44 protein-coding genes and 1 tRNA gene (2 of these 45 running past the window's edge) are annotated in these 57,671 nt (G+C 55.5%); 34 read left to right on the forward strand and 11 right to left on the reverse strand.

Annotation, left to right across the window (positions count from 1 at the left end):
* Nucleotides 1-1,127 carry the 3' portion of a PLP-dependent transferase gene (locus tag PT275_RS00555; RefSeq protein ID WP_277151325.1) on the forward strand. It extends 286 nt beyond the left edge of the window, so the window shows 1,127 of its 1,413 coding nt (coding positions 287-1,413); its start codon lies off the left edge, out of view; the stop codon is at nucleotides 1,125-1,127.
* A 186-nt stretch (nucleotides 1,128-1,313) separates the two neighbouring features.
* Here PT275_RS00555 and PT275_RS00560 read toward each other — a convergent pair whose 3' ends face one another.
* Nucleotides 1,314-2,729 (reverse strand): FAD-dependent oxidoreductase, encoded by a 1,416-nt coding sequence (locus tag PT275_RS00560; protein ID WP_277151327.1) that lies wholly within the window; start codon nucleotides 2,727-2,729, stop codon nucleotides 1,314-1,316.
* A gap of 417 nt (nucleotides 2,730-3,146) precedes the next feature.
* Between PT275_RS00560 and PT275_RS00565 the strand changes: the two genes are divergently transcribed.
* Nucleotides 3,147-4,238: a CrcB family protein gene (locus PT275_RS00565; RefSeq protein ID WP_277151329.1), complete on the forward strand. Its 1,092-nt coding sequence runs from the start codon at nucleotides 3,147-3,149 to the stop codon at nucleotides 4,236-4,238.
* Between the two features lie 238 nt (nucleotides 4,239-4,476).
* Entirely contained in the window at nucleotides 4,477-5,394 is a 918-nt protein-coding gene (locus tag PT275_RS00570; RefSeq protein WP_277151331.1) for an SPFH domain-containing protein, read from the forward strand.
* Between the two features lie 191 nt (nucleotides 5,395-5,585).
* Here the strand turns inward: PT275_RS00570 and PT275_RS00575 are convergent, their stop codons facing one another.
* Nucleotides 5,586-6,431: a patatin family protein gene (locus PT275_RS00575; RefSeq protein ID WP_277151333.1), complete on the reverse strand. Its 846-nt coding sequence runs from the start codon at nucleotides 6,429-6,431 to the stop codon at nucleotides 5,586-5,588.
* 75 nt (nucleotides 6,432-6,506) lie between these two features.
* Nucleotides 6,507-7,283: a glutamate racemase gene (gene murI, locus PT275_RS00580; RefSeq protein ID WP_277151335.1), complete on the reverse strand. Its 777-nt coding sequence runs from the start codon at nucleotides 7,281-7,283 to the stop codon at nucleotides 6,507-6,509.
* A gap of 174 nt (nucleotides 7,284-7,457) precedes the next feature.
* Between murI and dapF the strand changes: the two genes are divergently transcribed.
* On the forward strand, nucleotides 7,458-8,357 hold the full coding sequence (gene dapF, locus PT275_RS00585) for a diaminopimelate epimerase (RefSeq protein WP_277151337.1): 900 nt from the start codon (nucleotides 7,458-7,460) through the stop codon (nucleotides 8,355-8,357).
* A 124-nt stretch (nucleotides 8,358-8,481) separates the two neighbouring features.
* Here dapF and PT275_RS00590 read toward each other — a convergent pair whose 3' ends face one another.
* Nucleotides 8,482-9,048 (reverse strand): vitamin K epoxide reductase family protein, encoded by a 567-nt coding sequence (locus PT275_RS00590; RefSeq protein ID WP_277153596.1) that lies wholly within the window; start codon nucleotides 9,046-9,048, stop codon nucleotides 8,482-8,484.
* Between the two features lie 208 nt (nucleotides 9,049-9,256).
* Here PT275_RS00590 and PT275_RS00595 point away from each other — a divergent pair, with 208 nt between their 5' ends.
* Entirely contained in the window at nucleotides 9,257-10,141 is an 885-nt protein-coding gene (locus tag PT275_RS00595; protein WP_277151339.1) for a PHP domain-containing protein, read from the forward strand.
* A 175-nt stretch (nucleotides 10,142-10,316) separates the two neighbouring features.
* Here PT275_RS00595 and PT275_RS00600 read toward each other — a convergent pair whose 3' ends face one another.
* Together PT275_RS00600 and PT275_RS00605 are read right to left on the reverse strand one after the other, a co-directional pair.
* Complete coding sequence (locus tag PT275_RS00600) at nucleotides 10,317-10,541, reverse strand: DUF3107 domain-containing protein (protein WP_277151341.1); 225 nt, start codon at nucleotides 10,539-10,541, stop codon at nucleotides 10,317-10,319.
* 167 nt (nucleotides 10,542-10,708) lie between these two features.
* Nucleotides 10,709-12,463: a phosphotransferase gene (locus tag PT275_RS00605; protein ID WP_277151344.1), complete on the reverse strand. Its 1,755-nt coding sequence runs from the start codon at nucleotides 12,461-12,463 to the stop codon at nucleotides 10,709-10,711.
* A 113-nt stretch (nucleotides 12,464-12,576) separates the two neighbouring features.
* Between PT275_RS00605 and PT275_RS00610 the strand changes: the two genes are divergently transcribed.
* Complete coding sequence (locus tag PT275_RS00610; protein ID WP_277151346.1) at nucleotides 12,577-14,079, forward strand: ATP-dependent helicase; 1,503 nt, start codon at nucleotides 12,577-12,579, stop codon at nucleotides 14,077-14,079.
* A gap of 356 nt (nucleotides 14,080-14,435) precedes the next feature.
* Here PT275_RS00610 and PT275_RS00615 read toward each other — a convergent pair whose 3' ends face one another.
* Nucleotides 14,436-16,076: a zinc-dependent metalloprotease gene (locus PT275_RS00615; RefSeq protein WP_277151348.1), complete on the reverse strand. Its 1,641-nt coding sequence runs from the start codon at nucleotides 16,074-16,076 to the stop codon at nucleotides 14,436-14,438.
* Nucleotides 16,077-16,499: 423 nt separating this feature from the next.
* Here PT275_RS00615 and PT275_RS00620 point away from each other — a divergent pair, with 423 nt between their 5' ends.
* Complete coding sequence (locus PT275_RS00620; protein WP_277153597.1) at nucleotides 16,500-17,345, forward strand: S16 family serine protease; 846 nt, start codon at nucleotides 16,500-16,502, stop codon at nucleotides 17,343-17,345.
* 205 nt (nucleotides 17,346-17,550) lie between these two features.
* Nucleotides 17,551-17,967 carry a DUF3052 domain-containing protein gene (locus tag PT275_RS00625; RefSeq protein ID WP_277151350.1) on the forward strand — a complete coding sequence of 139 codons (417 nt, stop codon included), beginning with the start codon at nucleotides 17,551-17,553 and terminating at the stop codon, nucleotides 17,965-17,967.
* Nucleotides 17,968-18,263: 296 nt separating this feature from the next.
* Here the strand turns inward: PT275_RS00625 and glyA are convergent, their stop codons facing one another.
* Both glyA and PT275_RS00635 read right to left on the reverse strand, forming a co-directional pair.
* Nucleotides 18,264-19,583: a serine hydroxymethyltransferase gene (gene glyA / locus PT275_RS00630; protein WP_277151353.1), complete on the reverse strand. Its 1,320-nt coding sequence runs from the start codon at nucleotides 19,581-19,583 to the stop codon at nucleotides 18,264-18,266.
* A gap of 321 nt (nucleotides 19,584-19,904) precedes the next feature.
* Nucleotides 19,905-19,978 (reverse strand) — tRNA-Val (locus tag PT275_RS00635).
* Nucleotides 19,979-20,382: 404 nt separating this feature from the next.
* Between PT275_RS00635 and PT275_RS00640 the strand changes: the two genes are divergently transcribed.
* From PT275_RS00640 to PT275_RS00660, 5 genes are all read left to right on the forward strand, one after another.
* On the forward strand, nucleotides 20,383-21,684 hold the full coding sequence (locus tag PT275_RS00640; RefSeq protein ID WP_277151355.1) for a DivIVA domain-containing protein: 1,302 nt from the start codon (nucleotides 20,383-20,385) through the stop codon (nucleotides 21,682-21,684).
* Nucleotides 21,685-21,912: 228 nt separating this feature from the next.
* Nucleotides 21,913-23,550, forward strand: coding sequence for an alpha/beta hydrolase (locus tag PT275_RS00645; RefSeq protein WP_277153598.1), 1,638 nt, complete (start codon nucleotides 21,913-21,915; stop codon nucleotides 23,548-23,550).
* 601 nt (nucleotides 23,551-24,151) lie between these two features.
* Nucleotides 24,152-29,713 (forward strand): InlB B-repeat-containing protein, encoded by a 5,562-nt coding sequence (locus PT275_RS00650; protein ID WP_277151357.1) that lies wholly within the window; start codon nucleotides 24,152-24,154, stop codon nucleotides 29,711-29,713.
* A 411-nt stretch (nucleotides 29,714-30,124) separates the two neighbouring features.
* Nucleotides 30,125-30,847 carry a DNA repair protein RecO gene (gene recO, locus PT275_RS00655; RefSeq protein WP_277153599.1) on the forward strand — a complete coding sequence of 241 codons (723 nt, stop codon included), beginning with the start codon at nucleotides 30,125-30,127 and terminating at the stop codon, nucleotides 30,845-30,847.
* 2 nt (nucleotides 30,848-30,849) lie between these two features.
* Complete coding sequence (locus tag PT275_RS00660) at nucleotides 30,850-31,650, forward strand: isoprenyl transferase (RefSeq protein WP_277151359.1); 801 nt, start codon at nucleotides 30,850-30,852, stop codon at nucleotides 31,648-31,650.
* A gap of 139 nt (nucleotides 31,651-31,789) precedes the next feature.
* Here PT275_RS00660 and PT275_RS00665 read toward each other — a convergent pair whose 3' ends face one another.
* Both PT275_RS00665 and PT275_RS00670 read right to left on the reverse strand, forming a co-directional pair.
* Entirely contained in the window at nucleotides 31,790-32,839 is a 1,050-nt protein-coding gene (locus PT275_RS00665) for a LacI family DNA-binding transcriptional regulator (protein ID WP_277151361.1), read from the reverse strand.
* 88 nt (nucleotides 32,840-32,927) lie between these two features.
* Nucleotides 32,928-33,305: a thiamine-binding protein gene (locus tag PT275_RS00670; RefSeq protein WP_277151363.1), complete on the reverse strand. Its 378-nt coding sequence runs from the start codon at nucleotides 33,303-33,305 to the stop codon at nucleotides 32,928-32,930.
* 158 nt (nucleotides 33,306-33,463) lie between these two features.
* Here PT275_RS00670 and PT275_RS00675 point away from each other — a divergent pair, with 158 nt between their 5' ends.
* The 21 genes from PT275_RS00675 to hisH all read left to right on the forward strand — a co-directional run.
* Complete coding sequence (locus tag PT275_RS00675; RefSeq protein WP_277151366.1) at nucleotides 33,464-34,984, forward strand: glycine--tRNA ligase; 1,521 nt, start codon at nucleotides 33,464-33,466, stop codon at nucleotides 34,982-34,984.
* Between the two features lie 683 nt (nucleotides 34,985-35,667).
* Nucleotides 35,668-36,981, forward strand: coding sequence for a tRNA dihydrouridine synthase DusB (gene dusB, locus PT275_RS00680; RefSeq protein WP_277151369.1), 1,314 nt, complete (start codon nucleotides 35,668-35,670; stop codon nucleotides 36,979-36,981).
* A gap of 324 nt (nucleotides 36,982-37,305) precedes the next feature.
* Nucleotides 37,306-38,505 (forward strand): cell division protein FtsZ, encoded by a 1,200-nt coding sequence (ftsZ, locus tag PT275_RS00685; RefSeq protein ID WP_277151371.1) that lies wholly within the window; start codon nucleotides 37,306-37,308, stop codon nucleotides 38,503-38,505.
* A gap of 22 nt (nucleotides 38,506-38,527) precedes the next feature.
* Nucleotides 38,528-39,010 carry a cell division protein SepF gene (locus PT275_RS00690; RefSeq protein WP_277151373.1) on the forward strand — a complete coding sequence of 161 codons (483 nt, stop codon included), beginning with the start codon at nucleotides 38,528-38,530 and terminating at the stop codon, nucleotides 39,008-39,010.
* A gap of 6 nt (nucleotides 39,011-39,016) precedes the next feature.
* Nucleotides 39,017-39,295 (forward strand): YggT family protein, encoded by a 279-nt coding sequence (locus PT275_RS00695; protein WP_277151375.1) that lies wholly within the window; start codon nucleotides 39,017-39,019, stop codon nucleotides 39,293-39,295.
* Between the two features lie 51 nt (nucleotides 39,296-39,346).
* Nucleotides 39,347-39,646, forward strand: coding sequence for a DivIVA domain-containing protein (locus PT275_RS00700; protein ID WP_277151377.1), 300 nt, complete (start codon nucleotides 39,347-39,349; stop codon nucleotides 39,644-39,646).
* A gap of 106 nt (nucleotides 39,647-39,752) precedes the next feature.
* Nucleotides 39,753-41,021: a DivIVA domain-containing protein gene (locus tag PT275_RS00705; RefSeq protein ID WP_277151379.1), complete on the forward strand. Its 1,269-nt coding sequence runs from the start codon at nucleotides 39,753-39,755 to the stop codon at nucleotides 41,019-41,021.
* Between the two features lie 11 nt (nucleotides 41,022-41,032).
* Nucleotides 41,033-41,581: a signal peptidase II gene (locus PT275_RS00710; protein ID WP_277151381.1), complete on the forward strand. Its 549-nt coding sequence runs from the start codon at nucleotides 41,033-41,035 to the stop codon at nucleotides 41,579-41,581.
* Nucleotides 41,578-42,504 carry an RluA family pseudouridine synthase gene (locus tag PT275_RS00715; protein ID WP_277151384.1) on the forward strand — a complete coding sequence of 309 codons (927 nt, stop codon included), beginning with the start codon at nucleotides 41,578-41,580 and terminating at the stop codon, nucleotides 42,502-42,504. The genes PT275_RS00710 and PT275_RS00715 overlap by 4 nt, the downstream gene beginning before the upstream one ends.
* A gap of 500 nt (nucleotides 42,505-43,004) precedes the next feature.
* Entirely contained in the window at nucleotides 43,005-43,964 is a 960-nt protein-coding gene (locus tag PT275_RS00720; RefSeq protein WP_277151385.1) for a sugar-binding domain-containing protein, read from the forward strand.
* Nucleotides 43,965-44,207: 243 nt separating this feature from the next.
* A complete protein-coding gene (locus tag PT275_RS00725) occupies nucleotides 44,208-45,941 on the forward strand; it encodes a dihydroxyacetone kinase family protein (RefSeq protein ID WP_277151386.1) in 1,734 nt (577 codons plus the stop codon).
* Between the two features lie 64 nt (nucleotides 45,942-46,005).
* Nucleotides 46,006-46,446 (forward strand): RpiB/LacA/LacB family sugar-phosphate isomerase, encoded by a 441-nt coding sequence (locus PT275_RS00730; RefSeq protein WP_277151389.1) that lies wholly within the window; start codon nucleotides 46,006-46,008, stop codon nucleotides 46,444-46,446.
* A gap of 34 nt (nucleotides 46,447-46,480) precedes the next feature.
* A complete protein-coding gene (locus PT275_RS00735; RefSeq protein WP_277151391.1) occupies nucleotides 46,481-47,218 on the forward strand; it encodes a triose-phosphate isomerase family protein in 738 nt (245 codons plus the stop codon).
* A gap of 362 nt (nucleotides 47,219-47,580) precedes the next feature.
* Nucleotides 47,581-48,315 (forward strand): MIP/aquaporin family protein, encoded by a 735-nt coding sequence (locus PT275_RS00740; protein WP_277151393.1) that lies wholly within the window; start codon nucleotides 47,581-47,583, stop codon nucleotides 48,313-48,315.
* Nucleotides 48,316-48,522: 207 nt separating this feature from the next.
* Nucleotides 48,523-52,092, forward strand: a complete 3,570-nt coding sequence (gene dnaE / locus PT275_RS00745) for a DNA polymerase III subunit alpha (protein ID WP_277151395.1) — start codon at nucleotides 48,523-48,525, stop codon at nucleotides 52,090-52,092.
* A gap of 348 nt (nucleotides 52,093-52,440) precedes the next feature.
* Nucleotides 52,441-53,838, forward strand: coding sequence for a histidinol dehydrogenase (gene hisD / locus PT275_RS00750; RefSeq protein ID WP_277151397.1), 1,398 nt, complete (start codon nucleotides 52,441-52,443; stop codon nucleotides 53,836-53,838).
* A gap of 82 nt (nucleotides 53,839-53,920) precedes the next feature.
* Nucleotides 53,921-54,319: a GNAT family N-acetyltransferase gene (locus PT275_RS00755; protein WP_277151399.1), complete on the forward strand. Its 399-nt coding sequence runs from the start codon at nucleotides 53,921-53,923 to the stop codon at nucleotides 54,317-54,319.
* A 206-nt stretch (nucleotides 54,320-54,525) separates the two neighbouring features.
* Nucleotides 54,526-55,689: a histidinol-phosphate transaminase gene (locus PT275_RS00760; RefSeq protein WP_277151401.1), complete on the forward strand. Its 1,164-nt coding sequence runs from the start codon at nucleotides 54,526-54,528 to the stop codon at nucleotides 55,687-55,689.
* Nucleotides 55,690-55,780: 91 nt separating this feature from the next.
* The gene (gene hisB, locus PT275_RS00765) at nucleotides 55,781-56,383 is read left to right on the forward strand and encodes an imidazoleglycerol-phosphate dehydratase HisB (RefSeq protein ID WP_277151403.1); all 603 of its coding nucleotides are present in this window, start codon (nucleotides 55,781-55,783) and stop codon (nucleotides 56,381-56,383) included.
* 239 nt (nucleotides 56,384-56,622) lie between these two features.
* The gene (locus tag PT275_RS00770) at nucleotides 56,623-57,363 is read left to right on the forward strand and encodes a hypothetical protein (protein ID WP_277153600.1); all 741 of its coding nucleotides are present in this window, start codon (nucleotides 56,623-56,625) and stop codon (nucleotides 57,361-57,363) included.
* A gap of 250 nt (nucleotides 57,364-57,613) precedes the next feature.
* Nucleotides 57,614-57,671, forward strand: partial view of an imidazole glycerol phosphate synthase subunit HisH gene (hisH, locus tag PT275_RS00775; RefSeq protein ID WP_277151405.1) — the 5' end (the start) only. Its footprint extends 641 nt past the window's final position; only the first 58 of its 699 coding nucleotides appear in the window; its start codon is at nucleotides 57,614-57,616; its stop codon lies beyond the right edge, outside the window.

The raw sequence follows: 57,671 nt of genomic DNA on the forward strand, positions 1-57,671 counted from the left end.
GCGCCAACCCGACCGTGGATGCGTTGGAACGCCGCCTGGCCAATCTCGAAGGCGGAGTCTCGGCGGTGGCGCTTGCTTCCGGCATGGCGGCAGTGTCGTTTGCCCTGCTTTGCGCCGCAGAAGGCGGTGGCAGGCTCATTGCCCCCAAAGACCTTTACGGCGCCTCGATCGACGCCATGGAAAGCTTCTTCCCACAGTTCGGTATCCACACCGATTTCGTCGAAGACATCAACGACGTCGCTGAGGTCGAATCGAAAATCGGACCTGACACCCGTGCCGTATTCGCCGAATCAGTGGCCAATCCGTCCACCGGCATCACCGACATCAAGCCTCTTGCCGACATGCTGCACCGTCACGGCGTCGCGCTTATTGTTGATAACACGGTGCCGACACCGTACCTGTTCCGTCCGATCGAGTTCGGCGCCGATGTCGTCGTGCATTCGACGACCAAAGGCATCAGCGGACACGGCGACGCCCTGGGCGGGATAGTTGTCGACTCCGGCAAATTCGATTGGGCCAACGGCCGCTTCCCGCAATTCACGCAGAAGGAACTCGTGGTCAGCGACGAGCGTCACGGCGTCTGGAAAAGTTTCGCCGAAGCTTATGGCAACGCCGCCTTCGCCGGACGCGTGCGTATCAAATACCTGCACAATCTTGGTGCGGTCATGTCACCGGCCAACGCTTACCTTCAGCTGATCGGCCTGGAGACGTTGCCGCAGCGCTTCCGACAGGAAACGGACACGGCTCTTGCAATCGCGCGTCATCTTGAAAGCGTCCCGCATGTCACGCAGGTCAATTATTCGGGCCTCGATTCCAGTCGGAACAAGGCCCTTGCGGATCGCTACTTTCCGCAGGGCATCGGCCCGGTGCTTTCCTTCAGACTGGAAGGCGACGAATCGCATATCAACCGGGTCGTCGATGCCGTCAAGGTGTTTTCCTATGTTCCCAACATCGGCGACACCCATTCGCTGATCGTCAATCCTGCCAGGATCACGCACCGCGAGGTTCCGGGGGATTATCGGCGGGCAGCCGGAGTCGACGATCATTTGCTGAGGCTTTCCATCGGTTTGGAACGCCCATCCGACCTTATTGCTGACCTTGACCGGACAATCGCCGGGGCGTACTGAGGTTCTCGGCCGTGCTTGCGGCACGGCTGCTGGTTTGTGATAGGTATAGCAGGTCAGACAACTTGCGCAGATAGGCTGGTATAAATATAAAGAATGGCCTGATCACACCTTTACGGCAGTGAATCAGGCCATCCTTACGTCGATTGGAATCGGTGGGAATCAACGCGTAAATGCCAGAATCCGGCTCTATTCTTCTGAGGTCTTCTGTTTGTTGTCACGCTGGGCAACCGCCTCCATCGCCACCGAGCTGACGAAATTGACCGGCTGGTCGAAGTTCGGCTGGAAAAGCATGTCGGTGGTCGCCAGTTGGTCGATGGTAAAGCCCGCCTGGATGGCGACGGAAATGAGATTGGCGGCCATCGAAATATCGTGTTTCGCCGCGAATTGTGCACCGAGGATGCGGCCGGTCTGCCGCTCATAGACGATGGTGGCAGTCACAGGTGTGGTGGAAAGCATGAATTCTGGGCGATAATTCTCCACGATGGTTGTGGAATCGGCTTCCATATGGCGACGATTCGCCAGATCGAGGGTCATGCCGCTTGAAGACATGGACAAGTCATACAGCTGGATGGCACTGGTCGCCTGTGTACCCGCGTAGGCTTTTTTCGGCTCCTCGATGTTCTCGCCGATCAAAAGGGCTTCGCGGATGGCGTTGGTGGCCAGAGGCCGATACTCGTCGGAATTCGTCGGGTTGAAACGGACGGTCGCGCAGTCGCCGGCGGCGAACACGTCATCGAGGATGTCGTTCTCCGGAGTGGCGGCACGCATGTATTTGTCGACGATGATGGCGCCATAGCCCAGTGTGCGCAGCTGTGAGGAGACGAGGCTGGTGTTTGGCACGAAGCCCGCGCCCATGACGGCCAGATCGGCGGTGTATTCCCCGAGCTCGGTGACGACGGTCACCCCGGAATCCTCGACCCCATCGCTACCGGTTTCCGGGCGGAAGGCGACGACTTTCTGGTTCATCGCCAACGTGACGCCATGGGCCTTGAACTCAGCTTCCGCCTGATCGGTGACGTTCTTGTCGTAATTGTTGTCGAGCACATGGGGCAGCGCATCCACAAGCGTGACCTTGATGCCGCGCGTGCTCAACTGCTCGGCCAGTTCGCAGCCGATGTAGCCGGCACCGACGACTACGACCGACTTGATTTTCTCGGCGCGTTCGACGATGCGCTTGCCGTCGTTGAAATCCTTGCAGAGCATGGCCTGCCCGTTCTTGAGCGCTTCCCGCAGACCCTGGATGAACGGTGCGGCAGGTGAGGAGCCGGTGGTGACCACGAGTTTGTCGAACCGGTATTGTTTGGATTTGCCGGTTTCGAGGTCGGTTGCATCAAGCTTTTTGCCCTTGACGTCAATGTCGGTGACCTCGTGGCGCATATGCATATGCGCCCCCGCCTTTTCGAGTTCCTCGGGGGAGGTGTAGAACATTTTTTCCGTACTGCTGACATGGTTGCCGGCCCATAGGGCAATGCCGCAGGAAAGGAAAGATACGGTGTTGTTTTTCTCAAAGACGTCAACCGTCCAGTCGGGATGGTTCTGAAGAATGGAAGTGGCGGCAAACGTGCCAGCGTGCGTGCAACCAATGACAGCGACTGTGGTCATGAAAATCCCCTCTGATAATTCCTTCGCACCACGTCGTACTCCAAAAGGGTAAAACTTGGGCTTTTAAAATATAATAGCTAGAAGGCTCGACGGTAACCATATAAACGTGGGGTTATTAAAACGTTTTATGTATTGCCTATCTTTAGTGCTTTGCCTGTCAAACAACGACTATTGGGATTGTAGCAGATTTCCGAATAGGGATTTGACTTGCGGTGTAAGTGAAAAGCTTTCGACAAAAATCATGACATGATGTTGATCTTTATGGGGTATTCATTTAATGAATGTATAGATAAGTCTATTTGTCAGCTCGCGGGGATAATTTTTACTTGATTTTAAAATGAAGTTTGCAGGTTTGCCGATGCCTTGAAGCAGGTTGGTCGCCAAATGGGTATCACTGGTGTGGGAGGGAATTCGGTCATGGGAAAAACCAAGTCGGTTACGTCCCCGGCGCTGGTTGTCGGTGTCGCATTATTCATCGGTGGTGCGTTCGGTTCCTTGGTTCGCCTATCCTTAGGCGCCTTGCAGCCAAGCGATGCACTCTGGCCGTGGATGACCATGGTCATCAATCTGACCGGCGCGTTCCTACTGGGATTCATCACCGCGTATATGGCCGCGCTCGGACCGGATATCGGCTTTTGGAGAGTGACACGACTTGGTCTTGGCACCGGTCTGATCGGCGGGTACACCACGTACAGCACGTTCATGCTTGAAGTCGCCAAGCGTATCAAAGGCGGCCATGCGCCCATCGCGGTGGCGTATCTGTTGGTCAGTATCGTTCTGGGGCTTCTTTTCGCGGTTTGGGGACTTATGGCGGGCAAGGCTGTCGGCGACCGGCATATTGCCCGCCATGCGTTGGTGTCGGATGCCGTCCGTCGTGAATCAGGTCCGGTCGCTGGCGCTGCCACCAGAGTAAATGAATCCGCTGAATCCGTTGAATCCGCCAAAATGAACGGTTCGTCCGACGCCCCGTCACCCGTTCGGTCCTCTGATGCAACCGATTCGCAAAATTTACCCGAAGGACCTATCGATCCTGACGAACCGACAGGGCCTGAACGCGGCCCGTTGGTTGGTGTCGCATTCATTCTCTTCGCCTGCATCGCCGTCGCCGCCTTGCTCGTCAATCGGCATTTCTGGACGAACGGCAATGCCTTCTGGCTGCTTCTCGGGGCTGTGCTTTTGGGAGGTTTGGGTGCATTCACGCGCTACAGCGTCGACGCGTGGGTCAACAATCGTGTCCATCTGCCGTTCCCCTGCGGAACGATCGTCGTCAACCTCACCGCTTGTCTTGCCATGGGGCTTGTCGCCGGATGGTGCGGCACCCACGCCGGACTGTCGACCTTGCAGTATCTGCTTGCATCCGGTTTCCTCGGCGGTTACTCAACGTTCAGCACCGCCAGTGTGGAAGGAGCGAAACTCCTGCAGGCGCACAAGCCGCAATGGGCTTTTGTCCACACGGCGGGCATGATGGCGCTGAGCCTGGGTCTTCTGCTGCTTGGCTTGCTGTGGTAAGCGGTTCCGTCAGATTCGTTGTTGGATGACGGTCGGCTATTTTTGACCTCCTGCTGAGCTACCACTAAGCCTGCTGTGTTCATTTCCATATCTTGCATTCGATTCGTTCGATTTTCGTCGTTAAAGGCGGGGGAAGAGGCAACCACCATAGGCTCTGCTAAAATTATTACAAGATTCATCAGCATGGTGTTCGAAGAACCGCCGTTGATGGATGCTTTGTGTCGTTGTCAATCGAACAATGAGCGTTGAAGGGAAAATCATGGCAGGACTCATCTTTTTGGTTGTCGTTCTGGTAATCATCATTGCGTTGGTCATCTCCGGTATCTTCGTGGTACCGCAGCAGCAGGCGTACGTCATCGAACGGTTCGGCAAGTTCTCAAAGGTTCAGCTTGCCGGCATCCACTTGAAAATCCCGTTCGTCGACCGCATCGCCACTAAAACGAACATGCGTGTCAACCAGCTCAACGTCAAGCTCGAGACCAAGACGCTCGACAACGTCTTCGTCACCGTTGTGGCTTCCACCCAGTTCCGTGTGGACCCCAACAACGTAGCCACCGCCTACTACGAGCTTCGCGACCCGGCGGGCCAGCTTCGCAGCTACGTCGAGGATGCCCTGCGCTCCGCCATTCCTGCGCTTTCGCTTGACGATGCCTTCGCCAAGAAAGACGACGTGGCCGCCGACGTGCAGAAGACGGTGGGTGGCGAGATGGCAAAGTTCGGCTTCACCGTCGTCAAGACCCTGATCACCGCCATCGACCCGAGCCCGGCCGTCAAGACCGCAATGGACTCGATCAACGCCGCTCAGCGTGAGAAGGAAGCCACCCGCCAACGTGCCGATGCCCAGCGCATCCAAATCGAGACGCAGGCCACCGCCGATGCCGAAAAGACCCGTCTTCAGGGCGAGGGCCAGGCCAATTACCGCCGCGAGATCGCCAACGGCATCGTTGACCAGATCAAGAGCCTGCAGGCTGTGGGCATGAACATCGCCGACGTCAACAACGTGGTGCTCTTCAACCAGTACCTCGACGTGATGCGTTCGTTGAGCGAATCCGGCAACGCCAAGACCGTCGTGCTTCCCGCGTCTACGCCTGGCGGCTACCAGCAGCTTTTCGATGAGGTCACCAAGGCCATGGTCACCTCCAACGAGACCAAATAACGTAGAGTTGCGGATAATTGGCTTCAATGTCCAGACTTACCCGATCGTGAGCCGGATTACGGTTTATCCGGTATAATAAACAACATTGGTCAAGATGTCCAGTAAATTTGGAGGCTTGGCCTGGACACAACGTCGTGTCACTACGTTGGGCGGATTCCTCACTCACCCGAGGAACCCGCCCAACATTTTGTTCAGCTTGCGAGGAATTCGGGGATGGCCTCGGCCGCGTCGAGCCCTTTCTGGTACATCTGTTCAAGTCCTTCCGGGTTCTTGCTCAGGGTGTCCAACCCGCACAGGTCATCCGGAGCGAGAATCAGCACCTTGCCCTCGGCCGCGAGCTTTTCGGCGACCTCCATCTCTTCGTTGTACGTGCGATAGCGGTTCTTAAGCCGTTCCGCGGCGGCGGGGTAGGAGTGTTTCAGCAGCGCTGCAGGTGCCACGTCCCTTTTGGCCTCACGTACGAAATCGCGCTGGTGGGTGAGGATGAGCACGATCCTGTCATAGCCTTCGTCGATTGCCAGCTGCACCGGAATCGGGTCAGCGATGCCACCGTCGAAATAGGGGATGCCGTCGACGACGTAGGGTTCACAGGCCACCGGTACCGCGCTGGACGCCTTCATGACGTCGTAATCGTCCTGATGCACGTCCGACTTGTCGAAATAGCGTGCATAGCCGTTGCGCGCGTCGCAGGCGACCACAGTGAATTCGGTGGGTGAGGCGGCGAAGGCGGGGTAGTCCACCGGATACTCACCATCGGAGTTTGAAAGGGTGCCGTAAATGTAGTCGAGGTTCGCGTAGTTGTGCAGCTTGAAGAAGTTGTTGGCGCTCGCGTATTCGGGGCGGAAGGCATACTGCGTATAGAACTTGTGGGTGCGTCCGCGCTGTCCGGAGATGTAGGAGACCATATTCGCGCTGCCCGCAGAGACACCATAGCATTTGTCGACGGTGATGCCCTTGTCCGTGAGCCGGTCCATTACGCCTGCGCCGAAAATGGAGCGGAAGCCTCCGCCGACATCGATCAAAGCAGTTTTTGTCATCGTCTCACCTTTCTTTTAAGGCCAAAGTCAATCACTTATGATTATCTGAGCATACGTCTGCCTTACGGACATTGTTCAAGCGTCAAGACGCTTGGCGGCAAGGGCGGCCATATGTTCACTGGTATCGGAGTTTTCCAGTGTGACACCGCCCTGCGCATCCGGCGTCGCCAGTTCGTCTGAGGCATCAAGCAGATTGCGCAGGTGGTGGGCGGTGCCCTCGTTGCCGTCGATGATGGCGGTGGAAGCCGGCAGCAGTTCGCGGAAATAGTCGCGATAGAAGACGAAATGCGTGCATCCGAGTACCACGGAGTCGATGGTTTTGAGGTCATAGCCAGCGAAATAACGGTGTAGCGTGCGCATCACGAGGTCGTGGTTCTCTAGCTGGTCGTGTTCCACGATTTCCACCAAATCGGGGCAAGGCTGGCGAAAGATCGTGTTTGTGGCGTTGAAACGGTGCATCAGCGCGGTGAATTTCTTTTCGCGCAATGTCAGCGGCGTCGCGGCGACGATAACGCGTTGGGGCGAGCCATGTCCGCGGTCGCAGGCCACTTTGAGTGCCGGTTCCATGCTGATGATCGGCAGGTCGTAGGTCGCGCGCAAATCGTCGACCGCCGCTGAAGTGGCGGTGTTGCAGGCGATGACGATGGCTTTGACGCCGATGGCGATGAACCGTTCGACGATGGCAAAGGAAAGCCTGCGCACCTCTTCCGGTGTTTTCGTGCCGTACGGTGCATTGGCCGAGTCGCCGAAATAGATGATGCGCTCGTTTGGCATTTCCCTGCGGATTTCCCGCACGACGGAGATGCCGCCCAGCCCCGAATCAAATACGCCTATGGGAGCGTTGCTTGTCATGCCGTCCTCTTTCACCGCAATCCAACGAAGTCTCAATTCAAACTTAGCGACTTTACTTTTCAATGGTAGCGGCTTGAACGAACGTACACACGATACGCAATTCAGGGTGTGCGTAAGTGCAATCGGCTCTGGGCTTGATGGCGATGAGCCGGGTAGCAGGTAGACTTACGTGGTATGAGTCTTCCGCAATTCGTCTATAAAGGGCACGGCACCGGCAACGATTTCGTCATCTACCTCGATCGTACCGGCCAGTTCGAGCCGAGCGCCGAAGAGGTCCGACATGTCTGCGACAGGCATTTTGGCATCGGTGCTGATGGATTGATACGGCTGAGTAAGCCGGAGTTCGTCAGCGATTGCACGGACGAACAAATCGCGCAATGCCACGATGGTGGTGCACAATGGTTTATGGACTATCGCAACGCCGATGGGTCCTTGGCCGAGATGTGCGGCAATGGCACTCGTGTCACTGCGCTTATGGCCCAACGTGCCGGTATCGCCGACGTTCCTGGTGGCGAACCGTTCCAGCTGGGTACGCGGGCCGGCGTCAAGAATTTGCGCTCGTTGGGTGCGCTTGCCCCATATGGCGACGATGTGTTTCAGGTGAGCCTGGGAGCCGGAAAAATCAGCGCTTTGGATACCTATACGGTCACCATTCCCGGTTCTGCCGGTGAGGCTTATGGCACGTTTGTGGATATGGGCAATCCGCATGTCGTCGCCGTGCTTCAGGACGGTAAGGCCACACTGCCGGCGATCGAGGATCTCAATCTTATCGTCAAGCCCGTGGTGTCTCCGGCGATTGAGACCGATCAGAATGTCGAATTCGTGCGTATCGACGAGCGAGACGATGTCAAAGGATTCGGCAAAGCCACCATGCGCGTCAACGAACGTGGTTGTGGGGAAACGCTTTCCTGCGGGACAGGCCTTGGCGCCACTGCTGTGACGTTGAGGGCGAAAACCGGCATCGCGCACTGGGACATCGCGGTGCGTGGCGGATTGCTCAAGGTCGATGTGAGCGCCGACGACGTACGTCTGACCGGTGCCGCCGCCATCGTGGCCAAAGTGGAATTGCTGTAAAGTCGAGCTTTCATAAATGGACGCAAGGTGACCAGTCGAATGGCCCAGCCAAAATGACATAACAAGGAAACCCCGCACCGTTACAATCGTAACGGTGCGGGGTTTCCAATAAGAACAAAGGCGATCAGGAGAAGATCGCGGCGCCTTCCTTGACGAAGATAAGCGCGATGATGGCGAAGATCCAGACGATGTCGACCATCAGGTCGTAACGCATGCGGTAATAGGTGCAAAGCCCCTTGCGGTGTCGCCGTGGTATCTTCTGCACCGTCACCGTCGCGTGCGAAAGCGCCATAAACATCACCGTCGTGGCGAACATCATGGTCATACACCACGGGCAGAGCGCCTTGATGACGAACATGGACTGGCTCATCAGCCAGTAAGCGTAGGAGATGGCGGCGAGTCCGCCCCACCAAGTGGCGATCGGAAACCAGCGGGGCAATCTGACGTTGCAGGCGCCGACAACGGCTACCGTTACGAACACGGCATAGAAGCAGATACCGAAGAACGCGTTCGGGAAGCTCAGTCCGCCGAACTTGATGATTTCGGCCTGCCATGATTCGGCTACCGTCGAACAAGAAAGCACAGAGTTCACGTCGCAGCCCAGGGCCTTGTTGGGGTTTCTTGCCAACTTCAGAGTATCGGCTGCCAACATCAGCGAGGCGAAAAGGCCCACACCGGCACCCAGGCACATCACGCCGTAGTTCCACAGAGGCCCGTGGAAAAACCCTGTGGGTTCACGGTCATCCGTCAAGACAGGGGCTGGCTGATCGCTGACGTCTCTTGGCGCGTTTCCCATGTTCCTCACGGCAGCAACGCTGTGTTTAGTCGCCATGCATATCCCTGCTTTCTTTCCCCTAGCATTCCACCAGCTGTCAGGCGCGTAGGCTTACCATGTACCTATGGCTCGTGACGAATATAACGATTGCGGTCCGGCTTCCGGCTGGGACCTTCACTGTCATACGGTCTTTTCCGATGGTACCAAGACCCCTGCCGAACTTGTCGCCCTTGCAGACGCAAATGGACTGCATGGTGTCGCAATCACAGACCATGATACCACTGCGGGTTGGGATGACGCTCAAAAAGCCGCGCTCAGTCGCGGTTTTCCGTTGCTGCGCGGCAGTGAGATCACCGCGCAGGACGAGCACGTTTCCGTCCACATCCTTGCTTATCAGTATGATCCGCAGAACGAAGGCATCATTACGATGTTCCAAGCCACACGTGAAGCCCGTATCGAACGTGCCAAGCGCATGGTCTCGCGTCTGTCGAAGGATTTTCCCATTACCTGGGACGACGTGCTTCGTCAAACAAAAAAAGGTGAGGAAACGACGGTCGGTAGGCCACATATGGCTGATGCCTTGGTGTCCGCTGGATTCTATCGCACACGTTCACAGGCCTTTGCCGGCGCCATTTCGTCTTCAAGTAAGTATTACATACCGACGCCTTCGCCAACGGCCCTGCAAGTGGTCCAAGTGGTCAAACAGGCCGGGGGAGTGAGTGTCGTCGCACACCCTTCTGATTTGAGCCGCAACAAGGTGTTGCTTTCCGACAGACAGATCGCCCGGTTGGCGCAAGGCGGTCTTGGGGGGCTTGAAGTCTGGCATCGCGGCAATCGGCCCGAAGAACGAGAGCGGCTGCTTGATCTCGCCTGCAGGTTTGATCTTTTGGTCACCGGTGGCTCGGATTGGCACGGCGAGGGAAAACCGAACAAGTTGGGTGAAAACCTCACCTGCGACAGCGTTGTGGCGCAGATTGTACGGCGCGGTGCCATCAAGCTGATTGCCTAGGTCGCTTCGTTTTCACTTGCCTGATTTGACGTTCGTTTTGGGATATGGGATATCTGTCTGATCGATGTTGAGGATTTTACAGTAAAACCCTCAGCTTTTATGCATCACAAAAGACTGAGGGTTAATGAAATATATTACTCTAAAGGCTTAATTGGTTATAGCTGCCGACCTTATTTTAAAGGGCGCCGAAGCCAACGGCGTGCTTGGTCTCCGAACCGACGATGGCATAGCCCAAAGCATCGGTGGGAACCACGATATGGCGATCCTTGTCATCAACCAGATCAATCGGTTCGTGGACCGCTATGGCCTGTGCGATCTTCTTGCTGACTTCATCGGCGCTTTGGTCGGTCGTGAAATTGACCGGACGTGCCACGTTCTGAATTCCGAGTTCGACATCCATGTGCTGCTTCTTTCTGTTGAAACTTGTTCTTAGTGTTTATATTCTGCCCGAACCCAAGTCATTACGCTTTTGGCTAGGATTTCGAGGTTTGTCCACTGCCGAGGTAATGGCCGCATGTGGCATGGAGCTGCCTTTTTGCGACACGGCAACGGTTTTATCGCTTCTGCTCAGTTGGTCGATTGCTCTGTATCGTTCTTTCCTTCTGCTGTCTTGACGGTTATTGAATCATCGGTATTATCGTCATTTTCGGGTATTGAATCGGATGAAGAGGAACAGTCTGACGCTGATTCATCGGCCTGGTCTGAATTCTTTGATTCCTTGGCGGCATCGGATGGTGATATTTGGCCATCTTTCCCGTCGTTTTGAGATTGGATATCCGTCCTGGAGGACGTTGAGATTCGCGTTCGCCGCTCTTGTTTTTCTTCGGCTTCCTCTATTCCCACCCGCGCATCATACAGCGCTTGCTGTTCGCGCTCGAGTTGCGGAATCAGGGACGTTGGCGCCTCGTGATCCACGCCTTCTGTCGGCAAAGCGCCACTGTAGGTATCGTCCTCCTGCGAATATTGGACATGCCAGGAAACCTTCTCTTTCGAAATCTTGACATGCTGCTTGTCGCGTTTGTTCCCAGACTCGAGGTTGTCTTCGTTTTCGGCCGTTTTGCGATCGAAGTCTTTCGCGGCTTCGGTCAGAACCATAGTGGCCGACGACGAAGGGCTGGGCATGTTGGAGTATTGTGGCTCGGATTTTTCGGACCGAGGTCGTCTGTCATCGGTGCGGTCGTCGTCATCGGAATCGTCGGTGTATCCAGGGTTGAAATGCACCGGACGGTCTGCAGTGCTGTCGCTGGCCTCTACGAGCTTGGTGACTTCCGCGGAACCTGTTTTGTCGCTCTCTCCGGTCTCGTCGTCATCGCTCTGCGGGGACGACGAGACCGAATCCTTTGAGTGGTTCGGCGCAACGACCGCTGAAGCCGCCGTTGCCGCTCCTGCGGCTTTGTTGGTCACCACAGTCAGCTGATGCGCCAGATGTTCGACCTGCGCCTTGAATCTGAGTATTTTGGCATTATCGGCCCGCCCCAGCGCCCCGATGAAATCGCCGACCTGCTCCATCTGCAGCCAGAGATTGGCGCGAAGGAGGATGAGGTCGTCGACGCGCGATCCCATCATGCTGCCATAGGCGTTCATCAATGCATTGCGATGGCTTTCATCCAGTTTGGCGAACATCCATGCCAGATCGCGCGCAGGATCGTTGATCTGCATGTCCTGCCAGTTGTTGACGGCAGTGATGGTCGAACCGGTGAAGAGGAAATCGCCATCGGCAAACCCGCCATGGGTCAACGTGGTGGAGAAGGACCACAGGCCGTCGGTTTCGATGATCTTGGCCCAGCTTGTGGTGATGGCCGTCGGTACATGGCCTGCCTGCTGGAGGCGTTTGATCCAGCCGGTAAGCTGGGCGCGTATCTGCCCGGTGGTGAACGCCGGGTATTGTGCCTGCGTGAGGAATTCGGTGCGTTGCCGGTGAATGGCGCCTATGGTTGTGCCCACGCTGGCGGCATCTTGGATAGTCAGCAAATCAAGCTGGCGGGGCTCGCCTTCCATATGCGGGGCCACCAAAACCGAATATTCTTCCGTCTGGCTTTGCTTTCCCGCATGGCTGAACGCCAGTACGCGATCCACCGCAAAACCTAATCCGCTCATCTCGTGAGATTTGGCTAATACATTCGCGGCTCTTACGCGGGCAGCAAGGATCTTTTTGCCCTTGTCCTCGCACGAGGCGAATACGTCGTACTGCCGCCCTGCCGTGTCTTGTACCACGGCACAGCGAATGCCGGCATCGTTGCCGGTGCTGCCGTTACGTTGTACTTCGCGTACCCCGGCCATGGATGTCTCTGGCATGGCGGCTGAGGCAAGTGCCGCCAGCATAAACTTGTTTTGTAGAGTCACATCTTACAGATTAATACATCGTGTGTCCTAGTGTTTCCGCGCTTTGAAGGCGCTTGGCGGACTATCGGGTGCGGCTGGCACAATAGACAAATATGAGTCTAGACGATGCCGAAACGGTGCTTAAGGGACTTGATGACGCCCAACGTGCCGCCGCCACCGCCCTTGACGGGCCGGTGCGTATCATCGCCGGTGCCGGAGCGGGCAAAACGCGCACCGTCACGCGCCGCATCGCCTACGCCAGTGCGTGCGGTGCGTGGGACCCCGGTCGCGTGCTTGCCGTGACGTTTTCCGTGAAAGCCGCCAGTGAGATGAAACAGCGGCTTGCAACACTCGGTGTTGGGGACAAGGTCACGGCGGCCACATTCCATTCCGCGGCGCTGCACCAGTTGCGTCGGGTCTGGTGTGACGTGAGCGTCGCTCCGTTCCCGCATGTCATTGAAGACACACAGGAGATCATGGCACGCGCGCTCAAACGGGTCACCGGGTCCGACCAATATGACGGCATCGCCAGACGCAATCTGCTTGCCGAAATCAACTGGTCGAAGGTTTCGCTGATCGCTCCGGAAGATTACCAGCGCGTGTGCGCAGCCACCCATCGCGTGTCGCCCGCCGAGCTCGATCCGCAACGTTTCGCCGATGTCTACACGGCCTACGAGCAGGAAAAGACCTCACGTGGACAGATGGATTTCAACGATATTCTTTTGCTGGCCTGTCATGTGCTTGAGTCCTACGACGAACAGGCCGCACAAATCCGCCAATCGATCGGCTGGCTCACCGTTGACGAGTACCAGGACGTCTCGCCGCTGCAGCACCGTCTTATGGACCTATGGCTGGGGGACAACCGCAACGTGTGCGTGGTGGGGGACCCGGCGCAGACCATCTATTCGTTTGCAGGGGCATCGAGCTACGATTTGCTGAACTTCGCCGACGAATTTGGCAGTCTCACCGCCGATATCAACCTCAATGTCGATTACCGTTCCACGCCTCAGGTCGTCTCGGCGGCCAACCGTGTGCTCGCCGCTGCTCCCGATCGTGACCACTACCTGCGATTGGTGTCTGCAAGGGAAAAAAACGAAGGCATGCGTGTAGTGAAAACCGCATATGAGGATGATGGTCAGGAAGCTCAGGGCGTAGCCAGGCGCATCGCACAATTTATCGCGGAAGGGGCAAAACCATCGCAATGTGCTATTCTGACACGCCTTAACGCGCAGCAGCAAGTGTTCTGCAAGGCTTTGAAAGCGCAAGGCATTCCTTATCGGACGCGCCGCGATGCTGGTATCGAGGACTCCGTGCTTGAAGACGGCAACGAGGGCAGGCGCGAAGCGTTGCAGATACTGGCCAGCCGCCATGAATCAGGGGTTATGGTTTCTTCGATTCATGCCGCCAAAGGCCTGGAATTCAAACATGTCTTCGTTGTCGGTTGTTCCGAAGGACTGCTGCCGTATGGCTCACCGGCGCCAGGAGATGCGCTGGAGGAAGAGCGACGGCTTTTTTATGTCGCGGTCACGCGTGCCGAGGATTCACTGCATCTTTCCTTTGCGCGCAGCAAGGACGGTGCATCGAGTTTTTCACGCACTCCGAGCCGTTTCTGGTAAATTCAGAGGGATTCCCGTCTAACACAACGAGAATCCACGTTCTTGCTGTGTTATGGGCAGAGCTGAATAAATAAGGCAATGGGAACTGCGGCTCAATACAGTTTTAGAGGTACATCTCCTACGATAATGCCTCTAAAACCGGTAGAACATGGAACGAAGGACCAAGGAAGAGTCGCAACATAGATTTGGAATTCCTCGATTTTGCAATGTTCAAGATCTCTGAATCCGTTTAAGCGTGCGTGACACATGTTTCCCGGCATTGGTGTCACAAATTTGGACGAGGGCCATGATTGCAGTTGACAATTATGCCCCTCGCTCTGTTCGGCGGTCTATATGCCGTCGAACAGGCTCACTTGTTATCGCTGGTTCCCGGTTTTGCCGTCGTCATCAGAATTGTCGCCATCACCCGGTTTTTCCGACTTGTCAGATGGTGATGGACCGTTGCTGTCACCATTATCGCCGTCGTCTTTGCCTGCGGCATTCCCGTCGTTGCCGTTATCGCCTTGGGCATCAAGCAGTTTTTCGAGTTCGGCGTCCCAGTCGATGCCGGGTTTGGAAGTTGGTGAATCGTTGGAATCATGGGAATCAGCGGACGTAGCGGTGATGTTCGCATCAGGGTTTGTGCTACTGTCCGATTCGACGGTTTGCGTCCCGGCGATTTCGGCATTGTCTTTATCGGTATCCGGCAGCTTCGGCAGGAGGTCAGGGTGCGACCACATTCCGTCACGGGCCTTGTCGCCCTGTTCGGCGCCGATCTTCTCCCAGAGATCAGCCGCTTCGCGCATGCGCTTGGGGCGCAGTTCCATTCCCAGAAGGCTTTCGAACGTGCGTTCCGCAGGTCCGCCGACAGCACGCTCGCGACGCACCATTTCACGTAGCTGCTCGATATGCGGGATATGGGCCATACCGGACTTCCACGTCACCGCATCGACCCAGCCTTCCACCAGTGCCAGCAGCGTTTCCAGGCTTTCCAACGCTTCCTTCTGCTCCGGTGTATCGGAAATACCCACTTTGGTCAGGTCCACAGCTCCGGAAATGGAATCGGGGTCCATCGAGGTGGCTTCGCGCAGCTGTTCCTCCATGGCATCCAGATCGATGTTGATGCCACGCGCATACTTGCCGATCAGTGCCTCGAAACGGGGCATCAGCCACGGAACGTGTGCAAAGAGGCGAGCGTGTGCCACTTCCTCAAGCGCCAAAAAGGCAAGCACTTCCGATTGGTCGATTTCCAATGTCTTGGCATATTCGATTGAATTCTGGGCGATGAGTGCGCCTGCCGGATTCTTCTGCAGGGCTATGCCCTGGTCGAAGCTGCCGCGTACTTCGTGCGAAAGCTGGCCCGCTGCATGTCCAAGTTGTGTCGAGAAGGCGGTGTTGCCGAGAATTTTGATGAGATTGGCCGGATCTTTCATATTTTCGGGAATCGGCACGGGAATCGGGCCGGCGAAGACCCCTGCGATCTCGCCGTCACCAAAGGCATCGCCGAACCGTTCCGAAACCACGTTCGAAAGTGCATTGCTCATGGATTGTTCGACCGGGCTGGCGAACTTCGCCCAGGAATCAACGGTCGCGTTGACCCAGTCGGCACGGGTGAAGACCTGAGGTTCGCCGGGGGCCGGGTCGATGTCGCAGGCAGTGTCAAGCCAAAGATTCGCCTCACTCATCGCACGTCGCACGGCTTCGCCCTCCGAGGCGGTCACGGTCTGCTCGCTGCCTTCGTCGTTCGCGATGGCTAGCGCCAACGACGTCGCCAGCCTCACGTTGACTGGCCCCTGGTCCGCGCTCTGCTGCATGTCTCCCATCGTGTTGAGGCCGCTGGAGGCGAATGCGCCCATCAACGCCTTTACTTCTGAGGGTTTGGGCAGCTTGGACGGATCCTGTCCCATGAGCTGGTCCTTGACGGAGTCGGGTAGGGCACTTAGCTGTTGAAAGGCCATGTCGCCCTGAATCTGACCGAAGCAATCGATCAACCATTGGTGAATCGCGTTTTCGTCCATCGGTATCGTCCTTTATCTTAAAAGTTCCTCAAGTAATATACAGACCCTATATTGCTTCCATATTATGGTCTTCCATGGTCTTCTCCACGCTTTCTTACGCTAGCGATGAGATTGCGGGCAAGTCGGGAATAGACGCTGTTTTGTCGGGGTTTGTCACCGTTTTCTTGTGCATTGAGTCTGGGCAAAGCAGCATACTGGTACATTATGGCACGCAGTAATCAGGATCAATCCCATTCCACCAATCAAACGTTGTCGGATTTGCAGGCTGACTGGGGTGGAAAGGATACGTCGTCCCGGGGTCAGAACGATTTCGATCGCATCATCGCCTCGTCTTCATCGTGCACTGGCGTTGTGGCATCAGTGGCGGATGTCGATTCTCGTGATGGTGACCCAGACTTTGTCGAAAGGTCACCAGCCGATCAGATGACGGATTCCCGTTATGGCCAGTCGGGGCCTTGGCAGCGTTTCACCCATTATTTTTCGGGCCGCTCTGTCCGCTATTTTGCCGGATTGATCTGTGCGGTGTTGTGTTTTTTGATTCTTCTTCTTCCCAGCCCCTATGTCATCGAGACGCCAGGTCCCACCCAGGACGTATTGGCAAGCGTGGATGGCAAACCGGTTATCGCCATCAGTGATGCGACTACGCATAAAAGCAAGGGCAAACTCCTGTTGCTCACCGTCAATGCGCAAGGTGTCCCCGGCTCGCCTGCAAATGGTGTCCAGACCCTGATTGCGTGGTTCGATCCGCAGCAACAGGTCATGCCCAGTGAAGCGGTGTTCCCGGTCGGTCAAAGCGCGGGTGATTATAAGAAAACCTCCGCCAAGGAAATGACCGGTTCTCAGGATTCTGCGACCACGGCGTCGCTCGCTTTCGCTCGCAAGCACAAGATCGCAGGGGCGGACAGCGCCAAGGTCAAAATGCACGTCGAAGACATTGGGGGTCCCTCGGCCGGTCTGATGTATGCGCTGGGTGTCATCGACAAGCTCACCACACAGGATGAAACGGGTGGCAAGACGATAGCGGGCACCGGCACCATTGACGACAACGGCAAGATCGGCAAGATCGGCGGCATCCAGTTGAAGATGCTGGGGGCCAAACGCGATGGAGTCACCTATTTTCTGGCTCCGGCCGACAATTGCAGCGAGGTCGTAGGCCATGTGCCCAGCGGTTTGCGTGATGTCAAAGTTTCGACGTTGGATGAGGCCTATCGAGCGTTGGTCGCCATTGGGCAGAACAAGGCCGAAGATCTGCCACATTGCACGGCCTGATAAATCCCCAGCGTGCCCCTGCCTAAGATGTGATCGTCAGGCGTATCATGCTTTTTCAGTTGTCATCGTAAAACCGGCTCACGGTTGGAACATAGCCCGTAAAAGTGAGAATCGTAAGCAGTCACTTGTTTGATATTGCCCGCAATGTGGATATGTCTCGACGTGTCTGCGTGTACTGTTCCCCTATCTTTGCTATATTGGAAGGGTGAATGAAACGGCATCAAAAAACGCTGAAGAGTTCGGTTTCCGCAAGGGCGACATCATCCAGGAATGGTTGTGGGATGACGACGTGAGTGAATCCACTCGTGAGAAAATCATGGATCTGACCGGTCAGGATCTGGTTGACGAGGATTATGATTCTGCTGTTGATGGCGTCATCATCTGGTGGCGAGATGGTGATGATGAAGACGCCTTGGCCGATACCATCATGGACGCCTATGGTGTGATTGGCGAGGATGGCCCTCTTTGGATCCTTACCCCCAAGCCCGGTCGTCCGGGAGCTCCCGCCTCCAACACGGTGCAGTCTGCCGCCAAGACCGCGGGCATGAACGCAGCCACCCCGTTGACGGTTTCCGATGATTGGAACGGCATCCGTCTTCGAGCTTTTGGCAAAGGGCGCTGAAATAGCGGTTTCTGCGCGTTTTCGCTTCGAATCGCGGTAATAAAACGTAAGAACGTCGGAAGACTCCATTAATTTGTCGTTGGTGGAGGCTTTCTCGTTTTATGGCCTGAATGTGTTATTTGGTATTGTTCTTTAGCAGTGTGGCAATGGTTGTTTGCAATGCCCAAGAACAATACCGTTCGGGGACATACAGGCATGCTATGGATCTGGGACTGCAGGGTTTTGCAGATTCATGAAAACGCCTCCGTCGGCAATGAGCCGGTGGAGGCGTTTCACTATCGGATGTCGGTGGCGGCCTAGAGGCCTGGATACAGCGGGAAGTCCTCGGTCAGCTTGGTGACCCGGGCATGCAGCGCTTCTACGTCCGCGTCCTTACCGGCGGCCAGGGCAGTGCCGATGATGTCGGCAACCTCTTCATACTGCGGTGCGGCGAAGCCGCGGGTTGCCAGGGCCGAAGTGCCGATACGCAGGCCGGAAGCCACAGAAGCCGGGCGAGGGTCGAACGGGACGGTGTTGCGGTTGACGGTGATGCCGCATTGGGCCAGCAGGTTCTCACCCGTCAGGCCGTCCATCTCGCTGTTGCGCAAATCGACCATCACCAGATGCACGTCGGTGCCGCCGGTCAGGACGGTGATTCCCCGGGCTTTGACATCGTCGGCGTTGAGGCGGTCGGCAAGAATCTTCGCGCCTTCCAGCGTGCGCTCCATACGATGCTTGAACGCTTCGGTGCCGGCGACCTTGAAAGCCACGGCCTTGGCGGCGATGATATGCATCAGCGGTCCGCCCTGCTGGCCGGGGAAGACGGCGGAATTGATTTTCTTGCCGTATTCCTTCTTGGCCAGGATAAAACCGGAACGCGGCCCACCCAGCGTCTTGTGCGCGGTCGAGGAGACGACGTCGGCGTAGGGGACCGGGCTCGGGTGCAGGCCCGCGGCCACCATGCCGGCGAAGTGGGCCATGTCGACCCAGAATTTCGCACCGACCTCGTCGGCGATCTCCTTCATCGCCTTGAAGTCCTCAATGCGTGGGTAGGCGCTCCAGCCGCCGATAATGAGCTGCGGATGAACCTCGAGTGCACGCTGGCGTACGATTTCCGGATCGATGAGGAAAGTGTCGGGATTCACGCCGTAGGATTCGGCATGGTAGAACTTTCCGGAGAAGTTCATCTTGGTGCCATGGGTCAGATGGCCGCCATGGTCCAGCGCCAGTCCGAGCACGGTGTCGCCCGGCTTGATGAGCGCCTGATAGACGGCAGCGTTGGCTTGCGCGCCGGAATGGGGCTGCACGTTGGCGAATTCCGCTCCGAACAGTTCCTTGGCACGGTTGCGGGCGATGGTCTCGATGCCGTCGACGAACTCGCAGCCGCCGTAATAGCGGCGTCCGGGATAGCCTTCCGCATATTTGTTGGTCAATACAGAACCTTGCGCGTCCAGGACGGCGCGGGGCACGAAGTTTTCGGAAGCGATCATCTCAAGACCGTTCTGCTGGCGTTTGAGTTCGTCTTGGATCAGCGACGAGATTTCGGGGTCCGCTTGTGCGATGGGTGCATTGAACACGTCCGACGAACTCTGCACGATTGCAGGGTTGGATGTGTCGGCTTCATATGGTTCAGCCATTTCGAACTCCTTTAATACTCGTGGACTGCCGCGAATGTGGCAGATTGCTTCCGCCTGGTTTCTCCGTTAAGAAAAATAGGATTTGACGGATTGATGCGGTCAAGAGGATTGTCTCTCTGCCGCACATAGTCATTATGCCAGAAGAATGCCGGAATCTGCCCGATTTGTTCCTTTTTTGGACAAAATCCTATTGCAAGAATTGATAAGCGGTTATAAGTAGTGAGTTTGGGACGGGTGATTTGGCATTTGAGTTTAAAAATATTGAAATAACTGATCTCGGCATCGGAAATATCGAAAGTGACTGCAGTATGCATTGTCAGGTGGGCAATAAGGGATTCGAACCCCTGACATCCACCGTGTAAAGGTGGCGCTCTAACCAACTGAGCTAATTGCCCGTAACTGGGAACAGTTTAGCGCAATGCTTGCCCAGGGAGTGTCGCCAATATTCAAGATGATTTGTTATACAACGGTTGAAAGCGGATACTCTTTTGTTTTACACGAAAGCTTTGCCGTATAAATTGAAGCCGTTAGCGGGCTTTGATGGCGTTGCTTATGGAACAAGGAAAGTAAAGTTTGGACGTGGCTGTAATGCCTTGTAAACAAAGGGATGGGTTTTATTCTGGGTGTTTGAGACTATTTCTTGAAGATATGTCTCAATAGTCGAATTGGCCAAATTCGTCAAGTAATATTAAACTGTGTATGCATAACGTTTGCGATATTTAAGTGAAATTGGAGCACCGCGTCGTAACGGCCACGTATACTGGCATAGTTGCGTAGATCACCTCAGGAGGCAGAACTGATGGCTGAACAGTCCGAGAACAACCAAGACTCGACGGGAATTGAATATGCGGGGAAGCATAAGTGGGGTTATGACGTTGACCAGGTGAATGATTTCCTCGACCGTGCTCATCAGCTGTATGACAGGAATGATGGTGAGCTTACGCAGCAGGATATTCAGAGCGCGGCGTTTACGTTTACCAAGGGTGGATACGTCATCGCCGAAGTGGACGCTGCCTTGGCGCGTCTCGAACATGCAGTGGTGGATAAGGAGACCGCTCGCCAGATCGCAGGGAATGGCAATGTGGCGTGGCAGGCCCGCACCCAGCAGCTGTACAACATGGTGAGCAATCATGCCAGGCGCCACGACGCGGAACGCTTCATGCGTGGTGCCAGGAAGCGTCCCTCATATGACATCAAGCAGGTCGATCGCCTCATCGATCAGATTGTCACCAAGGTTTCGGATGAATTGGGTATCGAATCGATGAGCCGTGACGATGCCAAGGATCTTGCCGATCTCAATTCGAGCAGTGTCGCCAATGTGATCTTCACTCAGCGTAAGGGTGACCGTGGCTATGACGAGCGTCAGGTCGACTATTATCTCGATGCCTGCGTTCAGCTGCTCAGCCGCATCGAGTCCTATGCGCGTATTAGCGATTACAACCAAAAGAACGGTTATGCTGTCGCTCAACCGATGACGGTTCCTGTGGCTGTGCCCCAGTCGGGGCACACTGTTGGTGCTGCAGCCGGTACGGTTCCGGTGAGCCCGTTGATTGATGACGGCGCTGCGACCGCATTGTCGAATTCTGCAATCCCGACTTCTGTACCTCCGGCTCCCGCTTTTGAGCCCGCAAACGCTGCCGCGTCATCGACGTCCTTTGACCCGTTCGGGCAGGGCACCCAGCAGTCGCCGACGACAGAAGCCAGTGTCGCTTCATCTCCGAGCTTCGATTTCAACACGATGACCTCCGGTGCCGCGGCTCCGGTGATTCCGGATATGCCTGCCGGTTCGGGTACTTCAAGCAGTGTCTCCTCGCCGGTTCAAAACGCAACAACCGGGACTGATACCAGTTCCTCGCTGGCCGCTTTGGCGAATATGGCCAATGCCACTCAGGGTTACGTTTCTCAAAGCGAAACCGAAGTGTTCACTCCTCAGGTTCCTGCAATCAATACCCAGACGTCACAGAACACCGGTAATCAAAGCAACGACAACAATGGTTTCACCTCGCCATTGTCCTCTGGCAACGCCGATACCGACATTCCGGATATTTCCTTCCCTGATTTCGGCAGTGCGATTGGTACCGATCAGAAGACCGGTGAGTAATCCTTCAACCAAGGGCTTACGCTGTGCCGTGGGTCGTTTATCATGAGCACTGTGTCAAACCAACTGTCCAACCAAGAATCCTCTGTATACAAGGGGAGGGTTCCGGATTCCGAGATTCGGCATAGCGTCGCGAAGGATTCTTCTGTCGGCAGCAATGCCGATTCGGCTGTGGCGTCCAAAGACAGCGGAAACAAAGCCAATGCTTCTTGGGGTCTCGGACGTCGTCTTTTGGTGACCATTCCGATTTTCATCGTGCTTTTGGGCATTTTGGTCACGGTTTCCAACATGACAAGCGTGCCATGGAAAAGGGATCCGACAGGACAATCGATATCGACGCTTTCACCCAATACTGCCGTCACCTTCGATAACCCGCAAGGCTTGCCGCTTGCCCACCGTGGCAGCTTCAAGGTCTTATCGCGCACCGTTACGTTGGATATCAAGCAGCCTGCCACCGGTGAAATACAGCGCATCAACGTTTTGATTCGCCAGCCTCAGGACATTCCGGGCATGACCCCCAGGCATCCTGGAGTCGTGTTCATGCACGGCGCAGGTTACGGAACCGCTGAAAACAGCTTCGGCGATGCCGCTACCGACCTTTCGTCCGCCGGATTCGTCACCGCCGTACTCGACAAACCGGTCTGGTCGACCAGTGATTTGACGCGGGACTACCCTGGAAGTGCCAAGGCCTACGACCAGGTCGTGCGTTACCTGCGCACGCAACAAAACGTCGATCCGGACAGGATCGGCCTCTATGCGACTTCCGAAAGCACATGGATTTCGCCCTACGTCATCAAATACGACAAGCGCATCGCCTTCCAACTTCTCCTGAGCCCGATGGTTTACGGGCCGAGGCAGTCCTTGGGATTCTTCGTCGGGCAGGACTTCTCGCTGGTCGGGGCGCACAACGGTTACCAATCCATCGTCCGCAGGCTTTTCCATGCCGATACCGACATGATGGGGCTTCACAATCTTGATTTCCCGATGGATCTGCCCGAGGCTTACGCCGTGCCGACCATGGTGGTCTATGGTTCCAAAGACGTCTTGACCGCCCAGGTCGAAGGGCTGGAACACATTCTTTATTCGGCACATCGCGCCGGCAATCAGGACGTGACGGTGCGCAGCTATTCCGTGGCGAACCACGTCCTGCGGCTTGGTGACGAGGCGGACACCGGCACTCCGTTCGCCGACGATTACATCAATGACGTCATCTCCTGGGCCGTGGGCACCACCGCCGGCCTCAAACAGACCAGCGAGCTCGTCGCCGGAACGACCATTCGCCAATCCATCGCCGTGCCGCTGGAACTCAAGGCCGATCGCAATCTCACCGTTTACGGTTCTGTCGTCAACGTCGGCATGGTGATTCTGCTTCTCGCGGCGTTGCTGATGGCGTTGATCGGTTGCGGCATCAAGGCGTTCCGTTTGATTCGCCGTGACCGCAACAAGGTTTTCGGCTTCATGCGCGGATTCGGCGGTGAACTTCTGGCCGTCACCATCACGACGCTGGCGACGTTCGTGCTCTTTGCCGCAGGCTTGGCACAGGTCATCATGGCCGTGGTCAAGCTCGGCTGGGGCGGCGCACCCACGGAGAACCCGGGGATGATGTATTGGAGTTGGCCGGTCATTCAGGTGGTTTCGATTCTCGTGGTATGGGCATGGGCGCGTATTCTCGCCCGATGCATCGAAGTTGCGCAGGTGCGTGGGTTGACGCAGTTCCCGCCTCGCGAAGGCGCGATTCAAGATGTGGTCAGTGGCCGTCAGCCGGTTTTCGCCTCCAAACGTTTCGGCCGCGTCTTCTTCTGGTTGGTCGCCGCTGCGATGTTTAGCGTGCTGCTGTTCTTCGCGTTCTGGGGGCTGTTTATTTTCTAGAACGTTTAGAGGATGATGAGGCATCTGTCGAATCCATCTGAATTGCATATAGGCAAGAGTCGGGATTGCGAATGTGCATAAACGAATTTTCATATTCGGTTTTGTGCATAACCACAAGTGTCTGAAGTATCTGTTTTGAGTTTGTATCGTGGTGCTTTCGTCTTGTGTAATTGAGATATGAAAAATGCGTGCGACAATCTTTTGGTGAATGAAGGATGAGCTTTCGGATTAGAGGGTATCTGAAATTTCACGATAGTTGAGTGACGCACTTAAATTTCTTCTTTCGTCGATGATGATGATGTGTGGGGTGGCTTGTAATGTTTGGGCACGATGGGGTGCTATGGATAACGCTTTTGTTTTTGTTGAGACGATTCAGGGCTGTGAACCTATCATGACAGGCTGATAATTGCTGTTATATGTGTATTCTGGACATTGTCTGTAAATTCTGTATAATAAGTGAAGTTTGTACTACGTTGTATTATTATATTGCGCCATTCGGGTGAATTTTGACTCATTCGGTGAGGGGTCTGCCTCGGTTGGCGCATTGTTATGCTGAAGGCCGGGCTTTTGGCACAGAAGTGTGTTAGCCCATAGAGGAGAGATGATGGAATTAGCGAAGAGCCTGATTGTTGCACTGCTTGGCCCGGCGATGCTGATAGGGCTTGTGCCTCCTTCGGCCGTCAATGCCGCCGAGGTCACACAAGCAAACAACAGTTCGGTTTCACAGTCGCAGCCTTCCGGCGAAGCTGCGAACGCCACGACGTCTCAAACACCTTCCCGCAATGACGCGGGTTCGGCCCCAGTAAGTTCTTCCGGTTCTTCATCTTCTTCCAATTTTTCTGGTTCTCCGAGTGCTTCGGATTCTACGAAACCTCAGCAATCTCAACTTTCTCCGGAACCTGCAGATGCCGCGTTGAAGGGTGCGGCGAATTCCTCTTCGCAGTCTCAGCCCAGCCCGCCGACGAAGTCGGATGCGGCACCGGTGTCGTCGTCTCGTCCGTCGGTGGGGCCGCAGGATGCGGTGTCTTGCACCGCGAAAGCCAACCAGACGTGGGGCACGTTGCACTGGAACATCCACTTGAGCGACGACCGGCAGGATTGCGTGCTTGAGCTTGAGCACGGCACCATCCCCGACACCGGCAAGATGGGCGACAATCTAAGCAGCCCTATCAACTACAAGAGCACCGAGGTCACCCAACTCGTTGTCGACAAGAACACGGAGGATCCGGTCAAGCTGACCAGCGGCTGGGGTATTTTCGACGGCTACTTCCTGCCCAACCTGAAGACTGCCGACGTTGGCAATCTTGATACGTCGTCAGCCACACTCATGGGCTGGATGTTCCACGATTTGGCTCATCTGGAGACTATCACCGGCACCGGCACGTGGGATACGCACAACGTAACGGACATGACCTACATGTTCTTGAACGACACGGCGCTCACGGAACTCGATATAAGCAGTTGGGACATGAGTAGGATCACTCAAGCCCATGCAAGGGACATTTTGGACAGTGGGTATAGTACCGCAACTGGGTCTGTCCCGCTGAACTATGCGATGTTCCAAGGAATGAGCGGCCTCCAACGCCTAAAGATAGGGAAGAGGACGAATTTCTATCCTGGTCGGTTTGAATACCACTACGGCACGGACCCGCAGGGGTCATACTGGCATTCCAGTCCATTTTACGACGTGACGCGGAATGATCCGCCCTCCACCCCTTATTTCCGAACTGCTGATTCCGGCTTGGGATATTATATAGGTGGCGGCCATGGTACTAATGTCTTCAATACCATCGAGTCGTCAAGTCCCTGGATGTACCTGATTAAGGCCCATTACTTCACCAACGGAACCGGTGCCAGTGTCTGGTCGTGCAACAATTATGGTGACGTGGTGCCGAATACACCAGTGTGCACCACGGCGTCCCGTCCTGGCTACCAGCTTGTGGGTTGGAATAGTAGATCGGATGGGACAGGCAGTGAGAGCCTAAATCTGGAAGGTACAGTGCCGTATCCGTATAAATCCAAGGTAAATATCTGGTATGCGCAGTGGGAAACCGTCCTGAAACCGACGATCACCTCGCATACGGTGAAGGCGGATGGGGTGCATCTGTCCGGCACGTTCTCGGCTGAGACCGCTGCAGGCGACAAGCTCACGGTCACCGACAATACTGGGCAGTCCAGTGGTGAGATCGCTTTGCCGGCGGGTACGACGTCGTGGAATGCGAAAGTGCCGTTGCCGAAGGATCTGGTCGGGACAGGTGGCTCTATGACCTACACGGCCAAGGTCGCCGGCGAGAGGGCGCAGGATTCCGCGCCGTACACGAAAACAATCGATGCTGTGGCGCCTGGGCTTGAAAGCATGAAGGTCGAAGGTAACGCGTTGAAGGGGACAGCGTTGTCGAGTGGTGACAACAAAGCCCAGACTGGCTATACTGTGGAGGCTAACGATACGGTTGAAGTCACTTGGCCGAACAACAAACATGCATCGGCGCCGTCCGGCTCTAATGGGAGGTTCAGAGTTATTGCGCCACGGGGTGCGTCGATGAATGTAAAGGTAAAAGTCAAAGTTACGGATCGGGCCGGTGCCTCAGGCATAGGTGGGAAGGACAATACTTCTGTGCCTGTTGAGTTGAATCTGTTGAACACCGTTCACTTCGAAGTAGGTTCGGGCCTGGTGACAAATGCCCCCGACGACAAGAATGTTCCATATGGCAACAAGGTCAAGAAACCTGACAACGACCCGGAGTGGTCTGGACACACGTTCGATGGCTGGTATACCGATACCAGCTATGACACAAAATTCGATTTCGACCATACGGTCATCAATTCAAATCAGACCGTATATGCGAAGTGGACAGGCGCGGGCCATAAGGTATCGTTCGATTCGAATGGAGGTTCACCGATCGCGGACGAGACGGACATCGCGGATGGCGACTATGCCACCGAGCCGGTGAACCCGCCGACGTGGGCGAATCACCGGTTCCTCGGCTGGTACACGGCCGCTTCGGGCGGCTCGGTGTTCCAGTTCAAGGCCACGCCGATCACGCAGGATACGACGGTGTATGCGCACTGGGTGGACACGTTCGATGTGCAGTTCGATTCGAATGGCGGTTCGGCGGTGGCGACCCAACCGGTGGACACGGGCAAGTACGCCCACAATCCCGGCCCGCCTACCACGCCCGCAACGGATGGACATGGCGAGCCTGGGGTGTTTGCGGGCTGGTTCAATGGCAGTGCGACGGATCCGTATGATTTCGCGAACACGAAGGTCACGGCCCCGATAACGTTGACGGCGCATTGGCGTGACGCGCATCACCATGTCACGTTCAATACCCATGGCGGTAGCGCGGTCGATCAGCAGAGCGTGGCGGACGGCGGCAAGCCGGTCAAGCCGACGAAGGTGCAGGAGCCGACAAAGGCGGGCGAACGCTTCGACGGCTGGTACACCGACGGCGGGTATGGCACGTCGTTCAATTTCGATCAGGTGCTTACCAGCGATGTGGAGGTGCACGCGAAGTGGGTCACCTCCTGGGATGTGACGTTCGATTCGCAGGGCGGCCTGCCTGCCCCGGACATCCAGCATGTCGATGACGGGGCGAAGGCGGACGAGCCCCCGGCCATGAGCAAGACCGATCACCACGGCGAGCCTTCCATCTTCCTCGGTTGGTTCGATGGGAGTTCCACTTCGGCGTATGACTTCGAGGGCACGGCGGTGAAACACGATACCGCGTTGACGGCGCATTGGCGCGACGCGCATCACCATGTCACGTTCGATACGCAGGGCGGCACTCCCGTCGACGAACAGAATGTGGCCGACGGTGGCAAGGCGACCAAGCCGACGCATGCGCAGGAGCCGACGAAGGTGGGCGAACGCTTCGGTGGCTGGTATACCGACGGCGGGTATGGCACGCCGTTCGACTTCAACCAGGTGCTCACCGGCGACGTAACGATCCACGCCAAATGGGTGGACACCTATACGGTGACGTTCGTTATGGATGGCGGTTCCCACACGGACGAGCAGAAGGTCGCCGATGGTGGTTATGCGCATAGGCCGGCCATTCCGACCAAGGCTGGTGGTTATCGGTTCGATGACTGGTATACGTCCGACAGCTACACCACGAGGTTCGATTTCGGCGCGACCGCGATTACTGAGAATACGAGTGTGTACGCGCATTGGGTGAAGCGGTGGAAGGTCACGGTCGATCCGAACAACGGTGGCCTTGATTCGGTGACGCAGGATACTGTCGATGCGGGGACGCAACTGGCGGTTCCTTCGACTCCCGCGGTCCCGCGGGATCATCACCACGAGGTGAGCCGGTTCCTGGGCTGGTACACCGCCTCGGGTGCGAAATACACGTCTGTGGCGGCCGTTGAGGGCGATGTGACGTTGACGGCGAAGTGGGATGATGCGCATCGTAAGGTGACGTTCGAGACGCATGGCGGGTCGCCTGTTCCTGCGTCCCAGTTAAAGGAAGACGGGCAGAGTCCTGATACGGTTTCGGATCCGACCTGGTCCGGTTACCGGTTCCTTGGCTGGTATACAGTCGCGACGGGCGGTTCGGAGTTCTCCTTCACGCAGCAGCTGCATAGTGATGTGGTGGCGCATGCGCATTGGGTGAAGGTTTGGAACGTGGCGTTCGATACGGCTGGTGGCAGCACACCTCCGTCGGCGCAGACGGTGAACGCCGGCACTCCGGCAACGCCGGTTGCCGATCCGACGGCCATGGATCATCATGGTGATCAGGCCAAGTTCCTTGGCTGGTATGCTCCCGGTTCGGCTACCAAGTATGATTTCGCGACTCCGGTGACCGGTGATCTGGCGTTGACGGCGAAATGGCGTGATGCCCGACACAAGATCACCCTGAAGCCGGGCAACGGCGATTCCGATATCGTCAATTGGGTGGATGACGGCGACCTACTCGCTAAGCCTGAAGACCCGGTGGAGACTGGCGGCTATCGGTTCGATGGCTGGTACACTGCTCAACCTTCATCGTTGATGTTGCAATTAACGCGTGGAATGGTGAAGTTCGATTTCACGGCCGTGCCTACGGAGGACATTTCCCTGTATGGCAGATTCGTCAAGACGTGGAACGTGACGTTCGACCCGGCCGGGGGCACCGGCCAGCCGCCGGCACAGGTCGTCGATCAGGACGAAAAAGCTACTCGACCGGCAGCTGAGGCTGTGAGCCGTACCGGCTATGTGTTGGCCGGATGGCTGGATGCTCAGGGGCGTGACTACGGTTTTGATACTCCGGTCACGGCTGATGTCAACTTGACGGCGAAGTGGGCTGTGGACAAGACCGGGCTCAACGCGCTGATCGAGCAGGCCAAGGGTAAGAACAAGTCGGATTACACGTCTGATTCGTTCAAGCCCTTGCAGGACGCGCTCGGCCATGCGCAGTCCATCTCCGACGATTCCAACGCTTCGAAGGCTGATGTGGATAAGGCGGCCGATGCTCTGCAGCATGCACTGAACAGTTTGAAGCCGGTCGGATCTGATGGTTCCAATGGTTCCAATGGTTCCAACGGTACAAATGGTGCGAATGGTGCGGTAGATTCCGACAGTGCGAGTGGTCCCAACGGTGCAAACGGTATGAATGGTTCCAACGGTGCGAATGGTGCGGTAGATTCCAACGGTTCCAATGATTCTAACAGTGCGAGTGGTCCCAACGGTGCGAACGGTTCCAACGGTACGAACGGTTCCAGCAGTACCAGCAGTACCAGCAGTGTCAACAACGGTTCCAATGGTTCCAGCAGTTCCAGCGGTGCCAACAACGGTTCCAATGGTTCCAGCGGTGCCAGCGGTGCTAATGGGGTTAACAGCTCGAACGGTTCCGGCGGACTGGCTGGCCCGAACGGACTGATCGATCAGGCTGAAGCCGTGGCGGGCAAGCACAGGCAATCCGATTACACGCCGGGCTCGTGGAAGGCTTTCCTGGATGCGCTTAATCACGCGAAGGCTGTGGCTGCTGATCCGAACGCTTCGAGGTCCGACATTGATCGGGCTGCGGCTGCGTTGCGTGATGCGATGAATGGTCTGAAGCGTAAGAATTCGCGGCTTTCGGCCACCGGCGTCGAGGTTGTCGCCCCGATCGGGATGGTGCTCGTGCTGACCGCGATGGCCGGCCTTGCCCTCGCCCTGCGCAAACGTGAGGGAAACCGGTAAGGTCAATGTGCTAACGGTCTAGGCTGTAAGGTCTGGTAGAAACTCAATGTGGGCCGGCTCCTAATTCAGGGGTCGGCCCACATTGAGTTTATGTGAAGTCATCATAGGCTATGAATGGTGAACCGAGTCGGCCATTCCTGCCTTTAGCCGGAATCCGCCTCTTACCGATATTCCGGTTTTGAACCGATAAATTCTGTCTTTTAACGTAAGTTTTGGGCGCGAAAATGCAGGTCATAGGGCAAGCGGGGCAAGACAGACCGGATAGAGGCAACGAAATGAGCGGCGGCTGAACGGATAAATAATGTATTGGCATTATGCCCATCCGGTACGTTGTATCTCTTGCTTGAAGCATAGCGACGTGCGGTACCCGTAGTATGTATGATGATATCACAAATCGGGGAGGTGATTTCGGTGGCGTTGTATCGGGACGAAGGCGTGGTCCTGAAAACCGTCAAACTCGGTGAAGCTGACCGCATCATCACCCTCATGACCAAGAATCACGGCAAGATTCGTGCCGTCGCCAAAGGCGTGAGGCGCACCAAGTCGCGGTTCGGCGGCAGGCTGGAGCCATTCATGCGTGACGATCTGCTCATAGCCGAAGGCCGCTCGCTTGACGTCGTATCCCAGGCCGCTTCCATTTCTTCCTATGCCGCACGAATCTGTGTGGATTACGACGCCTACGCCGCTGCCAACGTCATCGCCGAGACCACCGATAAGCTCGTCTCCACCGAACGTGAGCCTTCGCAAAGCCAGTACCTACTGCTGATTTCAGCGCTGGCAGCGCTTACCCGTGCCCGTCATCCTGCCGAAGCCATCAGCGATTCCTACGTGATGCGGGCCTTGTCACAGGCGGGTTGGACGCCGCGTTTCGCCTCATGTGCGGTATGTGGCAAACGAGATGACCTCGATTATTTTTCCGTCGCCGCCGGCGGAATCCTCTGTTCCACCGACCACACGCCGGACTCGCGGCGCATCGACCTCGACGGCCGCGAGCAGATGGAAGCACTTGTCGAAGGCGACTGGAATATACTTGATCATGCCCCGCTTGAGGCCGAAATTCGTCGATTTGTTGAAGAATGGGGTGAATATTATCTTGAACGGCCCATTCGCTCGCTGAAGTTGCTAGATTCATAAATATGGCTTTTGAACATGTGGACTATACCTCGCTCGACGTACCAGCGGCACCGTTCTCCGATCCTGCAATCATCCCTGCATTCCCGAAGAACAAGGTACCCCGTCATGTCGGCGTCATCATGGACGGCAACGGTCGCTGGGCGCAGCAGCGCGGCCTGACCCGTACCCACGGCCACCAGGCCGCCGAACCGGTCGTTTTCGACACCATCGCGGGCGCCATCGAGGCTGGCGTGCGTTATTTGAGCCTCTATACGTTCTCCACCGAAAACTGGAAACGCAGCCCGCAGGAAGTGCGTTTCCTGATGGGCTTCTCGCGCGACATCATCCACCGTCGCGTGGCCCAGATGGACGAATGGGGCGTGCGCGTGCGCTGGTCCGGCCGTCGTCCGAAGCTCTGGAAATCCGTGATCGACGAGCTTGAGGTCGCCATGGAACGTACCAAGCACAATTCCACCATCGACGTCGTCTTTTGTATCAATTACGGCGGTCGTTCGGAGATCGCCGATGCCGCGGCGGCCATCGCCAAAGAGGTCCGCGATGGTAAGATCAGCGGCGACCGTGTCACCGAATCCATGATTTCGGAGCATCTTTATAATCCTGACATTCCCGATTGCGATCTGGTCATTCGCACTTCAGGCGAGCAACGCACTTCGAACTTCCTGCCATGGGAGGCCGCATACGCCGAGCTCGATTTTGCCCCCGAACTTTTCCCTGATTATGGGCGCAAGGCCCTTTGGCGTTCCATTGACCACTATGTTCATCGTGATCGGCGCTTTGGCGGCGTCAAGACACAAGCAAAGTGACAGGTCACGAAATTAACGAATAGGACGAATACGAATAACGGCCCTTTCGCAACGTTTCGGAAGGGCCGTTATTCGTATTCGCTGATGATGAGATGATTATTGGCATACCTAAATAGCAGCAATCATCGGTATCGCCTTGTCATTCCTTGTTGGCAACCGATTGGTTTTCAATGATCTGGCAATGGATACAGGCTGGAATCGCGGAATTGATTGGCGGCAAATCGATGAGGTTCTTGGGGAACGGATCTTCGCCCAGCGAACGCTTTTCAATCAGGGAGACCAGCTTGCAAACCGCCCAATAGCCCATTTCGTAGTAAGGTATGGCGACCGAGGTCAGTTTGGGGGAGAAGGTGTCGGCAATGTTGCTGTCATTGCCCACACCGATGACCGAAAGATCCTTGCCGACGGTCAAACCGCGGCGTGCCGCGCATTCGTAGATGTACCATGTGCGGGCATCGTCGTAGCAGAAGAAGGCATCCGGTTTCACGCTGTCGAACAGTGCTGATACTTTCCTCAGCGCGTCTTCGTTCTGCGAGACGTTGACGACCAGCTCTTTGTCAAAGGGAATCTTCGACTCCTTAAGCGCCCTGCGATAGCCTTCAAGCCTGGTGGCCTGGGCGATGGTCGGTGCCGAATTGCCGATATAGGCAATCTTCTTGGCTCCTGAATCGATAAGCTTCTTGGTGGCGTCGTAGCCGATGGCGAACTCGTCGGGCTCGACAATGGGGAAGCGGTTGTCAACGGTATTGGTGGAAATCAGCACCAGCGGAGAATGGACAAGATCTTCGGGGACTTCGGTAACTTGGCTGGAAGGCTTGGAATACAGGAAACCATCCATACCGTAACGCTGCAACACGGAAATCTGGTCTGCCTGGCTGGCCGAACCGTCCGTATCGACGAACAGAATGATGTAGCCATAGTGGCTTGCGGCGTCCTGTGCGCCTTGCAGGGTTTGCGCAGTATAAGGAATGTCATAGATTTCATCGGCGATGAAGCCGAGGATTCCGGTTTTACTGGTTCTCAGGCTGCGAGCCATCGGATTGGGCTTATACCCCAGTTCATCGGCTATTTCCCGCACCCTTGCGGCGATCTGTGTTTTAACGCGTCCGGCATCCCGGTTGTTGAGGACCAGGGAAACAGTGGAGATCGAGACTCCGGCCTTTTCCGCGACGTCTTTCATAGTCATCATGGCTTTTAATCTATACCTATTTACGGACTTAGTAAAAGCCAATGACTACTATTTGAAACAACTGTCCATATCGTTGGAAAATGGCGATTTATTTCGTTTGACTTAGTATCTCGTCAACAAGCTGTTGTTTCTCTTTTATTTGACCTGAAAAACCGGGACGTATGTCAAGTTTCAGTGTGACACCGGTACGGTAACCTTGGGTGGCCAGCACCATGGTGGCGTCGCGGACGACCTTGAGCACGTCATCCAGATTCCCCTCGATATTGGTGAACATCGCATTGGTTTCGTTGTCCAATCCTGATTCACGGATGACGTTGACCGATTGTGCGACATACTGGCTCAGCTCCGAGCCCGTGCCACTGGGGGCAATTGCGACTGCTGCCACGGTGTTGATATAGGGTTTGCCTGTTTTCGGATCGGTAGGGACAGTTTGCCTGACGGCGTTGCGGTCGATGTTCTCGCTCATGTTGTGCTCCTTTGGTATGGCTGACTGCCATAGTACCTTTCAGGCTTGGCATTTGCGAAGGTCGAACCGACGTTGGGTGTCACGCTATGTCGGTAAAGTAAGGACACAAGTAATTGTCATGAAACGGCTGATTAAAGCCAATAAGCGGAAGGTGTGTCGTGACTCAATCCAAACTTGATGAAGTCGTATCGCTGGCCAAGCGTCGTGGTTTCGTGTTTCCTGCGGGGGAGATTTATGGCGGCACACGTTCCGCGTGGGATTATGGCCCGCTCGGCGTTGCTTTGAAGGACAACATCAAGCGCGAATGGTGGCGTTCGATGGTGGTCACGCGCGGCGATGTCGTCGGCGTCGACACCTCGATCATTCTTCCTTCCGCCGTATGGGAGGCTTCCGGACACGTCAAGGTCTTCAATGACCCGCTGATTGAGTGCCTGAACTGCCACAAGCGCCAGCGCGCCGACAAACTCGAGGAATCCTACGCCGAGAAGCATGGCGACAAGATGCCCGAAAATGGTCTCAAAGACATCGTCTGTCCCGACTGCGGCACCCGCGGCCAGTGGACGGAACCGCGTGATTTCAACATGATGCTGCGTACGCACTTGGGGCCGGTGGACGACGAGAACTCGCTGCACTATCTGCGTCCGGAAACCGCGCAGGGCATCTTCGTAGACTTCAAGAACGTGATGACCTCTTCACGAAGCAAGCCGCCGTTCGGCATCGCCAACATGGGCAAGTCCTTCCGCAACGAGATCACACCCGGCAACTTCATCTTCCGCACCCGTGAGTTCGAGCAGATGGAGATGGAGTTCTTCGTAGAGCCTGGCACCGATGAGGCGTGGCACCAGTATTGGATCGACACCCGCACCCGTTGGTACACCGACCTTGGCATCAACCCCGAGAACCTGCGCCACTACGAGCATCCCAAGGAGAAGCTTGCACACTATTCCAAGCGCACCGTCGACATCGAATACAAGTTCGGTTTCAAGGGCTCCGACTGGGGCGAGCTTGAAGGCGTGGCCAACCGCACCGACTTCGACCTTTCCGCGCATCAGGAGCATTCCGGCGAGGATCTCACTTTCTTCGACCAGGCCAGCGGCAAGAAGTACATTCCCTACGTCATCGAGCCGGCCGCGGGCCTGACCCGTTCGCTCATGGCCTTCCTCGTGGATGCCTACGCCGTCGACGAGGCACCGAACACCAAGGGCGGCGTCGATCGCCGCACCGTGTTGCGTCTCGACCCGAGGCTCTCGCCGGTCAAGGCCGCCGTCTTCCCGCTGAGCAAGAAGGCGCCGTTGCAGGGCATCGCCCACGATCTGGCCGCCGAACTGCGCCAGCACGACTGGATGATCGACTACGACGAGGCCGGAGCCATCGGCCGCCGCTATCGTCGTCAGGACGAGATTGGTACCCCGCTTTGCATTACGGTCGATTTCGACACCCCCGATGACCATTCGGTCACCATCCGTGAGCGCGATTCGATGAAGCAGGAGCGCGTCGACCTCGACAACGTGGCCAAGTACGTTGCTGACCGCATCGGAGAGAAACGCGTGCGCTACCCTGAAGGCCCAGCCTCCATCGTCGGCACCACCGCAGCCGATGGCGGCGTGGACTTCGCCAAGGAGTCCGGCATCGATGAGTCCGCCCCGGTCAAGGTAGCAGAAGCTGGCGGACTGTACTAAGGCGCTTTGAAGCTGGTTAATAAAAAGCTATGCACAAGCTGTAACTGACGTTGCTGGGTGTCGGGATATACAATGTCTAGACACCCTCCAGGCCGGTAGGCCAAGCTTTATGTCTAGCCATCACATATCCCGACGCCCAGCACTCAGCGGAATCTAACTGTTTGCAATTGGATTCAAAGTAGTCATTTGCAGTTATTTAGAGCTAAATGGTTGAGTTTCAGACCGTGTTGAGTGTTTGGGTCTGGGATATGCGATGCGCGACCGTAAAGACTCGGCCGCGAAATCGTAGATCTCGCTTTCGCGCTCGAGAATCGCGCTCATCTCGCCTACAGAAAGTCCACAGGACTTTCTGCTTAACGGCTCAGCCCAGAGCATGTCATACATTGCATGTCCGACCCTAGACGCGTCGACCCAAGTATTATTGTCTTGACGACTTTGGAGTTAGATAAATAATAAGGTTGAGTGGTGGGGCGGGGATATGCGATGCTTGACCGTAAAGACTTGGCCGCGAAATCGAAGATTTTGCTTTCGCGCTCGTACATCGCGCTCACTTCACCTACAGGAAGCCCACTGGGCTTCCTGCTTAACGGCTCAGCCCGGAGCGTGTCGGACATCGTATATCCACGCCCCACCGCGTCAGTTAGATACTGCTTTGATGAGCAGCAATTTAGAATAGGAGATACGTGAAGGACTTTAAGGAATGGCTGAAGCGAGTCGATTATTCGCAGGCTCGGCAGCACTTTGATAATGGCTGGGACGAAGTGCTCAAAGATTTGCCTGGGCTCGATCCCAGTGAAACCAGCGCTCAGGACGGCGAATACGAGGCGGGCGATGATGGCAAGCCTCTGCCGAAAATTGCACCTGTCGATCTAGGGCCGCTGCATGTTCAGACCCCGGTCGTGCTTTCTCCGATGGCGGGCGTCACCAACTGGCCGTTCCGCTCGATCTGTCGGGCATACGGTCCTGACGGACTGTATGTCGCCGAAATGATCACCGCCCGTGCGCTCGTCGCCCGCAATCCAAAGGCGTTCAGACTTTGCCGCTTCGCGCCCACCGAGAAGATCCGCTCGCTGCAGCTCTACGGCGTCGATCCCAACATCACCGCGCAGGCTGCTCAGATGGTGGTTGCCGGCAACATGGCCGACCACATCGACCTCAACTTCGGCTGCCCGGTGCCCAAGGTTACCCGCCGTGGCGGCGGTTCGGCACTGCCTTGGAAAACCGATCTGTTCCGCGAACTCGTCCACCGTGTAGTCGAGGTGTGCAACGATGCCAATATCCCCGTGACCGCCAAGATTCGCGTCGGTATCGACGCCGACCATACGACGTTCCTCGATGCAGCTCGTATCGCCGAGGATGAGGGATGTGCAGCCGTGACGCTTCACGCACGCACCACAGCCGAATACTATGGCGGCCATTCCGATTGGAGCCGTATCGCCGAACTCGTCCAAGCTGTTGACATCCCGGTTTTCGGCAACGGCGACATCTGGGGTGCCGAGGATGCGTTGGAAATGGTGCGGCAGACCGGTTGCGCCGGCGTTGCCATCGGTCGGGGATGCCAGGGCAGACCATGGATTTTCTCCGATATCAAGCATGCATTCGCAGGCTCCGATGAACGTTTCAGCCCTACTTTGGGCGGCGTTTTCCAGATCATCATGGCCCACGGCCAGTTGTTGCTGCGATTCTACGACGGCGACGAAACGATGGCCGTGCATGATTTGCGCAAACACATCGCTTGGTACCTCAAAGGTTTTCCGGTCGGCGGTACGACGCGTCGGGCGTTCATGGAATCCGAAACGTTGGATGACGTCAGGAAGGTGATGGATCGGCTCGACCCGTCTGTCACGTATCCGCAGCGCGTCACCGACAAACCTCGTGGTCGTGTTCGCTACGCGAAAAAGGTGCATGTTCCTTACGGTTGGTTCGATTCCCGCACTACAACCCATGAGGAACGCGAGCAGCTTTTCGGCGACGACCCGATGGATGCCAGTTACTGATTGAAATGAGGGTGTTGCAGCAGGGCGTCTAGAAGGATGGACGGTACTCGATCACCCGCAATATCAATGGATTTTGTTTTGCGCTCGATCTTTGTGATCGGCTTTCCTCCGACTATTCCATTTGACCAGTCGTTTAATGGCTTGGATCGTATATGGGGTTGTGTATCTCCATCTGCATGCATCAATCGTGCATGAATATTGATGATTTACGTCAAACATGCGGAAAAATCCGAAAAAAATCCGTGGTACACCCCGCGAAATAGTCTTAATTTAGGCGTGTCCTGCGATAGAGTAATAGGCATAACCGTGAAGTGACAGGAGACTATGGTGAGCGAGATTGCCCAGACTGACAATTTCAACGATAAAACGAGCATCAAGGTGGTCGGTGTCGGTGGTGCCGGTGGCAACGCCGTCAATCGAATGATTGCCGAAGGTTTGAAAAACGTTGAATTTGTAGCGATTAATACCGACGCAAAGGATTTGCTCCGCAGCGACGCGGATGTCAAGATTTCTTTGAGTGACCATTCCAGCAGAGGGCTTGGAGCCGGAGCCGATCCGGAAAAGGGAGCCAAGGCTGCGCAGGATCATCAGTCGGACATCGAAGAGGCGCTCAAGGGCGCCGATATGGTTTTCGTCACTTGTGGCGAAGGCGGCGGCACCGGTACCGGCGCAAGCCCTATCGTCGCGCGTGCGGCCCATCAGCAAGGTGCGCTGACCATTGCCGTGGTCACTCGCCCATTTGCCTTTGAAGGACCGCAACGAGCGGCTTCGGCCAAGCTCGGCATCGAGAATCTGCGCAAGGAAGTCGATGCGCTGATTGTCATCCCGAACGACCGTCTCCTGGAGCTTTCCGATAAGACCATCGGCATCGTCGATGCCTTCAAGACCGCCGACACGGCACTCCTTGCCGGAGTGCAGGGCATCACCGACCTGATCACGATGAATTCCTACATCCATGTCGATTTCTCCGACGTCACCGCGATCCTGCGTGGTGCAGGCACGGCCCTCTTCGGCATCGGCTCGGCTCGAGGCGAGGATCGCGCCACTCAGGCGGCAGAAATCGCCATCAGCTCCCCGCTTCTTGAGGAAAGCATCGAAGGCGCTCACGGTGCGCTCATCAATATCGCAGGTCCGACGGATCTGAAACTGCAAGAGGCCAGCGACGCCACCGAACTCGTTCGTAAGGCGATCCACCCTGAGGCACAGATCATCTGGGGTCTTGCTCTTGACGACGCTTATGGCGACGAGGTTCGTGTCACCGTGATTGCCGCTGGTTTTGACGCCGATGGCAAGAAGGACGCCGAAAACCGTGATAACGTTTCCAAAGCAATGCCTCAGGCCACGCAAGAGGAAACGAATCCAACCTATGAGTCCGAGCCCCAGACACCGCTTGTGCGCGAAGTTCCTGATTTGGATACACCGACAGTTTCGCACACACCGGAAACCGGTCCCTACGATGATTCCGGTGACTCGAATTCGCCGGATGACCCCGGCGATCTTGATATCCCCGATTTTCTGCGCTGACGAGTAGACGAAAGGATTTTCAATGGCTGGATACATGAAAAAAGCGATGTCATATCTTGGTATGACCGATGTGGTGGACGACGATGACGAGGATATACAGGACGATGATGATACAACGTCTTCTGATTATGATTCGGAGAGCCCGGTGACACCGATTACCATACAGACTTCCTCGACGTCGCAGACTGGCGATTCATCATCAAGCTCCGCCAAGCCTTTCCCGGCTAGCCGTATCAATCGTATCACCACCATTCATCCCAAGGATTACGACGAGGTCCAGAAGGTTGGCCGTGCCTTGCGTGACGGTGTTCCGGTGGTGCTCAATCTGACCGGACTGTCGCGGGAAGTAGCCTGCCGCGCTCTTGATTTCTGTTCAGGTGTGGTCTTCGGCATTCGTGGTTCGCTTGAGCGTGTCACGTCCAGGGTCTTCCTCTTAAGCCCTGCCCAGGTGAAGATCAAGGTAGAGCAGACGCCATCCGACGAATCCGATGACGACCTGTTCTGAGGTTCTATGTTGCTTGTGGTATTGTCCCTGATCAAATGGCTCATAGGCCTCTATGAGACGGTGCTCTTCATCCGGGTGCTTTTCGATTGGGTGTTTGTATTGATGCCGCGTTGGCGTCCTGGTCGTGTAATCGGGTCGATCATCAATGTGTTCTATGTGTTGACTGACCCCCCGCTGCGTTGGCTGCGCAGGTTTATTCCCGTTATCAGAATGGGGTCGGGGGGACTGGATGTCACCCCGATGGTGTTGTGGTTCATTCTCGCCGTGGTTGCTGTGATTATTTAGTATTGTTGTTTCACGGGAACTCATTCTCTACGTATCGAAAGGCAGAACGTCATGTCATTGTTGACAGCGCAACAAGTACGTAACCATTCATTTACGACGGTCCGTTTCAAAGAGGGCTATGACGTCGAGCAGGTCGATGAGTTTCTCGATCAGGTTGAGGCTACATTGCGGGCGCGGGAAGAACGCATCGTGTATCTGGAAGGAAAGGCCGGCGGTTCGGTTTCAGAAACCGACCTGGCGAATCAGGATTGTGTCGATGAATCCTCGTCATCTGCCTCGTTTGATGATTCAGAAGTGCGATCGCCGGAAGCCGGGAATACAACTAAAGAACAAATATCGTGGGAACAGTAAGCATTTTGTGCGATATGGCGAGAATTTCGGGTACACTGCATGGTGTAAGCTGTATCAAGAAGTCAAATTCAGAGGCATTTATGCCCAAAGTGAGGTGTGAAAGTTTATGGCACTGTTAACGCCGAAAGATATTAGGGAACATGCCTTCCAAACCGTACGTTTTAAAGAAGGTTATGATGTCGAAGAGGTTGACGACTTCCTCGACCAGGTGACCGAGACCGTTGAAGCTCTCGGCAAGCAGGCTATGGCCAACGGCAATGGCCAGTCGACGCAGTCGCTGGGGCCGGATGTCAGCAAGCTCAATTCGAAGATTTCCGATCTGACTTCCCAGGTCCAGGCGTTAAGTCGCGAAAACCAGACGTTGAAGGCCGCAAGCCAGCAGCGAGGCAACACCAATCAGGCTTCGGCAAGTGTCGATGCTTCCAAGCTCGCTGAGGCCGAGGAAAGCAACAGGGGACTGGCTGAGCAGAACAGGCAGCTCAAGGATCAGGTCGATCGCCTGAACGCGCAGATCGATCAGCTCACCGCCCAAGCTGCGCAGGCCGCCGGCAAGAAGGATCTCGACAATCAGCTTGTCGCGGTTCAGCACGAGCGCGACGAATTCCGTGCCGGTAACGAGAAGCTTTCTCGTGAGCTTGAGCAGGCCAAGAAGCAGCTTTCCACTGCCAGTGATCAGGCCCGTCAAATGCAGGATCTTTCCCGCCAGCTTGAAGAATCCAAGCAGCGTGAGAACCAGTTGCGTGCTCAGGTCTCCAAGATCGAACCGAGCACCGAGACCGGAAGCTTGCAGAAGATCGCCGGTGCCGCGCAGGGGGCGTCCAGTGAGCCCGAGCGCGCGACCGCTATGCTGACGCTCGCCATGCAACTGCATGATCAGTACGTTGACAAGGGCAAGGCGAAGGCCAAAGAGATCACCGAGGCCAGCCAGAGCAAGTATCAGGAGCTGGTCAACAAGGCCAATGACTATTCCACCCGCACCCGTAACGAATCCGATGAATATGCCAAGCAGACCCGTAACAAGGCTGAGGAATATTCCAAGCAGACCCGTTCCGATGCCGATTCATATTCGCAGAGAACCCGTTCCGCAGCCGACAATTACTCCACGCAAAAGCATTCTTCGGCCGACACCTACGAGTCCGAAGTGCAGCGTCGTGCCGCCGAGTACGATCAGAAGACTCGTTCCGCAGCCGAGACCTACGCTCAGCAGGTGCGCGATAATCTCGCTTCGCAGTCCAAGGTCATCGAGTCCAATATCCAGAGCCTCAAACAGTTTGAGACTGAATATCGTACGCGCCTGACCGAATTCCTGGGTCAGTTGGTTTCTCAGGTCAGCGACACCAATACTTACAATAAGCTGGAAGAGTCCAAGGACTGATTCGGTCTGGCATGAAGAACGTATCAGCTAAACGGCCGCGCGCTCGTGTGGCCGTTTTTCTTGCCGTTACGGTGGCGGCGCTACTGCTTGACCGCCTTACCAAGCTGTGGGCGCAGGCTGCGTTGAGCGGCAGGGAAACCATAGTTGTCATTCCCAGATTTCTTGGGTTGACTTTGGTGCATAATCCTGGTGCATCACTTGGAATGGGCTCGTCGATGACCTGGCTCATCTCATGTGTGGCATTTGTGGCTTGTGTGGCGTTGGTCTACTTGGCCCTGACTACCGTTTCGTTATGGTGGACCGCGGCGCTTACCCTTGCGTTCGCCGGGGCATTCGGCAACCTCATCGATCGTGTGATTTATGCCCATGGGTTCCTTAACGGTTCGGTGGTGGATTTTCTCAATTACGGATGGTCCGTCGGCAATATCGCTGATATCGAGCTGGGAATCGCGGCTGTACTTATCGTTATCCTATTGTTGGCCAGCGTTCCGTTCGGCGCAAAAGATCTCAATAACGAGGCGGCGGATAACGTCGGGGATAGAGGAGCCGACGGTAGATGAGTCGCTTGGTCCCTGCCCCGGATGCGTTGGTCGGCAAGAGATTCGATGTCGCCGTTTCCAAAATGCTTGGTGTCTCGCGATCCAAGGCCGTCGAACTTATTGAGGCCGGCGAGGTTGGCATTCTTCAACGTCACATTTCAAAGTCAGGGACCCTTGCCCCCGGAGACACCGTAGAATTTGATATTGAGGAAAAGCAGCCTGAACCTGAACCGTTGGCCGAAGGCATGGCCGTCGTCTATGAGGATGACGACATCGTTGTGGTCGATAAACCGGTCGGTGTCGCGGCACATGCTTCTGTTGGGTGGACGGGGCCTACGGTGTTGGGTAGCCTTCTGGCACGCGGCACGCATATCACCTCTTTGGGCGCCCCAGGCCGGCAAGGCATCGTTAGCCGACTGGATGTGGGCACCAGCGGCCTGATGCTGGTGTGCAAATCCGATCTGGCGTACCTTCAGATGCGACGTCAATTCGCTCATCACGAAGTCACCAAGATCTATCATGCGTTGGTGCAGGGTAATTTGACCCATGACAAGGCAACCATCGAGGCGCCGATCGGTCGCGCCAAGGTTTCCGACTTCCGTTTTACCGTCACGCCATTGGGCAAGAAAGCGATCACGCACTGGGATGTGATTGAACGCTTCAGTGAGGCTACGCTGGCGAGCGTCAATCTCGAGACGGGCCGCACCCACCAGATTCGCGTTCATTTCTCTTCGATTGGTCATCCGCTGGTGGGCGACCCGATGTACGGCGCCAATCCGGTATTCGCACAGCGCCTGGGACTTACCCGTCAGTGGTTGCATGCGATGCGTCTGGAATTCAAGCACCCTCGTACTCACGTGCGCACGGTGGTGGAATCCCATTATCCTGCGGATCTTGCGCACGCTCTTGATATCGTGCGCAAAGACAAGTGCGAAAAGGAATAAAAGGTATTGTGTCTGAAAGGTCTTCAGCACAAATCGATTTTACACTTTAGCACGGTCACAAGGTTGGGCATGCGCGCATAGAAGTCAATCGAATACTGTCGTTTTGCCTTAATGACGGTGATATCGGTTTGGCTATGAATAAGTCTAGATATCCTTACTAGATAAATCGGTTCGATATTACATTTAGCTATGTGGATAGATAAATGTAAAAAGCGTAATTAATTAGACAAAATTAGCATTTAGCTTTTAAAATCTGTATTATGGGTTATAATCGTTGGCTTAGTACAGGTGTTGATTCTTGTAATCAATTATATTCGCGAGTGCATATTGCAGTTGCGATGTTCTAGAGCACAACGTAGAAGTGCTTATCAGGCATGTGGTGATATGCATTTTTTTCTGGGTTTCATGGGAAACCTTTGAAAAAGTGATGGTTTTGCTTGCCTTATTAACGACTTACTCATGCTGGGTCGCATGAGTAATCGTACATTGGGGAAACGGTTATGAATGATAACGATGATGTTCAGCGTAGCAGGGTTGCCGATGCGGCAGAACTGTATTGGGTCCAGGGGATGAAAGCCGGTGCTGTGGCAAGGGAGCTCGGCGTTTCCCGGTCTACTGTCTCACGATTGCTCACACAGGCGCGAACCCAGCGTGTGATTGAATTCAAAGTGAACAGGCATAGCGATTCGACGGTAGCCCTGCAACAGGAAATCAATAAACGATATCGTGTGTATGCCTCGGTTGTCGATACCGGCGGAATCCACGATCCCGATACGCGACGGATGATCGTAGGGGAGACCGCGGCGACATTATTGTCGTCTATGGTTCATTCGAATACGATGATTGGGGTGACTTGGGGACGCACTACTGAAGCCATCGCGATGCAGCTTATCCCCAAAAATCTCTCCGACGTCCAAGTGCTGCCCCTGCATGGGTTCGGCAATACCCTTTCTTTGGGCGAAGATTATTTTACGCAGATTCTTATCCGTTTTGGCAAGGCTTTCAATGCTCAGGTGCGTCTGTTGCCGGCTCCCGTAATTTTCGATTCCGAAATCACGCGAGAAATGGTATGGAAAGAGACTGGTATCCAACAGATATTGGCACTGCGCAAATACTTGGATATTATCGTCACCTCGGTGGGCACGCCGTATGGTTACAAACGAAGTCCGCTGTTCAGCAAAGGCGTCTTGTCCGATCAGGACATCAAAGAGCTCAATGACAAACATGTCATCGGTGATATCTCATCCACTTTCTTCCGTGAGGATGGCAGTACGCAAGGCATTTCCGTCAACAAGCGATCGACGGGCCTCACGCGTGAGGAGATACTGCGGGTGCCTAATCGTGTGTTCGTGGTGTCGGATGAAAACAAATACTCGGCGTTGCGCACGGCATTGAATATGAAGGCCGTAACCCATTTGGTGATTGATCAGGCGACGGCAAAAAGGCTTCTGGAAACGTAATTTTTTTCTTCTCATTGCAAGGTAGGTAATAGGGATGTCGATGAAAATATTTTCAAAATAGAAAGATTTATTTTGGCACATTTGTTCTTTTTGCTTTGAAAATTGGAAACAGGCTGCTTGAAATGCGAATATCAAGGTTATCTCCCAGACCGCATAAGCTACGTGGCTTATGTTTTGGGGGCAAGGCGTTGATGCTGTTGCCCCTTCGGCTTTCTGGAAGAATAGAAGATAGGAGCATATCGGATGACTGTTTTAGTCAACGACCCTGAGGATTTCGCTCAGGAAGCTGCGGAGGGTTTTGTTGCAGCAAATCGTCAGTATGTCAACAAATGTTATGGTGGGGTTGTCCGTTCGACAAGGTCTGCCAAGCCTGAAACCGCAGTAGTCATCGGAGGCGGATCGGGACATTATCCGATGTTCAACGGCTATGTTGGACCGGGTCTGGCTCATGGTGCGGTTCTTGGCAACATCTTTGCCTCTCCCGCTGCCAGTGAAGTCGTCAGTGTCTGCCGTGCAGCCAATCAAGGCAAAGGCGTACTGCTGCTCTTCGGCAATTACGCAGGCGACGTGCTCAACTTCACAGAAGGTGCGGAAGAGCTGAGAGACGAGGGCATTGATGTCCGTCTGCTCCCGATCAGCGATGATATCTATTCGGGTCCTGCGTCTGATTATCTGAAGCGCCGTGGTATTGCCGGTGATTTGACCGTAATCAAGGCCGCTTGCGCTGCTGCTGCAAACGGAGCAGACCTCGACGAGGTGGAACGTGTGGCTCAGCAGGCTAACGAACGCACCAGGAGCATTGGTGTTGCGTTCAGCGGCTGCACGCTGCCTGGCGCCGATGAACCGCTGTTCACCGTTCCCAAGGGAAAGATGGGCGTTGGTTTGGGCATCCATGGTGAGCCTGGCATTGATGAGACGGATATGCCGACGGCCAATGGTCTGGCTGAAATGATGGTCGATTCCCTGCTGAAGGATACGCCTGATAATCTCAAGGGCGATCATCCTGAGGTTGTGCCGGTTCTGAATGGTTTGGGCAGCTTCAAGTCCGAAGGTCTGTTCGTGATTTATCGCAAGATCGAAGAGCTGCTTAAGCAGAAGGGCATTAAGATCGATGATCCCCAGGTTGGAGAATTCTGCACGAGCTTCGATATGTGCGGCGTTTCGCTGACGCTCTTCTGGCTTACGCCTGAATTGAAGGCTCTGTGGGAGGCTCCGGCTGATTCGCCGGCGTTCCGTCAGGGCAACTCCGATTCGAGCTCCCAGATTCATGTGGATCAAAGTACTGTGTCGCAGACCGAACAGAGTGCATCGCAGGATGCTCAGGCGTCTGCGGATTCCAAGGAAGCCGCAAAGCGTCTGGCTGGCATGATGCGTGTTGTCGCGAACACCATTGACGACAAGGCTGACGAACTCGGCAGGATCGATTCGGTCGCTGGTGACGGCGATCACGGAATCGGCATGAAGCGCGGCGCTGATGCTGCTGCTGATACTGCTGAAGAGGAAGCGGGCAAGGGTGCTGGTGTCAAGACCACGCTGCAGACCGCTGCGCAGTCTTGGGCTGACAAGGCCGGTGGCACTTCCGGTGCCTTGTGGGGCGTCATGCTTAAGGCTATTGCGAGTGTGCTGAGCGATCAGAACAAGCCTACTGGTGAGGACATCAAGAAGGGTGTCGCCAAGGCGAGCCAAAACCTGATGAACATCGGCAAGGCCAAGGTCGGCGACAAGACGATGGTTGACTCCATTGTTCCGTTTGCCACGACGTTGAACGATTCCGCGTCGAAGTTGCCGCAGGCTTGGAAGGAAGCAGCAGATGCCGCTACCAAGGCAGCTGATGCGACCAAGGACATGCTTCCTCGTATGGGCCGGGCAAAGAACCATGGTGAGCATGATCTGGGTACCCCGGATCCGGGCGCCGTTTCGTTCGCTTACATCGTCGAATCCCTTGTTCCTGAATTTGAAGGCCGCGAAGACCTTTAAAGACGATATCGATACGAGTCGTTTCGTTATCGATGCTGATTGTTTTTAATTAAGGAGTTTTATTATGAAGTTGGCTTTTGGATGCGATCCCAATGCAAAGGACTTGAAGAAAGTCCTTATGGATGAAGCTAAAAGGCTTGGACACGAGGTTGTCGATTTCCCTTCGGATGATCCGATTTATGCAAACGTCGCAGTGGCTGTTGCTGAATCCGTGGTCAAGGGTGAAGAGGATCGCGGCATTCTTCTGTGCGGTACTGGCCTCGGCGTTTCCATTGCAGCCAATAAGGTTCCAGGTGCCTACTGCGCTTGCGTAGCAGATATCTATCAGGCTGAGCGTGCCACGTTGAGCAACAATGCGAACCTTCTGGCTATGGGTGCCCAAGTGGTTGGTCCCGAGAGTGCAAAGGCGTTCATGCGTGCCTATCTGAGCGGCACCTTTGATCCCAATTCGCGCAGCGCACCGAAGATTGCGCGCATCAGCGAATATGAGAAGCAGGGAAAGTAATCAATTAAGTCGTTAGACTTGAAAGAAGTTTAGCATGACAGTTATTGCATTAAGTCTCAAAATGTATTTCCCTCGCGAGCGAACCATCAAATACTGTGAGGACTTGGCAAAGCTTGTAAGCGAAAGGAATCTCTCGAAGAGAAAGCTGACGATGGCTTTCTTGCCAGATTTTCTGACTCTGCCGGATGCCGCACGTCTGCTTCTTCCTGAAGGTATTCGTGTGGGTTCTCAGGATATTTGCGATGAAGATCGTGGTGCATACACGGGCGAGGTTTCGCCGGCTGATGTGGCTGCACTCGGTGGCTCGGTAGCTGAGATCGGGCATATCGAGCGCAGAAGGCTCTACCATGAAGATGATGAGCTCATCAGCAAGAAGGTAGCTGCTGCTTGGCGTAACAACCTGACTCCTCTTCTTTGCGTAGGTGAAGATAAGGTTATGGAGCCTGAAGAGGCTGCTGCCTACTGCATCAAAGAGATTCATTCGGTTGTAGGAAAAGAGCAAGGCTATCCTCTTTGGATTGCTTATGAACCGCGATGGGCGATTGGTGCTGAGCATCCTGCTCCGACCAGTTATGTCAAGACGGTTTGTGAGTACCTCAAGCAAGCGATATCCGGTTACCGGGACGCTAATGTTCTGTATGGCGGATCTGCGGGACCAGGACTGCTCACTGAAATCTGGCCGTCTGTCGATGGTCTGTTCTTGGGGCGCTTTGCTCATGATCCGAAAGCGTTTATTTCCGTTGTCGAAGAGGCTGTGAATCTCGTTGATTAGGAATGTGGTTTCAGTTTTGATTTGTTTGTCTCTGGCAATAGTCGACAGAGACAAACAAATCAAAGTAATGAATGACTTCATTCAATAATCGAGATTCGCATGAAGATTGGGTTCCAAGATATGATCGCATATTTACCTGGTGGATATGCGGTCATATCACCCAACCGTTCATCTTGAGATCAATAGAAGAGAAAGAGAGGAGTAATCGGTTTCTGACATCACGTAAAAGTTGAACGTTTGTCTTCGACAATGAATGTGAAACGAGCGCATCAACCTGGACAGAATAACGTGGTTCTGTTCAATTATTAAACAATTCGATCGAATATGGATGTCCATATTCTGAGTTTGAGAAAGAAGATAGAATGCAATTCACTCTTTTTGAGAAGCTTGCAGCAGAATTCTTAGGTACGATGATTCTTCTGATTCTTGGTAACGGTTCCGTTGCAAATACGAATCTGAAGAAGACAAAGGGTTACGCTTCCGGCTGGCTTAACATAGCGTTGGGCTACGGTCTCGGCGTGATGGTCCCTGTTATCATGTTCGGCTCGGTTTCCGGAGCTCATCTTAATCCTGCAATGTCCTTGGGCCAGGCCATCAGTGGCTTCTTCCCGTGGTCGGAAGTGCTTCCGTATGCGATTGCACAGATGCTTGGTGCTTTCGTGGGCCAGCTGGTTGTCTACATCATCTATCAGCCGCATTACAAGATTGAGACCGATCCTGATCTGATTTTCGGCAGCTTCTGCACCTTCGATGCGACTGGCAACAAGGTTAACTACTTCGTAACAGAATTCATCGCCACCGCTGTGATGGCCTTTGCTTCTGTTGCCTGCATGCAGCTTCCTTGGGGCAAGAAATATCCTGCCACCGCCGGCATTGTCCTTGGTCTGATCATCACCTCCATGGTCACCTCAATGGGTGGCTCCACTGGTGCTGCATTGAACCCTGCCCGTGATCTTATGCCTCGTCTTCTTCATCAGATCCTTCCGATTCCGAACAAGGGTTCATCTCGCTGGGGCGATGCGTGGATCCCGGTGGTTGCTCCTATCCTTGGCGCGACCTTCGGCATTGGCATTCTCAAGGTTTGCTTCTTCCTCTGATCCAAATTGGTGAGGAATGATTTTGCTTCCATTTATGGAGGTGCTATGAAACATAAGTTGACTGATTAGGCTGGTTGGAAACTTTTTTCAATTTGTCTATGAAGTGAAATGGCCTTTTGACACAGTTCCTGTACGCTGTGTCGAAAGGTCATTTTTTAATACAAACAACCATTGCCGTAGTCGGCTCGACTCAGTATCGTGGATACTATGGCTCAATCGGGAAATTTCGTTCAATTACACAACCATACCCATTATTCGTTGCTTGATGGTGCGTCCAAGATTCCCGATTTGGTGAACCGCGCCAAAGAGCTTGATATGCCGGCTGTCGGCATCACCGACCATGGCAATATGCATGGTGCCTACGAGATGTGGAGCACTGCTGTCAGCGCCGGTATCAAGCCGATTATCGGTATCGAAGCCTATGTCACACCTGAAACGTCGAGGACGGATAAGACCCGTGTACGTTGGGGCACCGAAGCCCAGCGCAGCGATGACGTCTCCGGTGGTGGCTTCATCACTCACATGACGCTTTGGGCAGAAAATGATGAGGGCCTAAGAAACCTCATGAAAGCTTCGTCGGTGGCCAATCTCGAGGGTCGCGTAGGTAAATGGCCGCGTATGGATTACGAGGTCTTGGAAAAATACCATAAAGGCGTTATTGGTACTTCCGGCTGCCCATCTGGCATTATCCAGACCCGTTTGCGCTTGGGGCAATATAAAGAAGCATTGCGTGCCGCCCACCAGCTACAGGACATCTTTGGTAAGGATAATTTCTATATCGAACTGATGGACCACAATCTTGAGATCGAACGGCGCGTGTCCACTGACCTGCTCAAGATCGCCAAAGACCTGGATGCCCCCATCATCGCCACCAACGATTCCCACTACGTCCATGAAGCCGACCGTGGTTCGCAGGACGCGATGCTCTGCATCAATTCCGGCTCGCATCTGGACGATCCCAACCGATTCAAATTCGATGGTTCCGGCTACTACATCAAGTCCGCCGAAGAAATGCGCGAGCTTTTCAAGGATTTGCCCGAGGCTTGCGACAATACATTGGAAGTGGCCGAACGCTGTAATGTCATGTTCGATGACCACGAGGACGGTGCGTTTATGCCGCTTTTCGACTGTCCGGACGGTTGGGACGAAACCTCGCTCTTCCTTCATGATGTGCAGCAGGGTCTTGAAAAGCGCTACGACGGCAATGTGCCCGATGACGTGCGCAAACAGGCCGACTATGAATGCGGCGTGATCTGCCAGATGCAGTTCTGCGGCTACTTCCTCGTGGTTGCCGACTACATCAACTGGGCCAAAACCCACGGCGTGATGGTCGGCCCTGGCCGTGGTTCCGCTGCAGGCTCCATGGTAGCTTACGCGATGGGTATCACCGAACTCGACCCGCTGAAGCACGGCCTGATCTTCGAACGCTTCCTCAACCCGGAACGTGTCTCCCTACCTGATATCGATATCGACTTCGACCCGGAAGGCCGGCAGAAGGTGCTCGATTACGTGGCCGATAAATACGGTCACGACAAGGTGGCGCAGTGCGTCATCTACGGCACCATCAAAACCAAGCAGGCGCTGAAGGATTCCGCCCGCATCATGGGGTACGATTTCGCGGTGGGCGACAAAATCACCAAGGCGTTGCCGCCAAGCAAGAACGGCAAGGACGCAAGCCTCAAAGACATGTTCGACCCGACCTCCAAGAGATACGCCGAGGCGCGCGAATTCCGCGAGCTTTATGATTCCGACCCGGATGCACGACGCATCACCGACCAAGCCAAGGGCATCGAAGGCCTGATTCGCCAGACCGGTGTGCACGCCTGCGCCACCATCATGTCGGCCACGCCGATCACCGACACCTCACCGCTGCTGGAACGCACCGACGGCACCGTGACCACGACTTTCGAATACCATACCTGCGAAACGCTGGGATTGGTCAAAAACGACTTCCTCGGCCTGTCCAACTTGACCGTCATCCGCGACACCTTGAAAAACATCGAGTTGAACGGCAAGAAGCCCATCGACTATACCAAGATTCCGTTGGATGACAAGGAAACCTATGCGCTGTTGACACGAGGCGACACCCTCGGCGTCTTCCAGCTCGATGGCGACGGGATGCGGGCCCTGCTCAAAAGCCTCAAGCCCGATAACTTCAACGATATATCCGCACTCATCGCCCTGTACCGACCGGGCCCGATGGATATGGATTCGCACAACAACTATGCCAAGCGCAAGAACGGTTTGCAGGAGATCACCCCGATCAATGACGAGGTGGCCGAGGCGCTTGCCCCGGTGCTCGATGAAACCTATGGTCTGATCGTCTACCAGGAACAGGTGCAGTCCGCCGCGCGAATCCTTGCCGGCTACTCGCTGGGCCGAGCGGATGTGCTGCGACGTGCGATGGGCAAAAAGAAGCCCGAAGTGCTGGCCAAAGAGCAGGGGCCATTCTTTGAAGGTATGAAGGAGCACGGCTACTCGCGCAAGGCCGCACAGGACGTCTGGGACATTCTTGTACCGTTCTCCGGCTATGCGTTCAACAAGGCGCATTCCGCCGCGTACGGCCTGATTTCCTACTGGACAGCGTATTTGAAGACCCACTATCCAGTGGAATTCATGGCCGCCCTGCTGCAGAACGAACGCAGCAACAAGGACAAGACCGCGCTCTACTTGGGCGAGGCGCGGCGTATGGGTATCAAGGTACTGCCTCCGGACGTCAACGAATCGCGACTTGAATACGCGCCTGTCGGCGATATCATTCGTTTCGGTCTCGGTGCCATCCGCAACGTGGGCGACAAGGCCGTGCAGGACATCATCGCCGAGCGCGAGAGCAAACGCGGCAAGTTCGTCAACTTCATGGACTTCATTCGTCGTGTGCCGTTGAGCGCCCTGAACAAGCGTTTGGTGGAATCGCTGATTAAGGCAGGCGCCTTCGACTCCATCGACCCGAACCGTCGCGCGCTTTTCCAGATCCATGAATCCGCGATCGATTCGGTCGTAAGCCTCAAACGCAAGCAGGCAGAAGGTCAGTTCGACCTGTTCAGCGACTTGGGAAGCGATGGGGACGATGACGGGTCCGCTGCCGACGCGATGGGAGACGCCCAGGTCACCGTCCCCGATATCGAGGAATGGGACAAGAAGACCAAGCTCAACTTCGAGCGCGAGATGCTCGGCCTTTACGTTTCCGACCATCCTCTTTCCGGCATGGCGTCAGTGCTGAACCGCATGCGTGACATGTCCATCGCGCAGCTGATCAATAGCGCGCCGAAAATGGATGATCGCCAGCAGGTCACCATCGCGGGGCTTATCACCTCGGTGGATCGTCGTGTCTCCAAGAAGGGCAACCCTTGGGCCATCGTCACGGTGGAGGACATGGAAAGTTCCATTCAGTGCATGTTCTTTGGCAAGGCATATACGTCAGCTGCTGAATCCATGGCCGTCGATGAGGTGGTGAAGATTCGTGGGCAGGTCGAACTGCGTGACGAAACGGTGAGTTTACGGGCCAATGAAATGACCGTGCCGAATCTTGTCGCCGACGATGAGCGGCCATTGGTGCTCACGCTGCCGCAGACCGCTTTGAATCGGTCCCACGTCATGGAGCTGGGAAAGATACTCACCAACCATCCCGGTGTCTGCGAAGTCAAACTGGCCATTATGGATTCCGAGGGAAACGCGCAGGTGCTGACATTCGGCGATCGGTTTCGCATAAAACGGGAAACAGAGCTTTTTGCTGAGATCAAGATTCTTTTCGGTCCCAAGTGTCTGCCGGCGTCATAGACTTCTTCGGCGCTTGGTGCCGCAATCGGTTTCTGTGCCCCGATCGCCTCGTTTGATGACCTGTTGACGCCTCAAGAACCAAAAATCGAAAGATTCGTCATGGTATTTTCGAATATTTCATCTTTTGGTTTGCCTGTAATATTGGGAAAGCCTCAAATCGTCACTATATCCGTTTTCGGTAGTTTGGCACAATGAGACCTCGGTCAATCGCAAGTCGGGGGTTTCGCGTCATCTGTCTGTCGATCTGCTGTTCTTCTTTGTCGATGAAAGCGGACCGTTTTCCCACACTATCTCAGCATGTGAGTGCGAGAGAATGATGGTATCGCATGCAGAATACGATAGACAAGTATGAGCGATAACACCATGCGAATTATTGACCTGCGCGGAAAGCGCCTCACCCGCGCACAGATGTTGGAAGCCATGCCCCGAGCTGAAATGGGCACGAACGAAGCCAGCAGCGCTGTGCGCCCTATTCTCGATGATGTCAAGGCCCGCGGAGCTGCTGCCTTGCGTGATTTCGAGGAGAAATTCGATCACATTCGCCCGCACCATCTGCGCGTGCCCGTCGAAGCGATGCAAAGCGCGCTGAAAGAGCTTGACCCCGAAGTCCGCGCCGCCATCGAGGAGTCGGTGCGCCGCATCCGCAAGGTCTGCCACTCGCAGGTTCCCAAGGACTTCTACACCGATTTGGCCGAGGGTGCTCGCGTTGCCGAACGCTGGGTGCCGATCGAGCGCGTCGGCCTGTATGTGCCCGGTGGCAAGGCCGTCTACCCGACTTCCGTGATCATGAATGCCGTGCCAGCGCAGGTCGCGGGCGTCTCGTCGCTGGCCATCGCCACGCCTCCCAGCGCCGATAATGACGGTCTGCCCAACAAGACCATCCTCGCCACCTGTGCGATCCTCGGCGTCGAGGAAGTCTACGCGGTCGGCGGGGCGCAGGCCATCGCCATGTTCGCTTACGGTGCCAATGGAAGCGAGCCGCAGGACGGCGAAGTGCTGTGCGAGCCGGTCGACAAGATCACCGGGCCGGGCAACATCTTTGTGGCCACGGCCAAGAGCATGGTTTCCGGCATCGTCGGCATCGACGCGGTCGCCGGGCCCACCGAAATCGCGATTCTCGCGGACAAGACCGCCAATCCGAGCTGGGTGGCTGCCGATTTGATCGGTCAGGCTGAACATGACGAGCTCGCCGGTTCCGTCCTGATCACCGACAGCGAGGAGCTGGCCAAGAAGACTCAGGAAAGCCTTGATTATCGCGTTCCGAAGACGATGTCGCACGAGCGCGTCGCCACTTCGCTCACCGGTCGCCAGTCCGGCATCATTTTGACCGACAATTTGGACCAGTCGGTGGATGCCGCCAACGCCTACGCTGCCGAGCACCTGGAGATTCAGACCGAAAACCCGGACGAGGTCGTGCCGCGTATCAAGAACGCCGGCGCCATCTTCCGCGGGCCGTATTCGCCGGTTCCGCTGGGCGACTACATGTCCGGCTCCAACCACGTTTTGCCCACCGGTGGCACCGCCCGCTTCGCCTGCGGCCTTGGCGTGCACACCTTCATGAAGCCGATTGAAGTCATCGAATACGACGAGCAGGGTCTCAAACCATTGGCTTCGCTGATCAATGCCTTTGCGGTCTCCGAGGACCTTCCGGCCCACGGCGAGTGCGTGCTGAGCCGTTTCGTCGACGACCCGTACGACAAGGCCACGCTCAAAGAGCAGGAACGCAAGGCCGGCCTGCGCAAGTAGGTCATTTCATTCTCGGCCTCGGGCTCGGCGGTCTGAAACTGCTGACCCCGAGGCTATTGAAATTATCGGGAGGAAACCGGATATGATCGCCTACGCACATGAACGGAGCATCACTGCCGAGCAACTTGCTTCTGTGTTCGATCGATCCGGAATCCATCGCCCGACCAAGGATTTGGCCAGGTTGCAGGAAATGCTCGACCATGCCGATGTCTTATGGACGGCGTGGGACGGCAAGCGTCTTGTCGGCGTGGCACGTGCATTGACCGATTTCAGCTACGCCTGTTATCTCTCCGATCTGGCAGTCGACAGGGATTACCAACCTCAGGGTATCGGCCGAAAACTGGTTGACGGCGTTCGCAGTACGATTGGGTCGGATGTGTCGTTGGTGCTGCTGGCGGCAGATAAAGCAATGCAATATTATCCCCGCATAGGTTTCCGCCATGCCGACAACGCGTTCATGATTGCCAGACGGCCGTTCTAGGAATGAGGTTGGTGGCCGTTTTCCCAACATGAAGTGCGATGAGATGCAGAAAAGTGTTCATTTCAGCTGCTCAGTGAGCACTTTTTGCCATGGAGTCGGTAAGATGCTAGAAAGTGGTCATTTAGAGTGGTTCAGTGACCGTTTTCTTGCATGGCCGGTACCGAATGCTGGAAACAGGACATTGTCGAAATGAAGGGAAGAGCAAGATGACCAATTCGATTCCACAGAATCTGCCGCTGCGTAACGACCTCATCGGAGAGGAGCCTTACGGGGCGCCACAGCTCGACGTGCCGGTGTGCCTGAACGTCAATGAGAATCCGTACCAGCCTGCGCCGGATGTCGTCAACGAAATAGCCGAGGACGTGCGCAAAATCGCCCCGACGCTCAACCGTTACCCGGATCGTGAGCACACCAAGCTGCGTCAGGCGTTTTCGGACTACCTTGCACGTGAATCCGGTGTGGAGCTCGGCGTCGAGCAGCTGTGGGGCGCCAACGGCAGCAACGAGATCATGCTGCAGCTGTTCCAAGCCTTTGGCGGACCGGGACGCAAGGCGTTGGGCGCCGATCCGACCTATTCCATGTACCCCGAATATGCGCGTGACACGTTCACCAAGTGGATTACCGTCAAGCGCAACGCTGATTTTTCGCTCGATCTAGATGCGTTGCTTGCCGCGATCGATCGGGAGCAACCCTCGATTATCCTTCTGACCAGCCCGAACAACCCGACTGGCACCATTCTGCCGATGGGCCAGCTGGAAGCCGTGCTGAAAGCCGCACAAAACGCCAAGGTCGATAGGGCGGCAGAAGGTGTGCATCCGGTGGTCGTGGTGGATGAGGCCTATATCGAATTCCGTGCTCCCGGCACGCCGACGGCGCTTCAACTGCTCGTGAAATACCCGAACCTTGCCGTAAGCCGCACCATGAGCAAGGCTTTTGCTTTCGCTGGTGCGCGCGTAGGCTATCTGGCCGCTGACCAGGGCATCGTCGATTGTGTGCGTATCGTGCGCATGCCCTACCACCTTTCTGCTGTCACCCAGGCCACGGCGCTCGCCGCGTTCAAACACACCGACGAACAGCTCAGCCAGGTAAAACATCTGCGCGAAACCCGCGAGGCGACGGCCGCATGGCTGAAAACCCAGACTTGGCATGGCAAGCCGCTTCAGGTCGCTGATTCCCAATCCAATTTTGTCCTCTTTGGTGGTTCATTCGAAGATCGCGAGCGCATTTTCGACGAGCTGTTGAAGCGCGGCGTACTGATTCGTGTGGTCGGCCCGGACGGCTGGTTGCGTGTGTGCATGGGCACCGACGAGGAGATGGCCCGTTTCCGCGAGACGTTGACACAAGTGCTGGCACAGCTCGAAAACGAATAGTTGTAATGCTTGCGGTATTCCGTCTGACTCCGCTATGAATTATGATGGTGTACGACTTGAGATGTGTGTGAACCAGCGAAAAGGAGCGGACATGGCAAGAACGGCGACGATAGTGCGGCAGACCAGCGAATCCAAGGTTGAACTGAGCCTGAATCTTGATGGCACCGGCAAAACCGACATCGAGACCTCAGTACCCTTCTATAACCACATGATGAATGCGCTTGGTAAACATTCGCTGATCGATCTGAAGATCAGGGCCAAGGGCGACACCGACATCGACGTACACCATACCGTGGAGGACACGGCCATCGTTTTCGGCGAGGCGCTGAAGCAGGCGTTGGGTGACAAGCGCGGTATCCGCCGGTTCGCCGATGCCACGGTTCCGCTCGATGAAGCGTTGGCCCGTGCGGTGGTCGATATTTCCGGCCGTCCGTACGCCGTGTGCACCGGCGAACCTGCCGGTTTTGAATATGCCATGATCGGCGGGCATTTCACTGGCTCACTGGTTCGCCACGTCATGGAATCCATCGCCTTCCACGCCGATCTCTGCCTGCACATGACGGTGCTGGCAGGCCGCGATCCGCACCATATCGCTGAAGCCGAGTTCAAGGCGCTGGCCCGTGCGCTGCGTTTCGCGGTCGAGCCCGATCCTCGTATCGCCGGCATCATTCCGAGCACCAAAGGGGCGCTGTGATGAGTGAACGTCGTGACGATGACAAAGATAACGACGACTTCAAGAATTTCGACAATGCCGACGATGCCAACAACGCGAACGATGCCAATGATGCTAACAATGCAGGCAAGGCCAATGACACCAACGATTCTGAAGGCCTGAAAGGTTCTAACAACCCCATCGGCGCCAATAATGCCGACAGTTTTGAGGATTCCGTCGATACCAACGGTTCCGGCGATTCTTTCGATGAAAACGACGAGCTGTTCAGCGATGAGGAATTGGAAGCGGCCCTCGCCGGTTTTGAGAAGGAATTTGCGGACGAGCCCGATGGCGGGAATGCCGGCAGCGGTGATGCCGCAAACGGAAAGGATCCTCGCGCCGGCAATGATGTTTCGGGTCGTGTCATGGATCAAGGCAGTAACGATTCCGTCGATTCCGGTATGGCCGGCGAAGATGATGCCTCCAAGCGCTCCGACCGCAAAATCACCGATGAACTCGACAAGATGGACTTTGACGAGGAGCTGGAAGGTCTTATCGGCAACCGGGCCAAGGTGGCCGTGCTCATCACCAGGCTGATTTCCGCGGATCTGCTAGCTGCATTCTGCCAGATCGCGGACATCTCCGCCGACTGCGTGGCCGACGAAAACGGGGCCGTGGCCGTCCTTCATAACCTCGATGGCGATGCGCCCGAAGGTGCGGCGAAAGACCTCACCAGCGTGGTCAACGGCATGCCAGCGGTACTTTCCGTCAATCGTGCGGACAAGCTCGTCTCCACGCTTTACATGGCCGGTGAACCGGGCCAGCAGTTTGCGCCGCCGGTGCTATTCACCACCACGCCCAAGTGCGTCGAGGACCTGATGCTGGGTATCACCGATGTCGCCGGGCTGAAAGAGCAAGGCGAGCATGTGGTGCCGACCGCGGATTTCGACCGCAAGAAGGCGTTGCAGGTGATTGCCGAGCATACCCGTATGCGTGGCCGCGGCAAACCCAACATCGAGTGACGGCATTTGTTTTGACGCGATTCGTCCGTCACCGCTCGCTTTGTAGGTCCGATAATGTCGCTTCAAACCGATGCGGTGCGATAGTTCCGGTATTCAATATGTGTGTGACAACGGGAGTTTCATTGTCGCTCCGGCAAGAAGTGGCAAGATTTCGGATGCTGGATTCTCGCAGGCTTCGCGAACCCTGGTGCGTGATACTTGGAATGGTTTTTAGATTCGGGTGAGAAAAAGACAATGGAGGGAATCGGGCATGACAGAAGTAGTCGTATTTGATTACGGATTCGGCAATGTGCGTTCGATGATGCGCG

The organism is Bifidobacterium sp. ESL0745 (genome assembly GCF_029433335.1).
Taxonomy (GTDB): Bacteria; Actinomycetota; Actinomycetes; order Actinomycetales; family Bifidobacteriaceae; genus Bifidobacterium.

What these genes read in the sequence shown, in the direction of transcription:
- PT275_RS00665 (WP_277151361.1), bottom strand. Translation starts at nt 32,839, where the DNA reads ATGATGACTATGAAAGACGTCGCGGAAAAGGCCGGAGTCTCGATCTCC.
- hisB (WP_277151403.1), top strand. Translation starts at nt 55,781, where the DNA reads ATGGCAAGAACGGCGACGATAGTGCGGCAGACCAGCGAATCCAAGGTT.
- PT275_RS00595 (WP_277151339.1), top strand. Translation starts at nt 9,257, where the DNA reads ATGGCTCGTGACGAATATAACGATTGCGGTCCGGCTTCCGGCTGGGAC.
- PT275_RS00660 (WP_277151359.1), top strand. Translation starts at nt 30,850, where the DNA reads ATGGCTTTTGAACATGTGGACTATACCTCGCTCGACGTACCAGCGGCA.
- dnaE (WP_277151395.1), top strand. Translation starts at nt 48,523, where the DNA reads ATGGCTCAATCGGGAAATTTCGTTCAATTACACAACCATACCCATTAT.
- PT275_RS00705 (WP_277151379.1), top strand. Translation starts at nt 39,753, where the DNA reads ATGGCACTGTTAACGCCGAAAGATATTAGGGAACATGCCTTCCAAACC.
- PT275_RS00650 (WP_277151357.1), top strand. Translation starts at nt 24,152, where the DNA reads ATGATGGAATTAGCGAAGAGCCTGATTGTTGCACTGCTTGGCCCGGCG.
- PT275_RS00695 (WP_277151375.1), top strand. Translation starts at nt 39,017, where the DNA reads ATGTTGCTTGTGGTATTGTCCCTGATCAAATGGCTCATAGGCCTCTAT.
- PT275_RS00600 (WP_277151341.1), bottom strand. Translation starts at nt 10,541, where the DNA reads ATGGATGTCGAACTCGGAATTCAGAACGTGGCACGTCCGGTCAATTTC.
- PT275_RS00570 (WP_277151331.1), top strand. Translation starts at nt 4,477, where the DNA reads ATGAGCGTTGAAGGGAAAATCATGGCAGGACTCATCTTTTTGGTTGTC.
- PT275_RS00590 (WP_277153596.1), bottom strand. Translation starts at nt 9,048, where the DNA reads ATGTGCCTGGGTGCCGGTGTGGGCCTTTTCGCCTCGCTGATGTTGGCA.
- PT275_RS00730 (WP_277151389.1), top strand. Translation starts at nt 46,006, where the DNA reads ATGAAGTTGGCTTTTGGATGCGATCCCAATGCAAAGGACTTGAAGAAA.
- PT275_RS00565 (WP_277151329.1), top strand. Translation starts at nt 3,147, where the DNA reads ATGGGAAAAACCAAGTCGGTTACGTCCCCGGCGCTGGTTGTCGGTGTC.
- PT275_RS00755 (WP_277151399.1), top strand. Translation starts at nt 53,921, where the DNA reads ATGATCGCCTACGCACATGAACGGAGCATCACTGCCGAGCAACTTGCT.
- PT275_RS00610 (WP_277151346.1), top strand. Translation starts at nt 12,577, where the DNA reads ATGAGTCTAGACGATGCCGAAACGGTGCTTAAGGGACTTGATGACGCC.
- dapF (WP_277151337.1), top strand. Translation starts at nt 7,458, where the DNA reads ATGAGTCTTCCGCAATTCGTCTATAAAGGGCACGGCACCGGCAACGAT.
- PT275_RS00700 (WP_277151377.1), top strand. Translation starts at nt 39,347, where the DNA reads ATGTCATTGTTGACAGCGCAACAAGTACGTAACCATTCATTTACGACG.
- PT275_RS00760 (WP_277151401.1), top strand. Translation starts at nt 54,526, where the DNA reads ATGACCAATTCGATTCCACAGAATCTGCCGCTGCGTAACGACCTCATC.
- PT275_RS00740 (WP_277151393.1), top strand. Translation starts at nt 47,581, where the DNA reads ATGCAATTCACTCTTTTTGAGAAGCTTGCAGCAGAATTCTTAGGTACG.
- glyA (WP_277151353.1), bottom strand. Translation starts at nt 19,583, where the DNA reads ATGGCTGAACCATATGAAGCCGACACATCCAACCCTGCAATCGTGCAG.
- PT275_RS00560 (WP_277151327.1), bottom strand. Translation starts at nt 2,729, where the DNA reads ATGACCACAGTCGCTGTCATTGGTTGCACGCACGCTGGCACGTTTGCC.
- PT275_RS00715 (WP_277151384.1), top strand. Translation starts at nt 41,578, where the DNA reads ATGAGTCGCTTGGTCCCTGCCCCGGATGCGTTGGTCGGCAAGAGATTC.
- ftsZ (WP_277151371.1), top strand. Translation starts at nt 37,306, where the DNA reads ATGGTGAGCGAGATTGCCCAGACTGACAATTTCAACGATAAAACGAGC.
- PT275_RS00735 (WP_277151391.1), top strand. Translation starts at nt 46,481, where the DNA reads ATGACAGTTATTGCATTAAGTCTCAAAATGTATTTCCCTCGCGAGCGA.
- PT275_RS00710 (WP_277151381.1), top strand. Translation starts at nt 41,033, where the DNA reads ATGAAGAACGTATCAGCTAAACGGCCGCGCGCTCGTGTGGCCGTTTTT.
- murI (WP_277151335.1), bottom strand. Translation starts at nt 7,283, where the DNA reads ATGACAAGCAACGCTCCCATAGGCGTATTTGATTCGGGGCTGGGCGGC.
- PT275_RS00605 (WP_277151344.1), bottom strand. Translation starts at nt 12,463, where the DNA reads ATGCTGGCGGCACTTGCCTCAGCCGCCATGCCAGAGACATCCATGGCC.
- PT275_RS00720 (WP_277151385.1), top strand. Translation starts at nt 43,005, where the DNA reads ATGAATGATAACGATGATGTTCAGCGTAGCAGGGTTGCCGATGCGGCA.
- hisD (WP_277151397.1), top strand. Translation starts at nt 52,441, where the DNA reads ATGAGCGATAACACCATGCGAATTATTGACCTGCGCGGAAAGCGCCTC.
- PT275_RS00620 (WP_277153597.1), top strand. Translation starts at nt 16,500, where the DNA reads ATGACGGATTCCCGTTATGGCCAGTCGGGGCCTTGGCAGCGTTTCACC.
- PT275_RS00615 (WP_277151348.1), bottom strand. Translation starts at nt 16,076, where the DNA reads ATGGACGAAAACGCGATTCACCAATGGTTGATCGATTGCTTCGGTCAG.
- PT275_RS00690 (WP_277151373.1), top strand. Translation starts at nt 38,528, where the DNA reads ATGGCTGGATACATGAAAAAAGCGATGTCATATCTTGGTATGACCGAT.
- PT275_RS00725 (WP_277151386.1), top strand. Translation starts at nt 44,208, where the DNA reads ATGACTGTTTTAGTCAACGACCCTGAGGATTTCGCTCAGGAAGCTGCG.
- PT275_RS00670 (WP_277151363.1), bottom strand. Translation starts at nt 33,305, where the DNA reads ATGAGCGAGAACATCGACCGCAACGCCGTCAGGCAAACTGTCCCTACC.
- PT275_RS00640 (WP_277151355.1), top strand. Translation starts at nt 20,383, where the DNA reads ATGGCTGAACAGTCCGAGAACAACCAAGACTCGACGGGAATTGAATAT.
- PT275_RS00575 (WP_277151333.1), bottom strand. Translation starts at nt 6,431, where the DNA reads ATGACAAAAACTGCTTTGATCGATGTCGGCGGAGGCTTCCGCTCCATT.